General features: G+C 70.2%; 52 protein-coding genes and 1 pseudogene (2 of these 53 cut by a window edge). 15 read left to right on the top strand and 38 right to left on the bottom strand.

The features are described from left to right. The 4 genes in view from P3G67_RS29140 to P3G67_RS29125 are tightly spaced (each overlapping or abutting the next) and all read right to left on the bottom strand, a layout consistent with a single transcriptional unit that may run on beyond the window. Positions 1-562, bottom strand: the 5' portion of a protein-coding gene (locus tag P3G67_RS29140) for a complex I subunit 1/NuoH family protein (protein WP_276096142.1). It extends 401 nt beyond the left edge of the window; the window shows 562 of its 963 coding nt (coding positions 1-562); the start codon lies at positions 560-562; the stop codon falls past the left edge of the window. After that, a complete protein-coding gene (locus P3G67_RS29135) occupies positions 559-1,644 on the bottom strand; it encodes an NADH-quinone oxidoreductase subunit C (RefSeq protein ID WP_276096141.1) in 1,086 nt (361 codons plus the stop codon). The genes P3G67_RS29140 and P3G67_RS29135 overlap by 4 nt, the downstream gene beginning before the upstream one ends. Next, a complete protein-coding gene (locus tag P3G67_RS29130) occupies positions 1,641-2,270 on the bottom strand; it encodes an NADH-quinone oxidoreductase subunit B (protein ID WP_269853777.1) in 630 nt (209 codons plus the stop codon). Before P3G67_RS29130 ends, P3G67_RS29135 begins: the two co-directional genes overlap by 4 nt. Further along, positions 2,261-2,668: an NADH-quinone oxidoreductase subunit A gene (locus tag P3G67_RS29125; protein ID WP_276096159.1), complete on the bottom strand. Its 408-nt coding sequence runs from the start codon at positions 2,666-2,668 to the stop codon at positions 2,261-2,263. Before P3G67_RS29125 ends, P3G67_RS29130 begins: the two co-directional genes overlap by 10 nt. Positions 2,669-2,943: 275 nt before the next feature. On the opposite strand from P3G67_RS29125, the gene P3G67_RS29120 reads away from it, so the two are divergent. The 6 genes from P3G67_RS29120 to P3G67_RS29095 all read left to right on the top strand — a co-directional run bounded on the left by P3G67_RS29120 (position 2,944) and on the right by P3G67_RS29095 (position 11,637). Beyond that, the gene (locus P3G67_RS29120) at positions 2,944-4,152 is read left to right on the top strand and encodes a sensor histidine kinase (protein WP_276096140.1); all 1,209 of its coding nucleotides are present in this window, start codon (positions 2,944-2,946) and stop codon (positions 4,150-4,152) included. A 105-nt stretch (positions 4,153-4,257) separates the two neighbouring features. Then, entirely contained in the window at positions 4,258-5,577 is a 1,320-nt protein-coding gene (locus P3G67_RS29115; RefSeq protein ID WP_276096139.1) for a sensor histidine kinase, read from the top strand. A gap of 100 nt (positions 5,578-5,677) precedes the next feature. After that, the gene (locus P3G67_RS29110; RefSeq protein WP_269853919.1) at positions 5,678-6,337 is read left to right on the top strand and encodes a response regulator transcription factor; all 660 of its coding nucleotides are present in this window, start codon (positions 5,678-5,680) and stop codon (positions 6,335-6,337) included. A 250-nt stretch (positions 6,338-6,587) separates the two neighbouring features. Then, complete coding sequence (locus P3G67_RS29105) at positions 6,588-8,534, top strand: 2-oxoacid:acceptor oxidoreductase subunit alpha (RefSeq protein ID WP_276096138.1); 1,947 nt, start codon at positions 6,588-6,590, stop codon at positions 8,532-8,534. Next, positions 8,524-9,576 (top strand): 2-oxoacid:ferredoxin oxidoreductase subunit beta, encoded by a 1,053-nt coding sequence (locus P3G67_RS29100; RefSeq protein WP_276096137.1) that lies wholly within the window; start codon positions 8,524-8,526, stop codon positions 9,574-9,576. The genes P3G67_RS29105 and P3G67_RS29100 overlap by 11 nt, the downstream gene beginning before the upstream one ends. 81 nt (positions 9,577-9,657) lie before the next feature. After that, positions 9,658-11,637, top strand: a complete 1,980-nt coding sequence (locus tag P3G67_RS29095) for an APC family permease (RefSeq protein ID WP_276096136.1) — start codon at positions 9,658-9,660, stop codon at positions 11,635-11,637. 150 nt (positions 11,638-11,787) lie between these two features. On the opposite strand, the gene P3G67_RS29090 is transcribed toward P3G67_RS29095, so the two are convergent. The 6 genes from P3G67_RS29090 to P3G67_RS29065 form a co-directional block, all read right to left on the bottom strand. Further along, positions 11,788-12,645 (bottom strand): ABC transporter permease, encoded by an 858-nt coding sequence (locus P3G67_RS29090; RefSeq protein WP_276096135.1) that lies wholly within the window; start codon positions 12,643-12,645, stop codon positions 11,788-11,790. After that, positions 12,632-13,606, bottom strand: a complete 975-nt coding sequence (locus P3G67_RS29085) for an ABC transporter ATP-binding protein (RefSeq protein ID WP_276096158.1) — start codon at positions 13,604-13,606, stop codon at positions 12,632-12,634. Before P3G67_RS29085 ends, P3G67_RS29090 begins: the two co-directional genes overlap by 14 nt. A gap of 35 nt (positions 13,607-13,641) precedes the next feature. Continuing rightward, entirely contained in the window at positions 13,642-14,898 is a 1,257-nt protein-coding gene (locus tag P3G67_RS29080) for a LolA family protein (protein ID WP_276096134.1), read from the bottom strand. A 205-nt stretch (positions 14,899-15,103) separates the two neighbouring features. Further along, the gene (locus tag P3G67_RS29075) at positions 15,104-16,123 is read right to left on the bottom strand and encodes a polyprenyl synthetase family protein (protein ID WP_276096133.1); all 1,020 of its coding nucleotides are present in this window, start codon (positions 16,121-16,123) and stop codon (positions 15,104-15,106) included. 362 nt (positions 16,124-16,485) lie between these two features. After that, positions 16,486-17,688, bottom strand: coding sequence for an FAD-dependent oxidoreductase (locus P3G67_RS29070; RefSeq protein WP_276096132.1), 1,203 nt, complete (start codon positions 17,686-17,688; stop codon positions 16,486-16,488). Then, positions 17,685-18,935, bottom strand: a complete 1,251-nt coding sequence (locus P3G67_RS29065; protein WP_276096157.1) for a carboxylate--amine ligase — start codon at positions 18,933-18,935, stop codon at positions 17,685-17,687. The genes P3G67_RS29070 and P3G67_RS29065 overlap by 4 nt, the downstream gene beginning before the upstream one ends. A gap of 605 nt (positions 18,936-19,540) precedes the next feature. Between P3G67_RS29065 and P3G67_RS29060 the strand changes: the two genes are divergently transcribed. Next, positions 19,541-21,343, top strand: a complete 1,803-nt coding sequence (locus P3G67_RS29060; protein ID WP_276096131.1) for an ABC transporter ATP-binding protein — start codon at positions 19,541-19,543, stop codon at positions 21,341-21,343. A 67-nt stretch (positions 21,344-21,410) separates the two neighbouring features. Then, complete coding sequence (locus tag P3G67_RS29055; RefSeq protein ID WP_276096130.1) at positions 21,411-21,860, top strand: hypothetical protein; 450 nt, start codon at positions 21,411-21,413, stop codon at positions 21,858-21,860. Between the two features lie 70 nt (positions 21,861-21,930). Here P3G67_RS29055 and P3G67_RS29050 read toward each other — a convergent pair whose 3' ends face one another. After that, on the bottom strand, positions 21,931-22,428 hold the full coding sequence (locus P3G67_RS29050; protein ID WP_276096129.1) for a hypothetical protein: 498 nt from the start codon (positions 22,426-22,428) through the stop codon (positions 21,931-21,933). After that, positions 22,418-22,654 carry a hypothetical protein gene (locus P3G67_RS29045; RefSeq protein WP_269853790.1) on the bottom strand — a complete coding sequence of 79 codons (237 nt, stop codon included), beginning with the start codon at positions 22,652-22,654 and terminating at the stop codon, positions 22,418-22,420. The genes P3G67_RS29050 and P3G67_RS29045 overlap by 11 nt, the downstream gene beginning before the upstream one ends. 225 nt (positions 22,655-22,879) lie before the next feature. Between P3G67_RS29045 and P3G67_RS29040 the strand changes: the two genes are divergently transcribed. Both P3G67_RS29040 and P3G67_RS29035 read left to right on the top strand, forming a co-directional pair. Next, positions 22,880-23,710: a helix-turn-helix domain-containing protein gene (locus P3G67_RS29040; RefSeq protein ID WP_276096128.1), complete on the top strand. Its 831-nt coding sequence runs from the start codon at positions 22,880-22,882 to the stop codon at positions 23,708-23,710. Continuing rightward, positions 23,703-23,900, top strand: a complete 198-nt coding sequence (locus P3G67_RS29035; protein ID WP_276096127.1) for a DUF397 domain-containing protein — start codon at positions 23,703-23,705, stop codon at positions 23,898-23,900. The genes P3G67_RS29040 and P3G67_RS29035 overlap by 8 nt, the downstream gene beginning before the upstream one ends. 60 nt (positions 23,901-23,960) lie before the next feature. Here P3G67_RS29035 and nuoN read toward each other — a convergent pair whose 3' ends face one another. The 14 genes from nuoN to P3G67_RS28965 all read right to left on the bottom strand — a co-directional run bounded on the left by nuoN (position 23,961) and on the right by P3G67_RS28965 (position 40,195). After that, positions 23,961-25,613 (bottom strand): NADH-quinone oxidoreductase subunit NuoN, encoded by a 1,653-nt coding sequence (gene nuoN, locus P3G67_RS29030; RefSeq protein ID WP_269853793.1) that lies wholly within the window; start codon positions 25,611-25,613, stop codon positions 23,961-23,963. Beyond that, positions 25,610-27,235 carry an NADH-quinone oxidoreductase subunit M gene (locus tag P3G67_RS29025; protein ID WP_276096126.1) on the bottom strand — a complete coding sequence of 542 codons (1,626 nt, stop codon included), beginning with the start codon at positions 27,233-27,235 and terminating at the stop codon, positions 25,610-25,612. The genes nuoN and P3G67_RS29025 overlap by 4 nt, the downstream gene beginning before the upstream one ends. A 5-nt stretch (positions 27,236-27,240) precedes the next feature. After that, positions 27,241-29,181: an NADH-quinone oxidoreductase subunit L gene (gene nuoL, locus P3G67_RS29020; RefSeq protein ID WP_276096125.1), complete on the bottom strand. Its 1,941-nt coding sequence runs from the start codon at positions 29,179-29,181 to the stop codon at positions 27,241-27,243. Between the two features lie 15 nt (positions 29,182-29,196). Continuing rightward, positions 29,197-29,496, bottom strand: coding sequence for an NADH-quinone oxidoreductase subunit NuoK (nuoK, locus tag P3G67_RS29015; RefSeq protein WP_269853796.1), 300 nt, complete (start codon positions 29,494-29,496; stop codon positions 29,197-29,199). Next, positions 29,493-30,362, bottom strand: a complete 870-nt coding sequence (locus P3G67_RS29010; protein ID WP_276096124.1) for an NADH-quinone oxidoreductase subunit J — start codon at positions 30,360-30,362, stop codon at positions 29,493-29,495. The genes nuoK and P3G67_RS29010 overlap by 4 nt, the downstream gene beginning before the upstream one ends. Beyond that, positions 30,359-30,982, bottom strand: a complete 624-nt coding sequence (nuoI, locus tag P3G67_RS29005) for an NADH-quinone oxidoreductase subunit NuoI (protein ID WP_269853798.1) — start codon at positions 30,980-30,982, stop codon at positions 30,359-30,361. The genes P3G67_RS29010 and nuoI overlap by 4 nt, the downstream gene beginning before the upstream one ends. After that, on the bottom strand, positions 30,975-32,360 hold the full coding sequence (gene nuoH / locus P3G67_RS29000; RefSeq protein ID WP_391858376.1) for an NADH-quinone oxidoreductase subunit NuoH: 1,386 nt from the start codon (positions 32,358-32,360) through the stop codon (positions 30,975-30,977). The genes nuoI and nuoH overlap by 8 nt, the downstream gene beginning before the upstream one ends. Then, positions 32,360-34,852: an NADH-quinone oxidoreductase subunit G gene (locus P3G67_RS28995; RefSeq protein WP_276096123.1), complete on the bottom strand. Its 2,493-nt coding sequence runs from the start codon at positions 34,850-34,852 to the stop codon at positions 32,360-32,362. The genes nuoH and P3G67_RS28995 overlap by 1 nt, the downstream gene beginning before the upstream one ends. Continuing rightward, a complete protein-coding gene (gene nuoF, locus P3G67_RS28990; protein ID WP_269853800.1) occupies positions 34,849-36,201 on the bottom strand; it encodes an NADH-quinone oxidoreductase subunit NuoF in 1,353 nt (450 codons plus the stop codon). The genes P3G67_RS28995 and nuoF overlap by 4 nt, the downstream gene beginning before the upstream one ends. Beyond that, complete coding sequence (nuoE, locus tag P3G67_RS28985) at positions 36,198-36,920, bottom strand: NADH-quinone oxidoreductase subunit NuoE (protein ID WP_276096156.1); 723 nt, start codon at positions 36,918-36,920, stop codon at positions 36,198-36,200. The genes nuoF and nuoE overlap by 4 nt, the downstream gene beginning before the upstream one ends. A 35-nt stretch (positions 36,921-36,955) precedes the next feature. Continuing rightward, positions 36,956-38,302 (bottom strand): NADH-quinone oxidoreductase subunit D, encoded by a 1,347-nt coding sequence (locus tag P3G67_RS28980; RefSeq protein ID WP_269853801.1) that lies wholly within the window; start codon positions 38,300-38,302, stop codon positions 36,956-36,958. Further along, positions 38,299-39,048, bottom strand: coding sequence for an NADH-quinone oxidoreductase subunit C (locus P3G67_RS28975; RefSeq protein WP_269853802.1), 750 nt, complete (start codon positions 39,046-39,048; stop codon positions 38,299-38,301). The genes P3G67_RS28980 and P3G67_RS28975 overlap by 4 nt, the downstream gene beginning before the upstream one ends. Positions 39,049-39,228: 180 nt before the next feature. Continuing rightward, complete coding sequence (locus P3G67_RS28970; protein WP_269853803.1) at positions 39,229-39,783, bottom strand: NuoB/complex I 20 kDa subunit family protein; 555 nt, start codon at positions 39,781-39,783, stop codon at positions 39,229-39,231. A 52-nt stretch (positions 39,784-39,835) separates the two neighbouring features. Then, positions 39,836-40,195: an NADH-quinone oxidoreductase subunit A gene (locus P3G67_RS28965; protein ID WP_269853804.1), complete on the bottom strand. Its 360-nt coding sequence runs from the start codon at positions 40,193-40,195 to the stop codon at positions 39,836-39,838. 546 nt (positions 40,196-40,741) lie between these two features. Here P3G67_RS28965 and P3G67_RS28960 point away from each other — a divergent pair. Beyond that, complete coding sequence (locus P3G67_RS28960; RefSeq protein WP_276096122.1) at positions 40,742-41,572, top strand: C40 family peptidase; 831 nt, start codon at positions 40,742-40,744, stop codon at positions 41,570-41,572. 39 nt (positions 41,573-41,611) lie between these two features. Here the strand turns inward: P3G67_RS28960 and P3G67_RS28955 are convergent, their stop codons facing one another. The 10 genes from P3G67_RS28955 to P3G67_RS28910 form a co-directional block, all read right to left on the bottom strand. Beyond that, positions 41,612-42,277, bottom strand: a complete 666-nt coding sequence (locus P3G67_RS28955; RefSeq protein ID WP_276096121.1) for a DUF4232 domain-containing protein — start codon at positions 42,275-42,277, stop codon at positions 41,612-41,614. A 93-nt stretch (positions 42,278-42,370) separates the two neighbouring features. Continuing rightward, positions 42,371-43,132, bottom strand: coding sequence for a response regulator transcription factor (locus P3G67_RS28950; protein ID WP_276096120.1), 762 nt, complete (start codon positions 43,130-43,132; stop codon positions 42,371-42,373). A gap of 70 nt (positions 43,133-43,202) precedes the next feature. Then, the gene (locus P3G67_RS28945) at positions 43,203-44,936 is read right to left on the bottom strand and encodes an ABC transporter ATP-binding protein (RefSeq protein ID WP_276096155.1); all 1,734 of its coding nucleotides are present in this window, start codon (positions 44,934-44,936) and stop codon (positions 43,203-43,205) included. A gap of 760 nt (positions 44,937-45,696) precedes the next feature. Next, a complete protein-coding gene (locus P3G67_RS28940) occupies positions 45,697-46,986 on the bottom strand; it encodes a geranylgeranyl reductase family protein (protein WP_276096119.1) in 1,290 nt (429 codons plus the stop codon). A gap of 118 nt (positions 46,987-47,104) precedes the next feature. Further along, positions 47,105-47,797: a demethylmenaquinone methyltransferase gene (locus P3G67_RS28935; protein WP_269853809.1), complete on the bottom strand. Its 693-nt coding sequence runs from the start codon at positions 47,795-47,797 to the stop codon at positions 47,105-47,107. Positions 47,798-47,884: 87 nt separating this feature from the next. Continuing rightward, positions 47,885-49,411, bottom strand: a complete 1,527-nt coding sequence (locus P3G67_RS28930) for a hypothetical protein (RefSeq protein WP_276096118.1) — start codon at positions 49,409-49,411, stop codon at positions 47,885-47,887. A gap of 258 nt (positions 49,412-49,669) precedes the next feature. After that, a complete protein-coding gene (locus tag P3G67_RS28925) occupies positions 49,670-50,119 on the bottom strand; it encodes an imidazolonepropionase-like domain-containing protein (RefSeq protein WP_276096117.1) in 450 nt (149 codons plus the stop codon). A gap of 8 nt (positions 50,120-50,127) precedes the next feature. Further along, complete coding sequence (gene mqnC / locus P3G67_RS28920) at positions 50,128-51,306, bottom strand: cyclic dehypoxanthinyl futalosine synthase (RefSeq protein ID WP_276096116.1); 1,179 nt, start codon at positions 51,304-51,306, stop codon at positions 50,128-50,130. Between the two features lie 86 nt (positions 51,307-51,392). Beyond that, positions 51,393-52,229 (bottom strand): hypothetical protein, encoded by an 837-nt coding sequence (locus P3G67_RS28915; protein WP_276096115.1) that lies wholly within the window; start codon positions 52,227-52,229, stop codon positions 51,393-51,395. 164 nt (positions 52,230-52,393) lie between these two features. Further along, positions 52,394-53,242: a menaquinone biosynthetic enzyme MqnA/MqnD family protein gene (locus tag P3G67_RS28910; RefSeq protein WP_276096114.1), complete on the bottom strand. Its 849-nt coding sequence runs from the start codon at positions 53,240-53,242 to the stop codon at positions 52,394-52,396. 361 nt (positions 53,243-53,603) lie between these two features. Here P3G67_RS28910 and P3G67_RS28905 point away from each other — a divergent pair, with 361 nt between their 5' ends. Continuing rightward, positions 53,604-53,807 carry a cold-shock protein gene (locus P3G67_RS28905; RefSeq protein WP_269853815.1) on the top strand — a complete coding sequence of 68 codons (204 nt, stop codon included), beginning with the start codon at positions 53,604-53,606 and terminating at the stop codon, positions 53,805-53,807. A 270-nt stretch (positions 53,808-54,077) separates the two neighbouring features. After that, a pseudogene (locus P3G67_RS28900) lies at positions 54,078-54,950 on the top strand (lipase family protein); the annotation flags it as partial. A gap of 57 nt (positions 54,951-55,007) precedes the next feature. On the opposite strand, the gene P3G67_RS28895 reads toward P3G67_RS28900, so the two are convergent. Next, on the bottom strand, positions 55,008-55,394 hold the full coding sequence (locus P3G67_RS28895; protein WP_269853817.1) for a nuclear transport factor 2 family protein: 387 nt from the start codon (positions 55,392-55,394) through the stop codon (positions 55,008-55,010). 99 nt (positions 55,395-55,493) lie between these two features. On the opposite strand from P3G67_RS28895, the gene P3G67_RS28890 reads away from it, so the two are divergent. Beyond that, on the top strand, positions 55,494-56,387 hold the full coding sequence (locus P3G67_RS28890) for a LysR family transcriptional regulator (RefSeq protein WP_276096112.1): 894 nt from the start codon (positions 55,494-55,496) through the stop codon (positions 56,385-56,387). Between the two features lie 496 nt (positions 56,388-56,883). Then, positions 56,884-57,387, top strand: a complete 504-nt coding sequence (locus P3G67_RS28885; protein ID WP_276096111.1) for an SH3 domain-containing protein — start codon at positions 56,884-56,886, stop codon at positions 57,385-57,387. A gap of 52 nt (positions 57,388-57,439) precedes the next feature. Here the strand turns inward: P3G67_RS28885 and P3G67_RS28880 are convergent, their stop codons facing one another. Continuing rightward, a protein-coding gene (locus P3G67_RS28880; protein ID WP_276096110.1) for a class I SAM-dependent methyltransferase crosses the window boundary here: on the bottom strand, positions 57,440-57,671 show its final stretch. It continues 368 nt past the right edge of the window; only the last 232 of its 600 coding nucleotides appear in the window; the start codon falls outside the window, past its right edge — the gene reads right to left on this strand; it ends in the stop codon at positions 57,440-57,442.

Below are 57,671 nucleotides of genomic sequence, written 5' to 3'. Positions count from 1 at the left end.
CGATCTGCCAGGGGATCCACCACCAGTGGAAGGCCTGCACGATCCCGGGCAGTGAGACCGTACCCGCCGCCATCGCGACCGATCCCGCGGCGAGCAGCATCGGCAGCTCGTAGGCCATGAGTTGGGCGGCGGTCCGCAAAGCGCCCAGAAGGGAGAACTTGTTGGCCGAGGCCCAGCCCGCCATGAGTGAACCGAGCACGCCGACGCCCATCACGGCGAGCACGAAGAACAACCCGGCGTCGATGGCCTGCCCGACGAACCCGTTCGGGCCGACCGGGATGGCGATCAGCACCAGCAGGTACGGCAACAGGGAGACCGCCGGGGCGAGTTGGAAGATCCGACGGTCGGCGCCCGCCGGAACCACGTCTTCCTTCTGCGCGAACTTCACGCCGTCCGCGACGAGTTGTGCCCAGCCGTGGAAGCCGCCCGCGTACATCGGACCGAGTCGGCCCTGCATATGGGCCATGACCTTGTGCTCGGTCTGACCGACGACCAGCGGCAGCACCAGGAAGACCACCAGGACGGCGACCAGCCGCAAAACGACGTCAAGGGTGCCGTTCACTGCGTGTCGTCTCCTTCGTCGCTCGGGCCTTCGGTCGTGTCGGTCCCAGGCCGCGGTTCGGCGGCGCCGGGCTCCTGCGCGGCCGGTTGCGTAGCCTCCGGTTCCGGCGCGCCCTGCTTGGCGGCACCCGTTCGCGGCGGCGCTTCCGGCGTGGCGGGCCCCGGTTCCGGCGCCTCCGGCTGCGCGGGCTGCGGCTCCGCGGCCTCCGGCTTCGCCGGTTCCGTGGTCTGCCGGGGCTGGTTCCACGGCGCGTCGGAAGTGCGCCTGCGCGCAGCCGGACGCTCCGGGGCGGGCCCGCCCTCGGCCGAGGGCTCCACGGCGGCGCGCTGGCTGGCCGAGCCCTCGGAGACGCTGCGGGCACGCCGCGCCGGGCGCTCGGCGGCCGCACCCGCGGCCGCCGCCTGGCTGGCCGAGCCCTCGGAGACACTGCGGGTGCGCCGCGCCGGGCGCTCGCCGGCTGCGGCAGCGCGGGCGGGGCGGGCCGGGGCGGGCGGGAGTTGGCCCTTGAGCGGCCCCCACTCGTTGGGGTCGGGCACGCCGGGCGGCAGCATCTGCCGCCGCTTCGGGCCCCCGTGCGCGGCTCCCGCCGCGGGCTCCCCAGGCTCCTTCGCACCCGGCCAGGGCTTGGCCACCCGCGCCGCCAAAACGAAGTCCTTGCGCAGTGGATGCCCCTCGAAGCCGTCGGGGAGCAGCAGTGGAACCAGGTGCGGGTGGCCGGTGAAGCCGACGCCGAACATCTCGTGCGTCTCCCGCTCGTGCCAGGCGGCACCGGCGTAGACCCCGGTGGCGGTGGGCAGTTCGGGCGCGTCGTGCGGCACGGTGGTGCGCAGCACGAGGTGCCGGACGCTGCCGTGCCCGGGCGCGGCGACGTGCGCGCAGACCAGGAAGCCGGTACCGGGCTCATCGACCGCGCTCAGCCAGTCGAAGTAGGTGCAGCCCAGCTCGTCGCGAGCGGTCTCCAGCGCGGCGATCCAGGAGGCGGCCGGGACGTCCACGGTGAGCAGGCCGTACGCCTCCTCCGCCGTCGCCTCCGCGCCGAAGATCTCGGCGGCGGCCTCGGGCAGCCGGTCGAACGCGGTCATCTGCCGCCCTCCCCGGCCGGTGCGTCCGCCGAGGGCGCGGGCGGCGCGGGCACCAGTCCGCTGCTCAACGCGGCGGCCGACGGCCGCCCGGCGCCCGCACCGTCCCCGTACCGCTCGCTGAGCGACTCGCGGGCGATCTTCTCCTGGAGCTTGAGGATGCCCTGGAGCAGGGCCTCGGGCCGCGGCGGGCAGCCGGGCACGTAGACGTCGACCGGGATGATCTGGTCGACGCCCTTGGTGACGGAGTACGAATCCCAGTACGGGCCGCCGCAGTTGGAGCAGGCGCCGAAGGAGATGACGTACTTCGGTTCCGGCATCTGCTCGTAGAGCCGCTTGACCGCGGGCGCCATCTTGTCGGTCACGGTGCCGGAGACGATCATCAGGTCCGCCTGCCGGGGACCGGGGGCGAACGGGATGACCCCGAGCCGGATGAAGTCGTGGCGGGCCATCGACGCGGCGATGAACTCGATCGCGCAGCAGGCCAGGCCGAAGTTGAAGACCCACAGGCTGTAGCGGCGGCCCCAGTTGAGCACCACCTTCATCGGCTCGGGGGCCAGCCGGGCCAGCGTGCCGAGCCGCCTGGGCTCCAGCAGCGGCAGGGGGGTGGTCTGCGGCGTCACGTCCATTCCAGGACGCCCTTCTTCCATGCGTACAGCAGCCCGACGGCGAGGAAGCCGATGAAGACGAACATCTCCACCAGCGTGGTGCCGCCGAACCCGGGTGCGGCGAAGACCGTCGCCCACGGGAACAGATAGATCGCGTCCACGGCGAAGATCACGTAGAGGAAGGAGTAGACGTAGTAGCGGATCTGCGTCTGCGCCCAGCCCTCGCCGACCGGGTCGACACCGCACTCGTACGTCAGCATCTTCTCCCGCGTCGGCGCCACCGGCCGCAGCAGGTGGCCGGCCGCGAACGCCACGGCGACGAAGAGTACGCCGACGACGGCTACCAGGCCGACGACGGAGTAGGCGTGGAAGTACCCCGCCGCCAGGTGCGCGTCAAACGCGCCCCTGACACCGCCCACGGCGTCGGCGCTCGCCACGGTGGCCACGGTCGCCTCCGGCACGTCCGCCCCTCGTTCCTCTTCCGTCCCAGTGTCCCGTCCAGCGTCCGGGACGATGTCTGGGAGGTTTCTTTAGACTCTTTAGACGATCTGTACGCACGCGAGTCTATGGCCTGCCCAGGACGGCGGACCGCCGAGGGACGCGGGTGCGTACGACCGCTGGTGGGGAAAACCCCACCTTGTCCCCCCAACACCCCCCATGGCGCCGCCCCCGACGAGCCGGGCAGTCTTACATCATGAACACCCGTGCCCTGGACGAGACCGCCCCCGAGAGTGCCCAGGACGACGAGTCCCAGCCGCTGCCGCCGACGCGGCTGGCGTTCGGCGCGGCGACGTGGAAGGAGATCGCGCATCTCCTGCTGAACCTGCCGGTGGACCTGGTCTGCTTCGCCTACGTCGTGATCATCCTCACCCTGGGCATCGGTCTGTCGGTGACGGTGATCGGTCTGCCGCTGCTCGCGGGCGGGCTGCTGGGCTGCCGGCTGCTGGGCCGGATGGAGCGGGCCCGGGTGCGCGGGCTGCTGGGGGTGCGGATCGACGAGCCGCGGCGGCTGCGGTCCCGGGACGGCGGCTTCTTCGGCTGGCTGTGGGCCACGATCAAGGATCCGGTGGCCTGGCGGCACGCGCTGTACTTCTTCATCCGGCTGCCGTGGGGCGTGCTGACCTTCGCGCTGGCGGTGGTCCTGCTGCTCGTCGGCTGGCCGGTGCTGCCGTGGGTGGCCCGCGGGCTGGGCAACGCCGACCGGGCGATGGCCCGGGGTCTGCTGTCGCCGTCGGACGAACTGGAGCGGCGGATCGCCGAGTTGGAGAGCGACCGGGGCACGGTCGTCGACACCGCCGCCGCCGACCTGCGCCGTATCGAACGCGATCTGCACGACGGCGCCCAGGCCCGGCTCGTCGCCCTCGCCATGGACCTCGGCCTGGCCAAGGAGAAGCTCACCGAGGACCCGGAGGCGGCCGCCCGGATGGTCGGCGAGGCGCACGGCGAGGTGAAGCTGGCTCTCCAGGAGCTGCGCGACCTGGCCCGCGGCATCCATCCGGCGGTGCTCACCGACCGGGGCCTGGACGCCGCGCTGTCCTCGGTGGCGGCGCGCTGCACGGTGCCGGTGCGGGTGGTCGCCGACCTGCCGACCCGCCCGGCCGCGGCGATCGAGGGCATCGCCTACTTCACCGTCTCCGAACTGCTCACCAACATCAGCAAGCACAGCGGTGCCAGCAGCGGCAGCGTGGACGTGTGGCGCTCCGACGAGCGGCTGCTGATCCAGGTGCGGGACGACGGCCGGGGCGGCGCCTCCGCCGACACGGGCAGCGGACTGGCGGGCCTGGCCGAGCGGCTGGACGCGGTGGACGGGCTGCTGGTGGTCGACTCCCCGCGCGGCGGCCCGACCACCATCACAGCCGAACTGCCCTGGCGGGACCGGGAGAACGCCGGAGCTGCGCGGTAGGGATATCCCCCGCCCCAAGACGCCGATCCGCACCATGGGCCGAGGCCGCCCGTTCCACGACGCTGGAAGCACACCGAACCACAGTGAGTAGGACGGACACGAACGATGGCGACCGGCTATCCCGACACGCGGTATCCCGACCACACGCGCTCCCGGGTGCCCGCGGTGCTGCGTGCCCCGTTGGAGGGCCGCACCTGGCGCGAGTTCCTGTACCTGATCCTCAACCTGCCGATGGGCGTCGTCGGCTTCGTCTACGTGGTGACGATGCTGTCCTGCGGCGCCGGACTGCTGATCACCTTCCTCGGGGTGCCGGTGCTGGCCGCGATGCTGGCGGGCTGCCTGGGCCTGGGCCATGTGGAGCGGGGCCGGGCCCGGGGGCTGCTGCGGCTGGACGTCGCTGATCCGGAACCGGTGCGGCGCGGCCGCGGGCTGATGGCCTGGGTGGGCGGCCTGTTCAAGTCCGGCACCTCGTGGCGGCATGTGCTCTACGCGTTCCTGCTGTTCCCCTGGGGCGTTTTCACCTTCTGCGTCTCCGTGGTGCTGTGGACGTACGGCTGGGCGGCGCTGACCTATCCGCTGTGGCAGTGGGTCTTCCCGGCCTACGTCCACCAGCCGGGGCTCCAGCTGTACGGGGACGTCGACCATTCCGTCTACCTGGACGGCCCGGTCAGGGTCGCGCTCACCTCGCTGGCCGGGCTGCTGCTGGTGCTGGGCACGCCGTGGGTGATCCGCGGTCTGGCCGCCGTGGACCGGCTGATGGTCTCCGTGCTGCTCGGCCCGTCCCGGCTGGCCACCCGGGTGCACGAGCTGGAGACGGACCGCGGCACGGTGGTGGACACCGCCGCCGCCGACCTGCGCCGCATCGAACGCGATCTGCACGACGGCGCCCAGGCCCGGCTCGTCGCCCTCGCCATGGACCTCGGCCTGGCCAAGGAGAAGCTCACCGAGGACCCGGAGGCGGCCGCCCGGATGGTGGACGAGGCGCACGGCGAGGTGAAGACCGCGCTCCAGGAGCTGCGCGACCTGGCCCGCGGCATCCACCCGGCGATCCTCACCGACCGCGGGCTGGGCCCGGCACTGTCCGCGGTGGCGGCGCGCTGCACGGTCCCGGTGAACGTCACCGTCGAGCTGCCCGCCCGACCGGTGCCCGCGATCGAGGGCATCGCCTACTTCACCGTCTCCGAGCTGCTCACCAACGTCAGCAAGCACAGCGGGGCCAGCCGGGCCACCGTCGACATCTGGCGGGCGGAGGGCCGGATGCTGCTCCAGGTGGCCGACAACGGCCGCGGCGGCGCCTCAGCCGACGCGGGCAGCGGCCTGGCGGGCCTGGCCGAGCGCCTGGACGCGGTCGACGGCCTGCTCGTCGTCGACTCCCCGCCCGGCGGCCCCACCCGCATCACCGCCGAGCTTCCCTGGCGGGCGTGAGCCGAGGACAGCGCCTTCCCCCGAATCCTGGGATGCTGGACGGCGAAAGCCGACCGGCATGGGCAAGAGGACCTGGGGGAAGCGAGCAGTGGTGGACAGGGTGCGGGTGGTCATCGCCGAGGATTCGGTACTGCTTCGGGAGGGCCTGACCCGGCTGCTGACCGACCGGGGGCACGAGGTCGTCGCGGGCGTCGGCGACGCGGAGGCGCTGCTCAAGGTGGTCGGCGAACTGGCCGACGAGGACGCGCTGCCGGACGTCGTGGTGGCCGACGTGCGGATGCCGCCCACCCACACCGACGAGGGCGTCAGGGCGGCCGTGCGGCTGCGCCGCGACCATCCGTCGGTGGGCGTGCTGGTGCTGTCGCAGTACGTGGAGGAGCAGTACGCCACCGAGCTGCTGGCCGGATCGAGCCGCGGAGTGGGCTATCTGCTCAAGGACCGGGTGGCCGAGGTCCGCGAGTTCGTGGACGCGGTGGTACGGGTGGCCGCGGGCGGCACCGCGCTCGACCCGGAGGTGGTCGCCCAGCTGCTGGGCCGCAGCCGCAAGCAGGACGTACTGGCCGGGCTGACCCCGCGCGAGCGGGAGGTGCTGGGGCTGATGGCCGAGGGCCGGACGAACTCGGCGATCGCCAAGCAGCTGGTGGTCTCCGACGGTGCCGTGGAGAAGCACGTGAGCAACATCTTCCTGAAGCTGGGGCTGGCGCCCAGTGACGGGGATCACCGTCGTGTTCTGGCCGTTCTCACTTACCTGAACTCCTGAGGGCCTGACACGGTGTCACCCGAGCCGACGGCCGCGCGGTCGGCGGTCATGCGAAATGGCCGGATTTCCACCCCGTGAAGGGCCGCAAGCAGGACTAAAGGGCGTCGTGACAGCGTTGTACTGACTTGGCGTCCAGCAAGCGAAATGCGCCAGGAAGGTCACCCTTACCGACGTAACATGGGCCGCGGTACCGGCGGTAAGGCAGTGATCCTTCGTCCGCGAGCCGCCGCCTCGAAGGAGGTCCAGTTCAGTGACCAGCCAGGTCAGTAGCCCGGCCGAGCCGCCGGCGCTCGGTGAGCAGCGCAAGCCAGGCAAGGAGATCAGGCGCCTGGACCGGGTGATCGTCCGGTTCGCGGGTGATTCCGGGGACGGCATGCAGCTCACCGGTGACCGCTTCACCTCCGAGACGGCCTCGTTCGGCAATGACCTGTCGACGCTGCCGAACTTCCCGGCCGAGATCAGGGCGCCCGCCGGGACGCTGCCGGGTGTCTCGTCGTTCCAGGTGCACTTCGCCGACCACGACATCCTCACCCCGGGCGACCGCCCGGACGTGCTGGTCGCGATGAACCCGGCGGCGTTGAAGGCCAATGTGGCCGACCTGCCGCGCGGCGCGGAGATCATCGTGAACACCGACGAGTTCACCAAGCGCGCGATGGCCAAGGTCGGCTACACCACCTCCCCGCTGGAGGACGGCGCCCTGCAGGCCTACAACGTCCACCCGGTTCCGTTGACCACCATGACGGTGGAGGCGCTCAAGGACTTCGGGCTGACCCGAAAGGAGGCCGAGCGCAGCAAGAACATGTTCGCGCTCGGGCTGCTGTCGTGGATGTACCACCGTCCCACGGCCGGAACCGAGACGTTCTTGCGCACGAAATTCGCCAGGAAGCCGGAACTGGCCGAGGCGAACATCACCGCGTTCCGCGCGGGCTGGAACTTCGGCGAGACCACCGAGGACTTCGCGGTCACCTACGAGGTGGCGCCCGCCCAGGCCGCGTTCGCGCCGGGGGTGTACCGCAACATCTCCGGGAACCTGGCGCTGGCCTACGGCCTGGTCGCCGCCTCGCAGCAGGCCGACCTGCCGCTGTTCCTCGGCTCGTACCCGATCACCCCGGCCAGCGACATCCTGCACGAGCTGTCCAAGCACAAGAACTTCGGTGTGCGCACCTTCCAGGCCGAGGACGAGATCGCGGGCATCGGCGCCGCCCTCGGCGCGGCCTTCGGCGGCTCGCTGGCGGTCACCACCACCTCCGGCCCCGGTGTCGCGCTCAAGAGCGAGACCATCGGGTTGGCCGTCTCCCTTGAGCTGCCGCTGCTGATCGTCGACATCCAGCGCGGCGGCCCGTCCACCGGCCTGCCCACCAAGACCGAGCAGGCCGACCTGCTCCAGGCCATGTACGGCCGCAACGGCGAGGCACCGGTCCCCATCATCGCGCCCGCCACCCCCGGCGACTGCTTCGACGCCGCCCTGGAAGCCGCCCGCATCGCACTGACCTACCGCACCCCGGTCTTCCTGCTCTCCGACGGCTACCTCGCCAACGGATCCGAGCCCTGGCGCGTCCCCGACGTCAGCGAACTGCCGGACCTGCGCGTCCAGTTCGCCACCACCCCCAACCACACCGACGCCGACGGCAACCAGCACTTCTGGCCCTACCTGCGCGACCCGCGCACCCTGGCCCGCCCCTGGGCCGTACCCGGCACACCCGGCCTTGAGCACCGCATCGGCGGCATCGAGAAACAAGACGGCACCGGCAACATCTCCTACGACCCGGCCAACCACGACCTGATGGTCCGCACCCGCCAGGCCAAGATCGACGGCATCGAGGTGCCCGACATCACGGTCGACGACCCCACCGGCACCGCCCGCACCCTGGTCATCGGCTGGGGCTCCACCTACGGCCCGATCACCGCGGCCGTGCGCCGCACCCGGCAGACCGGCAGCCAGATCGCCCAGGCCCACCTACGCCACCTCAACCCCTTCCCCACCAACCTCGGCGAGGTCCTGGCCCGGTACCGCAACATCATCGTCCCGGAGATGAACCTCGGCCAGCTCGCCCACCTGCTGCGCGCCAGATACCTGGTCGACGCCGCCTGCCACACCCAGGTCACCGGCCTTCCGTTCAAGGCCGAACAACTCGCCGCCCGCCTCCAGGAGGCCGTGGCACAAGGCCTTACGAAGGAGGCCGCCGATGTCCGCTGACGCGCTCTCGCTGATCCCCAAAGCCGACGCCAAGCAGTCGATGAAGGACTTCAAGTCCGACCAGGAAGTCCGCTGGTGCCCCGGCTGCGGTGACTACGCCATCCTCGCCGCTGTCCAGGGCTTCCTGCCCGAACTCGGCCTGGCCCGCGAGAACATCGTCTTCATCTCCGGCATCGGCTGCTCCTCCCGCTTCCCCTACTACGTCAACACCTACGGGATGCACTCCATCCACGGCCGCGCCCCCGCCATCGCCACCGGACTGGCCACCACCCGACGCGACCTGTCCGTGTGGGTCGTCACCGGCGACGGCGACGCGCTGTCCATCGGCGGCAACCACCTCATCCACGCCCTACGCCGCAACGTCAACCTCAAAATCCTGCTCTTCAACAACCGCATCTACGGCCTGACCAAAGGCCAGTACTCCCCCACCTCAGAAGTCGGGAAGATCACCAAGTCCACCCCCATGGGCTCCCTCGACGCACCGTTCAACCCGGTCTCGCTGGCCCTCGGCGCCGAAGCCTCCTTCGTCGCCCGCACCATCGACTCCGACCGCAAACACCTCACCGAGGTCCTACGCCAAGCCGCCGCCCACCCCGGCACCGCCCTGGTCGAGATCTACCAGAACTGCAACATCTTCAACGACGGCGCCTTCGACGACCTCAAGGACAACAGCACCGCCCCAGAAACCCTCATCCGCCTCGAACACGGCCAACCCATCCGCTTCGGCGCCAACAACACCAAAGGCGTGGTACGCGACCCCGCCACCGGCGACCTGCACATCACCGAGGTCACCGGCAGCAACGAAACCGACATCCTCGTCCACGACGCCCACGCCACCACCCCCACCACCGCCTTCGCCCTGTCCCGACTCGCCGACCCGCAGACCCTGCACCACACCCCCATCGGCGTACTACGCAGCGTCCAACGCCCGGTCTACGACGACACCATGGCCGACCAGCTCGACACCGCCATCGAACACAAGGGCAAAGGCGACCTCGCCACCCTCCTCACCGGCAACGACACCTGGACCGTCACCGGCTGAACACGGGTATGACGCATCGCACGGGTGCCCGGTCGTCGCGTCTACAAGACACGGCGACCGGGCACCCGTATGTGTATGTCTATGGCCACCACTACCGAGACCTCCGCGCCCCGTGACAAGGTCAGCTACCGCGTCAAGCGACTGCTGCTCGGGCCGCCGCTGATCACCGAGCAGTTGTCAGAGGAGAAGCTCTCCAACCCGATCGCGCTCGGCGTGCTCGCGTCCGACTGCATGTCCTCCACCGCGTACGGCTCCGAGGAGATGCTGCGGATCCTGGTCCCGGTGATCGGAGTCGCGGCGTTCTCCATGCTGATGCCGCTCACCGGCGTCATCATCTTCGTCCTGTTGCTGCTGACCCTCTCCTACCGCGATGTGGTGACCGTCTACACCCGGGCGGGCGGCTCCTATGTCGTCGCACGGGAGAACTTCGGCCCGAACATCGCGCAGATCGCCGCCGTGGCGCTGCTGATCGACTACATCGTCACCGTCGCCGTGCAGACCGCGGCCGGAACCGACGCGATCATCTCGCTGGCCCACCTGATCGGCCATGGCTACACCGGGCTCGACCACTACAAGACGCCGATCAGCGTGGTGGTGGTACTGATCCTGATGTACGGGAACCTGCGCGGCATCCGCGAGGCGGGACGGGCGTTCGCCGCGCCCGCCTACCTGTTCATGTTCGCGGTCGCCATGATGCTGGTGGTGGGCGTGATCCGGTTCATGGCCGACGGCCATCTGCCGCACGCCAACCTCCACGCGCCCGGCGCCCTGCACCTGGGCACGCCGGGCAGCGGACTGCTGTACGGCGCGACGCTGTTCATCGTGCTGCGCGCGTTCGCCAACGGCGGTTCGTCACTGACCGGTCTTGAGGCGATCTCCAACGGCGTCTCGGCGTTCCGCGAGCCGCAGGGCGTCAACGCCCGCCGCACCCTGATCGCGATGAGCATCGCGCTGGCCATCATGGTCTTCGGGGTTTCCACCCTCGCGTACTTCACCCACGCCGTCCCCTACTCCGACGGCAACCCGACCGTCATCGCCCAGGAAGCGCACCTGCTGTTCGGCAACGGCTGGCTCGGTACCGTCGGCTTGATCTACGTGCAGTTGGCCACCGCGCTGATCCTCTACACCGGGGCCAACACCCCGTACACCGGCTTTCCGTTCCTGGCCAGCTTCGTGGCCGAAGACAGCTTCCTGCCACGTCAGTTCATGCGGCGCGGGCATCGACTGGCGTTCTCCAACGGGATCGTGGTGCTCACCGCACTGGCGCTGTCGCTGCTGATCGTCACCCGCGGCAACGTCGACAAGCTGGTGTCGCTGTACGCGATCGGTGTGTTCACCGGCTTCACCATGGCCGCCTCCGGACTGTTCGCCTACCACCTCAGGCGCCAGGAGTCCGGCCGCACCTGGAAGTTGGCGGTCAACCTGGCGGCGGCCATCGCCTCCGCACTGGTCGTGCTGATCTTCGCGATCACCAAGTTCACCGAGGGCGCCTGGCTGGTGGTGGTGCTCTTCCCGATCGGCGTGTGGGCGCTGATCCGCATCAACCGGCAGTACCGCGCCGAGGCGACAGCCATGGAGACCATGCCGGTACCGGGTGCCGACCGGCCGACCTGGCGGCGGCACATCGTCTATGTCCTGGTGGACAGCCTGGACCTGGCCACCCTCAAGGCACTGCGCTACGCGCACCGGCTACGTCCCGACGAGGTACGGGCGCTGCACTTCATGGTCGACGACAAGCACGCCCGGCAGCTGATGGACAACTGGGAGGACACCGCGGGCACCACGGTGCCGCTGGAGGTGGTGGCCTGCCCGGACCGGCGGCTGCGCCGCGCGGTGGCGGATCTGGCCGACCGCACCACCAGCGACGGCCAGACGGCGCTGACCCTGCTGCTGCCGCGGCGCACCTACGCCCCGGTGATCGGCAAGATCCTGCACCGGGGCACCGGTGACGCGCTGGCCAAGGCGGTCGAGGACCTGCCGAACGTGGCGGTCACGGTCCTTCCGTTCGACGTCGAACGGGCGGTCCGGACGCTGGAGGCCGGTCGCCCGCCCGCCCCGTAACAGCGTCATGGGGCGCGGTTGGTTCTGCACCGCCGGTCTCCGCCCTCGTGGTCGCTCACCGTCGCGGCGGATGTTCTTCTTCCGCCGCGACGGCGCGCAACCACGACGTGGCGGTCCGGCGGTGCCCAACCGGCCGCACCCGCGCCGGGATCACGCGGTGATGTCCCGGGTGGTGAACCGCGCCCACGCGGCGGAGCCGAAGACCGCCGCGTACAGGGCCTGGACTTCCAGGTTCTTCGCCAGGCCGTCCCACATCACCGGCGTGCGCAGCAGATCCGCGAAGCTCAGCCAGTAGTGCGAGAACAAGTACGGCTGGATGGCGTGCAGTTGCGGCACGCCATCCATGATCTGCACGGAGATCAGCACGCCGACCGTGCTGGCCATGGCGGCGATGCCGCTGTCCGTCAGCGTTGAGATGAACAGACCGAGCGCCGCGATGCCGACCAGCGACACGGCGACCACCCCCGCGATCACCGCCGCTCGCAACAGCCCGTCGGAGAACGAAACGGTGACCCCGGAGATCAGTGTGACATCGCCGAGCGGAAACAGCACCGCTCCCACCAGCAGCGCGGAGGCCGCCACCACCAGCGTGGCGACCAGGCAGAAGGCCATCACCGCGGCGTACTTGACCAACAGCAGCCGAGTCCGCCCGGCAGGAGCCACCAGCAGATAGCGCAGCGTCCCGGCGCCGGCCTCACCGGCGATCGCGTCGCCCGCGATGACGCCGATCGCCATCGGCAGGAAGAACGGCAGCGTCACCGCGAGCGCGGTGAACACCAGGAACAGGCCGTTGTTGGTGACCTCGGCGATGAACGCCGGTCCGCCCCCGCCGTGATCGCCGTGCGTCTGCAGTCTGACCGCGATGCCGACCAGCACCGGCACCGCCGCCAGCACTCCCAGCAGCACCAGGGTCCGCCAGCGGCGGAACACCGTACCCAGTTCGCTGCGCAGCAGCCCGAGCGTCCACAGCGGGCTCGGGGTGCGGACCAGCGGTTCAGCCAGCGACATCGAAGCCCTCCCCGGTCAGCGCCACGAAGGCGTCCTCCAGCGAGGCCCGCTGCCTGCCGAAGCCGCGCACCCGGACCCCGGCGGCCACCAGCGCCGCGTTCAGCACCGCCAAGTCCGGTGCGTCGTCGGGCAGTTCACCGCTGACCTCGTCGCCGTCCGCGGTCAGCACGGACAGCCCGTGCTCCTTCAGCACCCGTCCCGCCTCGGCCGGGTCGGGGGTGGTGACGGTCAGCCGGCCGCGTACGCCCGCGGACAGCTCGGCGACGGCGCCCTGGACGATCAGACGGCCACGGGACATCACCGCGGCGTGGGTGCACACCTGCTCGATCTCGTCCAGCAGGTGCGAGGAGAGGAACACCGTGGTGCCGTCCGCCGCCAACTCCCTGACCAGGCCGCGGATCTCCCGCATGCCCTGGGGGTCAAGGCCGTTGGTGGGCTCGTCCAGCACCAGCAGTTCACGCGGCTGGAGCAGCGCCGAGGCCAGGCCAAGGCGCTGCTTCATGCCGAGCGAGTACGCCCGCGCCTTCTTGCCCGCGGCGGCGGCCAGCCCGACCCGCTCCAGCGCCGCGTCCACCCGCGCCCCTCGGGTACGCGGGTCGGCCGTCGGATCGGCGGCGTCGAACCGTACGAGGTTGTCGCGGCCGGTGAGGAACGGATACAGCGCGGGTCCCTCGATCAGCGCGCCGACCCTGGGCAGCACCCGGCGAGCGGCCCGCGGCATCGGCTCGCCGAGCAGATAGCCGCCGCCCGAGGTGGGCTCGATCAGCCCCAGCAGCATGCGGATCGTGGTCGTCTTCCCCGAGCCGTTGGGACCGAGGAAGCCGAACACGCTGCCGCGCGGAACGGTCAACTCCAGCCCGTCGACGGCGAGCTGCCCGCCACGGAACCGTTTGGTCAGGCCGTGAGTGGCGATCGCGGCCTGGCGGGCGGGCGGCCCAGCCGCCCGCCCGTCGCCCGCCACCGCACTCAACGGAGGCGCTTCGCGCCGCTGTTCCACTAACCGGCCGCCGAATCGGCTGCCCGGACCAGCGCGTCCTGGTTGACGGCGCCCGCGAAGACCGCGCCCTTGTCGGTGATCAGCACGTTGACCAGCCGGGTGTTGATGACCGTGCCGGTGCCGAAGCCGCCCTTGACCTGGTGGCCGAAGGAGCCGAGCAGACCCTCGACACTCTGGCTCTGGCCGCCCTTGGCGCTGGGCAGTTGGCCGTTCGCGGACTTCAGCTCCGCGACGGAGCTCCAGTCCTTGCCGATCACGTTCAGGCCGGACAGGCCGCCGTGGCCCTGGGGTCCCTGGTTCTCACCGCTGTCCTTGCCCTCGGTGACCTTGGCACCCTTGGGCACCGAGAAGTCGAAGGTGCTGGCGGCGGGCTTGCCGAAGTCCACCTTGGTGTAGCCGATGTCCACCGCCGCGGCGCCGCCGCCCTTCGGGGTGAGGGTGAACTTCAGCGGTACGCCGTTGGCCGCGTCGACCGCCACCCGGATCGAGTCGACGGTGCTGTCCGCCTGCTTGGGCTTGATCAGCAGCTGGTAGGCCTGCTGGCCGGCCACCTCGGCGGTGCCGTCCACGCTGACCGAGGTGCTCGGGCCGACGTTCTTCAGCGCCTGCCTGACCGCTTCCTGCGGGGTGGCGGGGGCCTGCTCGGCCCGGTGCGAACGGGGGCCGTGCTTGGCGTTCTTGTCCGCTGTCTGGTGGTACACCGCGTTGCTGGCGCTGTCGTACGCCCACATCTGGTCGCCGTTGTGCACGACCGTGTACTCGGACGTGCTGTCGACGATCGACACCCGCTGGCGGTCCGGGCCGTCGGCCGCCACCCGCAGCGTGTGCGTACCCGAGAGCAGTTCGGTGAGCCTGGCCTGCGGATCGGCGGCCGAGCCGTCGCCGCCCTTGCCGCCACCGTGCTGGCCGAACGGTCCGGCACCGCCGGTCGCGCCGCCCATGGCGCCGCCGACCAGCCCCTGCGGCAGGCCGAGGTCGGTGGTGACCTGGACCGAGCCGGAGACCGTCTGGACCTTGGACGTCGCTATCTTGTCCAGCAGTTGCTCGGCGGTGATGTTCGGCAGAGAGGGACTGCCACCGGTGCTGGCCAGGGCGGTGCCCAGGCCGATCGTGGCCGCCGCCACGCCCGCGATGGCGACCGGCACGCCGTACCGGACCAGCTTGCGGGAGCGCGGGAAGCCGTCACCGCCGTCCCCCTCGAACCCTGCGTACCCTCCGAAGTCCCGTTCGGGCTGCGGCGGTTGGATCGGTGCCATTGCCTAGTACCTCCGTTGTTGGCGGCGGCCCGGCTCCTGGCACGCCGGACCGCGTTCGCACTCGTCCACCCTTCGGGCCCATTGTCACCCGAGCCCCCTGTGGATGGTGCTGTCAATCCCACCAAACAGAGGCGTGCCGCCACATCCGCCCACGGGATCAACCAGATGTACGCCCCGGGGATGACGGACCCTGACAGTCCCGCGGCTAGCCCGCCCGGTAGACCACCGCGTCGCACAGGGCGACCAGCGCCTGCTTCGCGGCACTCTCCGGAAGCGGGCCCAGCGCCGCGCGGGCCGCGTCGGCGTACCGCACGGTGTCCCTGCGCGCCTGTTCGAGAGCCGGGTGGGCGCGCAACAGCCGCAACGCCTCGGCGTGCCGCGCGTCGTCGCTGAGGTCGCCGTCCAGGAGTTCCACGAGCCGACGGTCCTCCGGCGACGCCGCGGCGCCGGCCCGCGCCACCTGGTCCCTCACGTGCAGCACCGGCAGCGTCGGGATGCCCTCGCGCAGATCGGTGCCCGGCGTCTTGCCGGATTCATGGGTGTCGCTGGCGATGTCCAGGACGTCGTCGGCCAGCTGGAACGCCACGCCCATCCGCTCGCCGTACTGGGTGAGGGTGTCCACCACCGACTCGGGGGCGCCGGACATCATCGCGCCGAACCGGGTGGAGACGGCGACCAGCGAACCGGTCTTCCCGGCGATGACGTCGAGGTAGTGCTCGATCGGGTCACGCCCGTCGCGCGGCCCGGCGGTCTCCAGGATCTGACCGGTGACCAGGCGCTCGAACGCCTCCGCCTGGATGCGCACCGCCTCCGGGCCGAGATCGGCCAGGGTGTGCGAGGCACGGGCGAACAGGAAGTCACCGGTGAGCACGGCGACGGAGTTGTCCCACCGGGCGTTGGCGCTCGGCACGCCCCGGCGGACGTTCGCCTCGTCCATCACGTCGTCGTGGTACAGGGTGGCGAGATGGGTGAGTTCCACGACCACCGCGGACGGGACCACACCCGGCGCGTGCGGGTCCCCGAACTGCGCTGCCAGCAGCACCAGCAGCGGTCGGAACCGCTTGCCGCCCGCCCGCACCAGATGCTGTGCCGCCTCGGTGATGAACGGTACGTCGCTCTTGGTGGCTTCCAGCAGGCCCTCCTCGACATCCGCAAGACCCGCGCGGATGTCGGTGTCGAGGACCTGGTCGCGCACGCTCAGCCCGAAGGGCCCGACGACGGTCACGAGGGGAACTCCTGTCGCTGATTCGGTCACGTGGCCTCAGTGCCATTGGTTGCAGCGTATCCGGTCGCCTGTGGATCACCATGGGCTGGTCCGGTTCGCCGCCATGTGGCCGTGGCCGATGACCTGCGTCTGCGACGCCTTTGCCCTCCTCCCGCCCTTTTCCGTCCCCTACGCGGAACCCGCTTCCCCACCGCACACTTCACGCCATTCCACGCCCTGGCAGGGGTTTCGTCACTTGGGGGGCAAGCCCCCAAGCCCCTGGGGGCGTCGGGCACTACGGCCGTCCCAGACCGCCGGTCCGCGCCATCGCGGTGACCCGCCGTCGCCGTCGCGGCGCGAACGGACGACCCCGAGCGCCGGCCCTACGCCGCCGCCCGAACCGCCTCCGCCACCCGGGGCGAAGCGAACGACGTACCGCACACGAACCGCATCAGCGGACCGAACGTCGCCGCCGACGGCAGACCGGTGAAGTACAGACCGGGCACGGAGGCCTGGAAGCCTCGGTCCAGCCAGGGGGAGCCGCCGCTGCGGGTCAGCCGGGCGCGCAGCTCAGGGCTGAGGAACCCGAGCGCGCCGAGGTCGACGCGGTAACCCGTGGCCGCCACCACATGGTCCGCCGCGAGCTGACCGGCGCGGCCCCCGGGCCCGCTGGTCGACAGCACGACGCGCCCCGCGTCGTCCACCCGTGCCCCGGTGAGCACTCTGCCCTGCAGCACCGGAACCCGCCCCGCGACCCGTTCCTTCAGCCACCACGCGCCACGCGGCCCCAGCACCTTCCGCACCAGCCACAGCCTGCTCTGCTCCGGCAGATAGCGGAACGCCGCCGGCCCCGGCACATTGCTGAACGCGTACAGCGACCAGGCCCGGCCGACCGGCGAGTCCGGCTTCCACTGCAGGCCGTCGCGCGGCGGCGCGCCGAACCCCACCGCCCCGGTGCGCCGCGCCACCACCCGTACCGACGCGCCCGCCTCGTGCAGCAGCGCCGCGCTCTCCAGCGCGGACTGCCCGGCGCCGACCACCAGCACCTCGCGGTCGGCGAACCGCGCGAAGTCGGTGTGCTGCGAGCTGTGCGAGACCGGTCCGGTCGCCGACGGCCCGTCCGGTGTCACCCCGCGCAGCAGCGACGGCACGTGTGCGAACCCGCTCAGCCCGCTGGCCACCACCACCGCGCTCGCCGCCAGTTCCTCGCCGGAGTCCAGCTTCAGCCGGAACTCACCGGCCCCCCGGTCCACCGAGACCACCTGGACCCGTTCCACCTCGGGCACCAGCCGCTCCTGGAACCACCTCCCGTAGCGCACGAAGAAGTCCAGGGTGACCAGGTCTCGCTCGGTGACCAGCCGCGGCTCCCCCACCGCGTCGCAGAAGTCCTGGATGGTGTGGCCGGGGTGCGGCGCCGAGATGGTCGACGCGCTCGGGGTCGATTTGAGCACCATGCGGGCCGGCATGGTGTCCGTCCAGTTCGACAGCGGGGTACCGAAGACCCGTACCGTGACGCCGCGCCCCTTCAGGTGCGCGGCGGTTGACAAGCCGTACGGCCCGGCACCGATCACCACCACAGGCTTCATATCTGATCCCTCCCGGAAACGGTCGTTCTACGGCCCTGCCACATCTGGAACAGGTGCTTCACGCCCGGCCGCACGAAGCGGGCGAGCATGGTGAAGAAGGGCTTGATGTCGTCGGGTGCCAGCCAGGCCAGTTCCGTGCCGTGCGCCCGGCGCGGTGCGTGCGGCGTGGTGTAGCCGCTGCGCCGGTAGACGAGCATCGCGGGCAGGTCGATGTTCTCGACCGTGAACCGCCGCCCGTTGAGCTGCTCGCCCTCCGGCACCCGCTGTCCGGTCAGGTCCAGGTGCTGGGCCCGGACCACGTCGATCCCGGCGGTGTTCTCGAACAGGCGGAACTGCGCGCCCATCCGGGGGTTGAAGTCCAGCAGCTTGTACCGCCCGTCGCGGCGGTCGTAGCGCCAGTCCAGGTCGACGATGCCCGAGAAGCCGATGTGCTTTATGAACTCACCGGCCAACGTGGTCAGTTCCGGGTTGGGCACCGCGTACGCGCATGCCGTCATGCCCGCGTGCGGGGGCCAGGAGCGCACCTTGACCCCGGTGAACAGGGTGCGCGCGGCGTGGTCCGCGTCCACGTAGGCGTGCACGATCCAGTCCTCGGCCTCCTCGCGCGGCAGGTACTCCTGGAGGATGACCCCGGGCCGTTCGCCCCAGCCGCGGGCCAGTGTCAGCAGCTCGCCCGGCCCGGCGATCCGGGTGGTGCCGGGCACCGCGGGGGACCGGCGGCGCTCGAAGGCCTCCCGGTTCTTGGCCACCACGGGGAACCGCGCGGTGGCGGCGAACTCCTCGATGTCGGCGTACGAGTCGGGGAAGGCGGACTTCGGCGCCGGTACCCCGTGGGTGACGCACAGTTCGTAGAGCCCCTGCTTGCTGGCGAGCCGCCGGGGCAGCCGCGGGTCGGTGCGCGGGAGGAGGAACTGATCGCCCAGCGCGTCGGCGTGCTCCGCGATCAGTACCGCCGCCTCCTCGTCGGTCGGCAGCAGCACGGTGGGCCTGCCGATCCGGCGTCCGATCCGCCGCAGCCCCTCGACCAGCCGGTCCGGGCGTTCCAGGCCGGTGGTCGGCCAGACGAACCCCTTGGTGAGATAACGCGAGGACGCTGCCGGGGTGAACCGGTCCTCGGTTATGGCGTACATCGGTACGCCAAGCCTGCCGAGGCTCCGGATGGCTCCAACGCCCCCGTGGTGCAGTGGATAGTTGCCGATTTTGACGATGAGGCCCGGGACGGACCTGTCCAGCGCGAACAACGGCATGCTCGCCACTTATCCCCCCTGGCCACGCAGAGTAAGGGCGTGCTCCCCCACCGTGGCGACCCGTCAGGACGCTACTGGCGAATTCACCCTCGCGGCAACCAGTTTCGGGATATTGCGATGCCTTTAGAGATCATTCCGCCGAGTACCAGCATGACCGGACATAGGCCCAGCAACCCGGCACACGCGCGTAGAACCACCGGGGAACTGTCCGTCCCCGCCCTCCGGTTGGCTGTTCACCGATAAACGTTCGAGAAGGAACTTTGGGCGGATTGAACACGCTTTGGGTGGTTTCCGTATGCCCAAGTGCACCCTCCGGACCATGGGCGCACCCGTGCCCGTGGATCTCCGGGGCGGGGGCACAACTGTCCCGCCGAGCGTAGGAGGGAGGTCATCATGAGCATCTTCGGACGGTTCGGGCGGCGGCACGGTGACGACGGCCACCGCAGGTTCGACCACCGAGGGCGCCACCACGGTCGTGGCCGGCGCTGCGGAGGCGGCGGCTGGTACTACTGACCGCGCCGCGAGGGGTTCCTCACCGCGGGGGTGGCGGCGCGCAGCCACCCCCGCGTAGCCCGTGACCGGACGCGGCTGAGGAGGCGACCGGGTTGGACACCGCACGGAAACGGTCCGTCACCACACCGGCCACCGCGGACGACCCGCTGGTGGCGCCGGCCCCCGCGGTCTCGCCGCGCGAGGTCTTCCGCCGCTTCTGGCCCTGGGTACGCACGGACCGCCGCTGGCTGCTGGCCGCTACGGCGCTGCTCGCCGCGGGGGCGGGCGGTGAGGTGGTCACCGTCTGGCTGTTCAAGGACCTGATCGACCAGGTGCTGGTGCCCAGGCGGTTCGCCGCGTTCTGGCCGCTGGCCGGATGGATGGCCGCCGTGGCCGCGCTGACCGGGCTGCTGACCTTCCTCGGCGACTACACCGCGACCTGGGTCGCGGAACGTTTCATCCTGCGGCTGCGCACCGCGTGCGTGGCCCATCTGCACACCCTGCCGCCGGACACGCTGCGCACCCGCTGGCACGGCGACGTACTGGCCCGGCTGACCTCCGACATCGAACGCGTCGAGTCCTTCGTCGCCTCCGGGGTGATCGACGTGGCCTCGGCGCTGATCAGCCTGGTGTTCTTCGCCACCGCGGCACTCTTCCTGAGCTGGCCCCTCGCGCTCGCGGTGTTCGTGGTCAGCCCGGTGTTCTGGCTCAGCGCACGGCACTTCGGCGGCCGGGTGCAGCGGCTGTCCCGGGAGGCGAGGCGGCGCGACGGCCGGGTCACCGCGGTGCTTGAGGAGAGCCTCGCCAACGCGTCCGTGGCGCACGCCTACAACCAGCAGCGGCGCGAGATCGGCCGGATCCGCCGGGAGGGCGAGGCGCTGCTGCGGGCCGAACTGGCCACCGCTCGGGTGGCCGCCGCGTACCCGGCGGTACTGGACGTGCTGGAGGTCCTCGGCGGCCTCACCGTGGTCGGGCTCGGTGCCTTCGAACTCAGCCGGGGCGCGCTCACCGTGGGCGGACTGCTCGCCTTCGCCGCGTTCCTCACCCAGTTGTTCGGTCCCATCCAGCAACTGTCCGGGCTGGCAACGGCGTTCGGCGCGGCGAGCGCAGGCGCGGAACGGATCATCGACCTGACCCGGCTGCGCTCCCCCGTCAACGACCGCCCGGCGGCGGCACCGTTGCGCGCGGTGCGGGGCGAGCTGAGCTGTACCGGGGTGCGGGCGTCGTACACCACGGGGGACGGGGCGCCGGTGCTGCGGGACGTGACGTTCCGGGTGGCGCCGGGTGGGGTGCTCGCCGTGACGGGGCCGAGCGGGGCGGGCAAGTCGACGCTGGCCAAGCTGTTGGTGCGGTTCATGGATCCGGACGCGGGCGCGGTGCTCCTGGACGGCGTCGACCTGCGGGACGCGACGCTGGTGTCCGTGCGGCAGGCGGTGACGCTGCTGCCGCAGGCCTCGCAGTTGTTCTCCGCGTCCATCCGCGACAACATCGCCTACGGCCGCCCGGACGCCACCGACGACGAGATCGTCCAGGCCGCCAGGGACGCCGACGCGGACGAATTCATCAGCGCCCTGCCGGACGGCTACCACTCGGTACTGGGCGAGCACGGCCTCCAGCTCTCCGGCGGCCAGATCCGCCGCGTCACCATCGCCCGCGCCTTCCTGCGGGCCACGCCGGTGCTGGTACTGGACGAGCCCACCGCGGGCCTCGACCACGCGGCGGCGCTCCGCGTCTTCGGGCCACTGCGCCGCCTGATGGCGGGCCGCACGACGGTACTGATCACCCACGCCCCCGAACTGGCCGCACTGGCCGACGCGGTGCTCCGGCTCAACGCCGACGGAACACCGGCGGACTCCCCACCAGCCGGACGTCGTACGGGGTGCTACGACGGTCCGGCGGCGCGAGCGGGACGCTGATCGGCACACAGGTGGCGGCGGTCGCTGCTACCTTGTCGTGTCCTGATCGACAGTGGAGGAGAAGGACGTGCGCAACGCAGCGCGGATCACGGGGGCGGCGATTGTGGCCGCCGTGCTGGTGAGTGGGTGCGGCAGCAGCAAGAACGACGGCAAGCAGTCGGACGCCACGCCTTCGGCGACCGCGTCCCAGGCCGCGCCGTCCGCCAGCGCGCCGGTGGTCAGGCTTGACGGGACGTGGGCCGGGGACAACGCGGACGGCGTGAAGTCGCTCACCGTCGTCGGCGACAAGGCGGCCATCGCGGGCAAGACGGTGTGCGCGGGCGCCACCGTGGTGGTCGGAGGGCAGACGCTGCTGCACCTCAAGTGCGCGGACCACAGCACCGATCACGCCAATGGCGTGGTGACGCCCGGCTCGGACGGCAAGACGCTCTCCGTCAACTGGGGTTCCAGCACGGACACGTTCAGCCGCACGGCGACCAAGCCGATCATCCCCAGCATCGACAAGCTGAAGCAGTAAGTCCTGCGGCAAGGACCGCCCGCGCGCCTCGGGTGTCGCGCGGGCGGCTGCGAACCGGGGAGCGGCCGGATCAGCGCCGGGCGACAGCCCATTGAGCCTTACCACTCGCTGCTACGCGCGCCTTCTGGCGTCTGCGGGCCTCACAGGCCGACCCGTCAGTGCAGACCACATCCGTGACCCGTTCGGCATCGCCCAACTCGTCAACCAGCACGCGACGCCTGCGACTGAGGGCAGCGAGGTCCATCAGGTCGTGGCAGCGGTCACAATGGTGTTGGGAGTAGCGGGACCTCACCACACGCTTCCGATCGGTAGGAGGCGTGATCCGGAACGTCACGTGCTTGCCGTTGCTACGGACGCCGAATACGAATTCGTCTCCCCGGTGCAGACTCAGCACCGCCGCCCGGTAGTTGCACCACGTGTACCACCCCCGCCAGGAGCGGCGCTCGTCGGCCGTCATCCGCAGCACCCTGATGGCTTTGGCCATGCCGATGACGGCATCTCTGGCCGCGACGAACTCGATTTCCGGCACGCCGTTGCGCATCAGCGTGTACAGGCGATCACTGGCCACTGACGCCCTCCCAGCACGGGCACTTGGCGCGAGCCTCGATCCATTTCGCCAACTGGGCCGCCGCCGCGACGTCCAGGCCGCCCAGCTCGAACCGTGATCCCCTGCCGCTGAGGACCTGGAACAAGGCCGGGGCCTGGATGCCGGTCATGGCGATGGCCTCACGCAACGCCCGCTTGGCCGCGACAGCCGCCTCGGCGGCGTCAGGTGTATGCGCGTCTGTGGACATACGTGCCCCCAACCCGATGGCATGGAGTGATCAACTGCACACATTGCGCGTCCAGTTGCTCGTAGGATGCGCCCTCAACGCGCGCCATGCAAGTGCATGAATGAAGCAAGTGCACTAACGAGTGACGCGAGTTGGAACGCGACTAGGTGGGAGACTGGGGATGGGAGCGCATCCGTAGGGGAGATAGGGGATCGCCAGTTGAGCAGCCCAACAGTGCTTCGGTTCGTGCTCGGTATCGAACTGCGCAAGCTTCGCGAAGCGAGCAAGCTGACGGGCCACCAGGTTGCCGCACGTCTGGGCTGGTCTCACTCGAAGGTGAGCCGGATCGAGAAGGGCGAGAGCCCACTCGCCGAAGTTGATGTGCCGCCGCTTCTGGCGCTGTACGGCGTCACGGATGCCGCTGAGGTCCGTCAGATCACCGCGCTGGCCCGACAGAGTCGCCAGCAAGGCTGGTGGCACTCCTACGGCGACGCTCTGCCGAACTGGTTTCGCGCATACGTGGGATTTGAAGCCGATGCGTCAGTAATTGAGACGTACGAGGCCGAGTTGATCCCAGGCCTGCTACAGACCGAGGAGTACGCGCGAGAGGTCATCCGCGCTATGAGCCCGGAACTCAACGCGGAAGACGCCGAGCGCCGCACCGCCGCTCGTCTGCAACGGCAAGAGATCCTGACGGGCAACACCCCGCCCCTGATCTGGGCAGTCCTGAACGAGTCAACGATCCGCAGAGTCGTCAGATCCTCGGCGACCATGCGCAGGCAACTCGCTCATCTGGTGACCGTTGCGGATACGTCCCCCAACGTCACCGTGCAGGTCCTCCCGTTCGACGCTGGCGCGCATGCCAGCATGGGGTACAGCTTCTCCATCATGTCCTTCGCTAGCCTGCCGATGAGCATCGTGTACTCGGAGGGCGCCACCAGCGCGACTTACATGGACAAAGACTCTGACGTAAGCCGTCATAAAGACATCTTCGGGCGACTCAAGAGAGCGGCGCTTCCGCCGGACCGGTCGGTTGCGCTGGTGAATCGAATTGCAGAGGAGCACAACGATGCGTGAAGTTGCGGATGGCCTGGCCTGGTTCAAGAGCACATACAGCAACGGTGCCGGCAACTGCGTTGAGATAGCCGCGACGACAGGCTCAGCCTATGTGCGTGACTCCAAGGACCCTCACGGGCCAGCACTCAGGTTCAGCGCTGACGCCTGGTTCTCCTTCGTCCAGGCCGTCAAGGACGACGAAATCGCCTGACACCGCACAGAAGCCCCCGCTTGCGGGGGCTTCTGTCGGCGAGACGCGGGCCGTTTACACCTACCGCACGAAGACGCTGGCCTTCCCCGCCAGGTCCAGGAAGTACTGCGGCGCCACGCCCAGCACGAGCGTCACCGCAGCGCCCACCGTGATGGCCGTGATGGTCAGGGGGCTCGGCACGGCCACCGAGGGTCCGCCCGGCTGCGGTTCGCTGAAGAACATCAGGACGATGACCCTGATGTAGAAGAACGCGGCGACCGCCGACGAGATCACACCGATGATCACCAGCGGTACCGCACCCGCCTGCGCCGCCGCCTTGAACACCGCGAACTTACCGGCGAAGCCGGACGTCAGCGGGATGCCCGCGAAGGCCAGCAGGAACACCGCGAAGACCGCGGCCACCAACGGGGAGCGGCGGCCCAGACCGGCCCACCGGGACAGGTGGGTCGCCTCGCCGCCCGCGTCCCGTACTAGCGTCACCACCGCGAAGGCGCCCAGCGTCACGAACGAGTACGCGGCCAGGTAGAACAGCACCGAGGAGACACCGTCCGGCGAGACCGCGATCACGCCCGCGAGGATGAAGCCGGCGTGGGCGATGGACGAGTACGCCAGCAGCCGCTTCACGTCCGTCTGGGTCACCGCGACCACCGCGCCGATGACCATCGTCGCGATGGCCACCCCCCACATCACCGGCCGCCAGTCCCAGCGCAGCCCCGGCAGCACCACGTACAGCAGCCGCAGCAGCGCGCCGAACGCGGCGACCTTCGTGGCGGCGGCCATGAAGCCGGTCACCGGGGTCGGCGCGCCCTGGTAGACGTCCGGCGTCCACATGTGGAACGGCACCGCCGCCACCTTGAACAGCAGGCCCACCACCACCATCGAACCGCCGATCAGCAACAGGGCGTCGTTCGCCGTGGTGTTGGCCAGCGCCGGGGTCATCCTGGCCGTGCCGTTGACCACGTCCGCGATCCCGCCGTACGAGATGGTCCCGGCGTACCCGTACAGCAGCGCCACGCCGAACAGCAGGATGGCCGAGGAGAACGCGCCCAGCAGGAAGTACTTGACCGCCGACTCCTGGGAGAGCAGACGGTGCCGCCGGGCCAGCGCGCACAGCAGGTACAGCGGCAGGGAGAACACCTCAAGCGAGACGAACAGGGTCAACAGGTCGTTCGCGGCAGGGAAGATCATCATGCCGCCCACCGCGAACAGCAGCAGCGGGAAGACCTCGGTGGTGGTGAACCCGGCCCGTACCGCACGCTTCTCCTGCTCACTGCCGGGCACCGTGGAGCCCTGGGCGGCGAAGGAGTCCACCCGTCGGCCGTGCGCCAGCGGATCGAGCCGGCGCTCCGCGAAGGTGAACGCGGCGACCAGTGCCACCAGCACGATGGTGCCCTGGAGGAACAGCGCTGGACCGTCCACCGCGACCGCCCCCATCGCCGCGATGTGCGACTTGGTGCTGGCGTAGCCGTCGGCGGCCAGGGCGACGATCGCCGCGAACGCCGCGGCGAGCCCGACCACCGAGACGCCCAACTGCGCGATGTAGCGGCTGCGTCGGGGCAGCAGGGCCTCGACCAGGACGCCGAGGACCGCCGCACCGAAGACGATCAGCACCGGTGAGAGCTGGGCGTACTCGATCTTCGGGGTCGGGATCCGGTCCAACGGCAGCGCGGGATCCGCCGCCGTTGTCCACAGGCTGTGGATGACACCCGTCACTTCGCGGTCTCCTTCGCTGCGGCGGTGAGCGACGCGTTGATCTGCGGCGCGGGATCGGTCCGGTGGACGTCGGAGAGGGTGTCCTTGACCGCCGGGTTGATCAGGTCGGTGACCGGTTTCGGATAGACCCCGAGGAGGACCAGCAACGCGATCAGCGGTGCCACCACGGCCAGTTCACGCGCCTTGAGGTCCTTCATGCCCTCGATGCCCGCCTTCACCGGGCCGGTCATGGTGCGCTGGTAGAGCACCAGCACGTACAGCGCCGCCAGCACGATGCCCAGCGTGGCGATCACCCCGGCCGCCGGATAGCGGCTGAAGGTGCCCACCAGCACCAGGAACTCGCTGACGAACGGCGCGAGTCCGGGCAGGGAGAGGGTGGCCAGGCCGCCCACCAGGAACGTGCCCGCCAGCAGCGGGGCCACCTTCTGCACCCCGCCGAAGTCGGAGATCAACCGCGAACCGCGCCGGGTGATCAGGAAGCCCGCGACCAGCAGCAACGCGGCCGTGGAGATGCCGTGGTTGACCATGTAGAGGGTGGCGCCGCCCTGGCCCTGGGAGGTCATCGCGAAGATGCCCAGGATGATGAAGCCGAAGTGTGAGATGGACGCGTAGGCGATCAGCCGCTTGATGTCCCGCTGGCCCACGGCGAGCAGCGCACCGTAGATGATCCCGATCACCGACAGCACCAGGATCACCGGGGTCGCCCACTTCGACGCCTCGGGGAACAGCTGGATGCAGTACCGCAGCATCGCGAAGGTGCCGACCTTGTCGACCACCGCGGTCAGCAGCACGGCGACCGGAGCGGTGGATTCGCCCATCGCGTTGGGCAGCCAGGTGTGCAGCGGCCACAGCGGCGCCTTGACGGCGAAGGCGAAGAAGAAGCCGAGGAAGATCCACCGCTCGGCGGTGGTGGACAGCCGGAGTTGGCCGCTGGCCCGCGCCTGGAGGATCTGCGGCAGCGAGAACGTGCCGTGGCCGCCGAGTTGGTGTGCGGTGACCGCGTACAGTCCGATCACCGCGGCCAGCATGATCAGCCCGCCTACCAGGTTGTAGAGCAGGAACTTCACCGCCGCGTAGGAGCGTTGTTTGGCCTGTTCGTCCTCGCCCTTCGCCCCCGCGCGGTCCCCGAAGCCGCCGATGAGGAAGTACATCGGGATCAGCATGGCTTCGAAGAAGATGTAGAAGAGGAAGACGTCGGTGGACTCGAACGAGATCACCACCATCGCCTCGACCAGCAGGATCAGCGCGAAGAACCCCTGTGTGGGGCGCCAGTTGCGGTTCGGGGTGTGTCCGTCCAGCACGTCGGCGTCATGCCAGCCCGCCAGCATCACGAACGGTACGAGCACCGCCGCCAACAGCACCAGCACCACGGCGATGCCGTCCACACCGAGTTCGTAGCGGACCCCGAAGTCCGCGATCCACGCGTGCGATTCGGTGAGTTGGTAGCGGGCGCCGCCCGGCGTGAACCGGGCCGCGTCCACCGCCGCCAGCACCAGGGTGGCCAGCGAGAAGCCGAGCGCCAGCCACTTGGCGGCGGTGCGCCGCCCGGCCGGTACCGCGGCGGTGGCGATCGCGCCGACCGCGGGGACCGCGGCGGTCACGGTGAGCAGGGGAAACGCCATGGCTATCAGACCGCCCTCATCAGCAGGGTCGCGGCAATCACGACCGCCGTACCACCGAGCATCGAGACCGCGTACGACCGGACGTAGCCGTTCTGCACCTGGCGCAGCCGGGCCGACAGTCCGCCGACCGAGGCGGCCGTGCCGTTGACCGCGCCGTCCACCAGCGAGTGGTCGAGGTAGACCAGGCTGCGGGTGAGGTGTTCACCGCCGCGCACCAGCACGACGTGGTTGAAGTCGTCCTGGAGCAGATCGCGCCGCGCCGCCCGGGTGAGCAGCGAACCGCGCGGCGCGGTGACCGGCACCGGCGCCCGCCCGTACTGCGCCCAGGCCAGCGCGGCACCGACGGCCAGCACCACCAGGGTGGCCGCGGTGACCTCCCAGGTGGAGACCGGCGAGTGCCCCTCGCTGTGCCCGGTCACCGGCTCAAGCCACTTCAGGAACGCCGAGTTGATGCTGAACAGCCCACCTGCGAGCACCGAGCCGACGGCGAGGACGACCATGGGGATGGTCATGGACTTCGGGGACTCGTGGGGATGCGGCAGCTCTCCCGGGTGCACCTCGATGCCCGGCTCGACGCTGGGCGCCTTGTCCGGGTCGGGCGCGGGCTGCCACCGCGGTTCGCCGAAGAACGTCATCACCATGACCCGGGTCATGTAGTACGCGGTGATGCCCGCGCCCAGCAGCGCGACCCCGCCGAGGATCCAGCCCTCGGTGCCGCCCTTGGCGAACGCCGCCTCGATGATCTTGTCCTTGGACCAGAAGCCGGACAGTCCGGGGAAGCCGATGATCGCCAGGTAGCCGAGGCCGAAGGTGACATAGGTGATCGGCATGTACTTGCGCAGCCCGCCGTACCTGCGCATGTCGACCTCGTCGTTCATCGCGTGCATCACGGAACCGGCGCCGAGGAACAGGCCCGCCTTGAAGAAGCCGTGGGTGACCAGGTGCATGATGGCGAAGACGTAGCCGATCGGGCCGAGTCCGGCGGCCAGCATCATGTAGCCGATCTGCGACATGGTCGATCCGGCCAGCGCCTTCTTGATGTCGTCCTTGGCGCAACCGACGATCGCACCGAACATCAACGTGACCGCGCCGACCACGCAGACCGCGAGCTGTGCCGTGGGCGCCGCGTTGAAGATGGCGCCGGAGCGGGTCACCAGGTAGACGCCCGCGGTGACCATGGTCGCCGCGTGGATCAGCGCCGAGACCGGCGTCGGGCCCTCCATCGCGTCCCCGAGCCAGGACTGCAGTGGCACCTGGGCCGACTTGCCGCACGCGCCGAGCAGCAGCAGCAGGCCGACGACGGTGAGCTTGGCCTGGCTGGCGCTGGCGGCGTGGGAGAACACCGGGGCGAAGGAGAAGGTGCCGAACGTGGTGAACAGCACCATGATCGCGATCGACAGACCCATGTCGCCGACCCGGTTGACGATGAACGCCTTCTTCGCCGCGGTCGCCGCGCTCGGCTTGTGCTGCCAGAAGCCGATCAGCAGGTACGAGGCGAGACCGACCCCCTCCCAACCCACGTACAGCAGCAGGTAGTTGTCGGCGAGCACCAGCAGCAGCATCGCCGCCAGGAAGAGGTTGAGGTAGCCGAAGAAGCGGCGGCGGTTCTCGTCGTGTGCCATGTAGCCGACCGAATAGATGTGGATCAGCGTGCCCACACCGGTGATCAGCAGCACGAACGTCATGGAGAGCTGGTCCAGTTGGAAGGCGACGTCCGCCCGGAAGCCACCGACCGGCACCCAGCTGAACAGGTGCGAGGTGAGGGTGCGCTGGCCGGTGGGCCTGCCCAGCATGTGGACGAACAGCGCCGCGCCGAGCGCGAAGGAGACCGCGGCCAGCAGGCAGCCGATCCAGTGGCCTACCCGATCGAGCCGACGCCCTCCGACGAGCAGTACGCCCGCGCCGAGAAGTGGAGCCCCGATGAGGGCTCCGATGAGGTGATCCACGTCAACTGCCCCTATCTACAGCTTCATCAGGCTGGCGTCGTCGACCGAGGCCGAGTGGCGGGAGCGGAAGAACGTCACGATGATCGCCAGGCCGACCACCACCTCGGCGGCCGCGACGACCATGGTGAAGAACGCGAAGATCTGGCCGTCGAGGTTGCCGTGCAGCCGGGCGAAGGTGACGAAGGCCAGGTTGCAGGCGTTGAGCATCAACTCGACGCACATGAAGACGATGATCGCGTTCCGCCGGATCAGCACGCCGGCTCCGCCGATGGTGAACAACAGGGCAGACAGGTAAAGGTAGTTGATCGGGTTCACTTCGCCGCCCCGTTCGCCGAGTTCGCACCGTTCGCCGAGTTCGCTCCGTTCGCCGAGTTCGCTCCGTTCGCCGGTGCGGGGCCCGACTCCCCTTCGCCCTCGGCGTGCCGCTCGGAGCGCTGCTCCAACTCCCTGAGACTCTCCAGTGCCTCACCGCTGACGTCCCGGATCTGGCCACGGGCGCGCAGCGTCTTGCTGACGGACAGCTCGGCGGGTGTGCCATCGGGCAGCAGCCCGGGGATGTCCACCGCGTTGTGCCGGGCATATACGCCGGGCGCGGGCAGCGGTGGCACCTGGGCGCCCTCCCGCACTCGCCGCTCGGCCAACTCGCGCTGCGTGGCGGCACGTTCGGTGCGCTCCCGGTGGGTGAGCACCATCGCACCGACGGCCGCGGTGATCAGCAGCGCGCCGGTGATCTCGAAGGCCCACACGTACGTGGTGAAGATCAGCCGCGCCAAGCCCTCCACGTTCCCACCGGAGTTGGCCTGTCCCAGGCCGGTGAAGCTGTGCACCGAGGCGTTGCCGAGCCCTGCGATCAGCAGGACGCCGAAGCCGATGCCGACCAGCGCGGCCATCCAGCGCTGCCCCCTGATGGTCTCCCGCAGGGAGTCAGCGGCGGTGATGCCGACCAGCATGACGACGAAGAGGAACAGCATCATGATCGCGCCGGTGTAGACCACGATCTGCACGACGCCCAGGAAGTACGCGCCGTTCGCCAGGTAGAAGACGGCCAGTATGATCATGGTGCCCGCCAGCGACAACGCGCTGTGCACGGCCTTCTTCATCGCCACTGTGCCTAGCGCGCCGAGCACCGCGACGATTCCGAGCAACCAGAACTGGACGGCCTCGCCGGTGGATGTCGTCATGCGTCGGCCTCCTCGGCCTTCCTGGCGTCGTCCGGCCGTTCGCCCTTGGAGACGGCGACCTGCCGGGCCGTGCCGGGCGCGGCCTCGGTGACCAGGCCGCGGTAGTAGTCCTGTTCGGTCATGCCCGGGAAGATGGCGTGCGGGGTGTCCACCATCGACTCGTCGAGGCCCGCGAGCAGCTCCTCCTTGGTGTAGATGAGCGACTCCCGGGTGCGGTCGGCGAGTTCGTACTCGTTGGTCATGGTCAGTGCCCGGGTGGGGCAGGCCTCGATGCACAGGCCGCACAGGATGCAGCGGGCGTAGTTGATCTGGTAGACGCGGCCGTAGCGCTCACCGGGCGAGTAGCGTTCCTCGTCGGTGTTGTCCGCGCCCTCGACGTAGATGGCGTCGGCCGGACAGGCCCAGGCGCACAGCTCGCAGCCGATGCACTTCTCCAGCCCGTCCGGATGCCGGTTGAGCTGATGGCGGCCGTGGAAACGGGGCGCGACCGGCTTCTTGTACTCGGGGTACTGCTCGGTCAGCCGCTTCTTGAACATGGCCTTGAAGGTCACGCCGAACCCGGCCACGGGATTCTGCCAGCGGGTACGGGACTCCTCGTCCTGGGGTTCGCGGTCAGGCATTGCCGCCCTCCTGCTCCTTGTCCGGCGTATCGGCGGTGTCCGTGGCGTTGACCAACTGCCGTTCACCGCGCGGCCTTCGGCGCGGTACCGGCGGCAGGGCCTGCCCGGGCCGCGGCGGTACGGGGAAGCCGCCCGCCATCGGGTCGAACCGGTCCCCGGGGGCGCCCGGCTCCGCGGCGGCCTTGTGACCGCGGTCGCGCAGCACGTCGACCACCAGCGAGAGCAGCAGCAGCGCCAGGATCCCGCCGCCCACGTACAGCACGATCCGCTGGAAGTCGTAGTTCTCGTTGCGCAGCGCGCGCACCGTGGCGACCAGCATCAGCCAGACCATGGAGACCGGGATCAGCACCTTCCAGCCCAGCTTCATGAACTGGTCGTAGCGCATTCGCGGCAGCGTGCCGCGCAGCCAGATGAAGAAGAACAGCAGCAGCTGGATCTTGATGGTGATCCACAGCAGCGGCCACCAGCCGTGGTTCGCGCCCGCCCAGAAGGTGCTGATCGGCCAGGGGGCCCGCCAGCCGCCGAGGAACAGGGTGGTCGCGATGGCTGAGACGGTGACCATGTTGACGTACTCGGCCAGCATGAACAGCGCGAACTTGATGGACGAGTACTCGGTGTTGAACCCGCCGACCAGTTCGCCCTCCGCCTCGGGCAGGTCGAACGGCGCCCGGTTGGTCTCACCGACCATCGCCACGATGTAGACGATGAACGAGACCGGCAGCAACACCACGTACCACTTGTCGTGTTGACTGGCGACGATCTGCGAGGTCGACATCGAGTGCGAGTAGAGGAACACCGCGGCGAACGAGATGCCCATGGCGATCTCGTAGGAGATCATCTGCGCTGTCGAACGCAGCCCGCCGAGCAACGGATACGTCGAACCCGACGACCAACCCGCCAGCACCACGCCGTAGATGCCCACCGACGCCACGGCGAGGACGTACAGCACAGCCACCGGCAGGTCGGTGAGCTGCATCGGGGTACGGGTGCCGAAGATCGAGATCTCGTTGTCCGCCGGGCCGAACGGGATGACCGCGAAGGCCATGAAGGCCGGGATGGCCGCGACGATGGGCGCCAGGACGTACACCACCTTGTCGGCGCCCTTGACGACGATGTCCTCCTTGAGCATCAGCTTCACACCGTCGGCGAGGGACTGCAGCATCCCCCAGGGGCCGTGCCGGTTGGGGCCGATGCGCAACTGCATCCAGGCGACGACCTTGCGCTCCCAGACGATGGAGAACAGCACCGTCAGCATCGCGAAGGCGAAGCAGAAGATCGCCTTGATGATGATCAGCCACCATGGATCGCGGCCGAAGACACCCAGGTTCTGCGCCGCGAGACCCTGCACGGCGGACAGTCCGGATACCGCTGGAGTGATCACTTGGCCACCTCCCGCACGGCCGCGCCGACCGACACCAACCGGCCCGGCAGCACACCGAGTTCGTCGTACACCCCGGAGCCCGTGGAGTTGAGCGGCAGCCACACCACCCGGTCCGGCATCGCGGTCGTCCGCAGCGGCAGCGTCACGCTCCCGGCCGGGCCGGTCACCGTCAGCTCGGCGCCGTCCTTGACTCCGACCTCCTCGGCGGTGGCCGCGGACAGCCGGGCGACCGCCGCGTGCCGGGTACCGGCCAGCGCGTCGTCGCCCTCCTGCAACCGGCCCAGGTCCAGCAGCAGCCGGTGCCCGGCCAGCACCGCCTCGCCCGCCCCCGGCCTGGCCAGCGGACGCGACGACTCCAGCGGGTCGGCGGGGCGCGCGCCGTCCCAGGGGGCCAGTCCGCGCAGTTCACGCCGCACGGCCTGCACATCGGGCAGGCCCAGACCCGCCGCACCGGACATGGCGTCCGCGATCATGTGCAGCACCCGCACATCGGAGAGCCGGTACCGGCTGGTCGCCTGATCCGGCTTGATAGCGGCCTCGAACGGACGGACCCGGCCCTCCCAGTCGAGGAACGTCCCGGCCTTCTCCTCCACCGCCGCGACCGGGAAGACCACATCGGCCCGCCGGGTCACCTCGCTCGGCCGCTGCTCCAGGCTGACCAGGAACCCGACCTGGTCCAGCGCCTCCCTGGCCCGGGCCGGATCCGGCAGGTCCACCACCTCGACCCCGGCCACCAGCAGCGCGGACAGCTCACCGCCCGCCGCCGCGGCCACGATCTGGTCCGCGTCCCGGCCGAAGCGGTGCGGCAGTTCGGCCACTCCCCACAGCGCCGCGACCTCCTCACGGGCCCGCGGATCGGTCAACGGCCGCCCGCCGGGCAGCAGCCCCGGCAGCGCACCGGCCTCCAGCGCGCCGCGCTCACCGGCCCGCCGCGGGATCCAGGCCAGCCGGGCGCCGGTCGCCGTGGCCAGCCGGGCGGCCGAGGTCAGCGCGCCCGGCACCCCGGCCAGCCGCTCACCGACCAGGATCACCGCACCGTCCTGCCGCAGCGCCTCGGACGCCGCCGCACCGTCCTCGTCCAGACCGACCCCGCTGGCCAGCGCGTCCAGCCACTCGGGCTCGGTGCCCGGGGCGGCCAGCAGGAGCGTTCCGCCCGCCCTCACCAGGCCCCGGGTGGCGAAGGGGGCGATCCCGAAGGTCCGCTGGCCACGCTTGCGGTGCGCCTTGCGCAGCCGCAGGAAGACACCGGGCGCCTCCTCCTCGGCCTCAAGTCCGGCCAGCAGCACGGCCGGAGCCTGTTCCAGCGAGGTGTACGTGACCCCGTCGCCGTCGAGGTCGCGACCGCGTCCGGCCACCCGGGCGGCCAGGAAGTCGGCCTCCTCGGCGCTGTGCACCCGGGCCCGGAAGTCCACGTCGTTGGTGCCCAGCACGACCCGGGCGAACTTCGCGTACGCGTAGGCGTCCTCGACGGTCAACCGGCCGCCGGTCAGCACACCCGTCCGGCCGCGTGCCGCCAGCAGTCCGCGGGCGGCGGTCTCCAGCGCCTCGGGCCAACTCGCCGGACGCAGTTCGCCGTTCTCCCTGACCAGCGGATGGGTCAGCCGGTCCGGGCGCTGGGCGTAGCGGAACGCGAAGCGGCCCTTGTCGCACAGCCACTCCTCGTTGACCTCCGGGTCGTTGGCGGCCAGCCGCCGCATGGTCCTGCCACGCCGGTGGTCGGTACGGGTGGCGCAGCCGCCCGCGCAGTGCTCGCACACGCTCGGCGAGGAGACCAGGTCGAACGGCCGGGACCGGAAGCGGTACGCGGCCGAGGTCAGCGCGCCCACCGGGCAGATCTGGATGGTGTTGCCGGAGAAGTAGGACTCGAACGGCTCGCCCTCGCCGATGCCCACCTGCTCCAGCGCGCCGCGCTCCAGCAGCTCGATCATCGGGTCTCCGGCGATCTGCTCGGAGAACCGGGTGCACCGTGCGCACAGCACACAGCGCTCCCGGTCCAGCAGGATCTGCGGGGAGATCGGGATCGGCTTCTCGTAGGTGCGCTTGCGGCCCTCGAAGCGGGTGTCGGCCTGGCCGGTGGACATCGCCTGGTTCTGCAGCGGGCACTCACCGCCCTTGTCGCAGACCGGGCAGTCCAACGGGTGGTTGATCAGCAGCAGTTCCATCACACCGCGCTGCGCCTTCTCGGCGACCGGCGAGGTGAGTTGGGTCCTGACCACCATGCCGTCGGTGCAGGTGATGGTGCAGGACGCCATCGGCTTGCGCTGGCCCTCCACCTCCACGATGCACTGGCGGCAGGCGCCGACCGGGTCGAGCAGCGGATGGTCGCAGAACCGAGGGATCTCGATGCCGACCATCTCGGCGGCGCGGATCACCAGGGTGCCCTTGGGCACCGAGAACTCGATGCCGTCGATGGTGACGGCCACGAGGTCTTCTGGCGGCACCGCCGCTTCCTTTCCGCCTCCGGAGGGGGCGCCGGTTGCGAGTGTCACGCGTTCACCTCCAGGTGCGGCTGGTGCGCCCACACGGTCGACAGGGCCGGGTCGAAGGGGCAGCCCTGCTCGGTGATGTGGCGCTCGTACTCATCGCGGAAGTACTTCAGCGAGGAGAAGATGGGGCTGGCGGCGCCGTCGCCGAGCGCGCAGAAGGACTTGCCGTTGACGTTGTCGGCGATGTCCAGCAGCTTGTCCAGGTCCTCCGGGCGGCCCTTGCCCGCTTCGAGGTCCCGGAGCAACTGCACCATCCAGTACGTCCCCTCGCGGCACGGTGTGCACTTGCCGCAGGACTCATGGGCGTAGAACTCGGTCCAGCGGGTGACCGCCCGCACCACGCAGGTGGTCTCGTCGAAGCACTGGAGCGCCTTGGTGCCGAGCATCGATCCGGCTGCGCCCACGCCCTCGTAGTCCAGTGGTACGTCGAGGTGTTCGTCGGTGAGCAGCGGGGTGGAGGAACCGCCCGGCGTCCAGAACTTCAGCCGGTGGCCGGGACGCATCCCGCCGCTGATGTCGAGGAGTTGGCGTAGCGTGATGCCCAACGGGCCCTCGTACTGGCCGGGGTTGGCGACATGGCCCGAGAGCGAGTACAGCGTGAAGCCGGGGGACTTCTCGCTGCCCATCGACCGGAACCATTCCTTACCCCTGGTGAGGATGGCGGGAACCGAAGCGATGGATTCGACGTTGTTCACCACAGTGGGGCACGCGTACAGACCGGCGACCGCTGGGAAGGGGGGACGCAACCGGGGCTGGCCGCGGCGTCCTTCGAGGGAGTCCAGCAGCGCCGTCTCCTCACCGCAGATGTAGGCGCCCGCGCCAGCGTGCACGGTCAGCTCCAGGTCGAAGCCGGAGCCCTGGATGTCACGGCCGAGGTATCCGGCGCCGTACGCCTCGGCGACCGCGTGGTGCAGCCGCCGCAGCACCGGGACCACCTCGCCGCGCAGGTAGATGAAGGCGTGGTTGGAGCGGATGGCGTGGCAGGCGATCACGATGCCCTCGATGAGGGCGTGCGGATTGGCGAAGAGCAGGGGGATGTCCTTGCACGTACCGGGTTCGGACTCGTCGGCGTTGACCACGAGGTAGTGCGGTTTGCCGTCACCCTGCGGGATGAACTGCCACTTCATTCCGGTCGGGAAGCCCGCGCCGCCCCGGCCGCGCAGGCCGGAGTCCTTCACCAGTGCGATCACGTCGTCGGGTGCCATGGCGAGCGCCTTGCGCAGGCCCTGGTAGCCGTCATGGCGTTGATAGGTCTCCAGGGTCCAGGACTCGGGCTCGTCCCAGAACGCGGAGAGGACCGGGGAGAGCACCTTCTCCGGGCTGGTCTCGTTGACGGCGGCTGCCACGGTCATTCCTCACCCTCCCCGCCCTCGCACGGCGAGATCCCGCCTTCGCGTGGCGAGACGATTCGCCCGGGGGCCGTTTCGCCCTTGGCCAGCCGCAGCCCGACCAGGGTGGCGGGACCGGCGCCGCCGGTGGCCTCCACCGCGCCCGGCCGGGTGTCGGGGAAGCCGGCGAGCATCCGCGCGGTCTCCCGGAAGGTGCACAGCGGCGCGCCCCGGGTCGGCCGGACCGGCCTTCCGGCGCGCAGGTCGTCCACCAGGCGCCTGGCCGAGTCGGGGGTCTGGTTGTCGAAGAACTCCCAGTTGACCATCACCACCGGGGCGTAGTCGCAGGCCGCGTTGCACTCGATGTGCTGCAACGTGACCTTGCCGTCCCCGGTGGTCTCGTCGTTGCCGATGCCGAGGTGCCGCTGGAGCTCCTCGAAGATGGCGTCACCGCCCATCACCGCGCACAGCGTGTTGGTGCACACCCCGACCTGGTACTCCCCGGAGGGCTTGCGCCGGTACATGGAGTAGAAGGTGGAGACGGCGGTCACCTCGGCGGTGGTCAGTTCCAGCAGCTCCGCGCAGAAGCGGACGCCGGTGCGGCTGACGTAGCCCTCCTCGGCTTGTACCAGGTGCAGCAGCGGCAGCAGCGCGGAGCGGGTGTCCGGGTAGCGGGCGATCACCTCCCGTGCGTCCGCCTCCAGCCTGGCACGCACCTCGGCCGGATAGTCGGGTGGCGGCATCTCGGGGATGCCGAGCGATACCGGGGGTTCGGTTGTCACCGGTCGACGCCTCCCATGACGGGGTCGATGGACGCCACCGCGACGATGACATCGGCGACCATGCCGCCCTCGCACATCGCCGCCATGGTTTGCAGGTTGGTGAAGGACGGGTCGCGGAAGTGCACCCGGTGCGGTCGGGTGCCGCCGTCGCTGACGACATGCACGCCCAGTTCGCCCTTGGCCGATTCCACGGCCGTGTACGCCTGGCCGGGCGGCACCCGGAAACCCTCGGTGACCAGCTTGAAGTGGTGGATCAGGGCCTCCATCGAGGTGCCCATGATCTTCTTGATGTGGTCCAGCGAGTTGCCCAGCCCGTCCGGGCCGAGGGCGAGTTGCGCGGGCCAGGCGATCTTCTTGTCGGCGACCATCACCGGGCCCGGCTCCAGCCGGTCCAGGCACTGTTCGACGATCCGCAGCGACTGCCGCATCTCCTCCAGCCGCACCAGGAACCGGCCGTAGGAGTCACAGGTGTCAGCGGTCGGTACGTCGAAGTCGTAGTCCTGGTAGCCGCAGTACGGCTGTGCCTTGCGCAGGTCGTGCGGGAGCCCGGCGGCGCGCAGGATCGGTCCCGTGGCGCCCAGCGCCATGCACCCGGCCAGGTCGAGGTAGCCGACGTCCTGCATCCGGCCCTTGAACACCGGGTTGCCGGTGGCGAGTTTGTCGTACTCGGGGAGGTTCTTGCGGAACTTCTTCACCAGTTCGCGTACATGGTCCACGGCGCCGGGCGGCAGGTCCTGGGCGAGGCCGCCGGGGCGGATGTAGGCGTGGTTCATCCGCAGGCCGGTGATCAACTCGAAGGCGTCCAGGATGAGTTCGCGGTCCCGGAACCCGTAGATCATGATCGTGGTGGCGCCCAGCTCCATGCCGCCGGTGGCGATGGCGACCAGGTGCGAGGAGATCCGGTTGAGCTCCATCATCAGCACGCGGATGACGCTGGCCCGCTCCGGGATCTGGTCGGTGATGCCCAGCAGCTTCTCCACCGCGAGCGCGTAGGCGGCCTCGTTGAACAGCGGCGTGAGGTAGTCCATGCGGGTCACGAACGTCGACCCCTGGGTCCACGTCCGGTACTCCATGTTCTTCTCGATGCCGGTGTGCAGATAGCCGATGCCGCACCGGGCCTCGGTGACCGTCTCGCCCTCGATCTCCAGGATCAGCCGGAGCACGCCGTGGGTGGACGGGTGCTGGGGGCCCATGTTGACGACGATGTGCTCGTCGTCCGCCTTGCCCACGGTTTCAGCGAGTTCGTCCCAGTCACCGCCGGTGACGGTGAAGACCCGGCCCTCGGTGGTGACGCGTTCCTCGGCCTGCTGGGGTGCGTGCGGTTGCTCATACGAAGCGGTCACGAGTACGACCTCCGCTGGTCGGGAGCCGGGATCTGGGCGCCCTTGTACTCGACGGGGACGCCGCCGAGCGGGTAGTCCTTGCGCTGCGGATGGCCCTGCCAGTCGTCGGGCATCATGATCCGGGTGAGCGCCGGATGATCGTCGAAGACGATGCCGAAGAAGTCGTAGGTCTCGCGCTCGTGCCAGTCGTTGGTCGGATAGACGGAGACGATCGACGGCACGTGCGGATCGGCGTCCGGGGCGCTGACCTCAAGCCTGATCAACCGGTTGTGAGTGATCGACCGCAGGTGGTAGACGGCGTGCAGCTCCCGGCCCTTGTCGCCGGGGAAGTGGACTCCGCTCACCCCGGTGCACAGCTCGAAGCGCAGTGCCGGGTCGTCACGCAGGGTCCTGGCCACCCGGGGCAGGTGTTCGCGTGCGACGTGGAAGGTGATCTCGCCGCGGTCCACGACCGTCTTCTCGATCGCGTTCTCCGGGACCAGCCCCTGTTCCTCCAGGGCGCCTTCCAGCTCGTCGGCGACCTCGTCGAACCAGCCGCCGTACGGCCGGGACGACGCGCCGGGCATCCGCACCGGCCGCACCAGCCCACCGTAACCGGACGTATCCCCACCGTTGTTGGCGCCGAACATGCCGCGCTGGACGCGGACCGCCTCGCCCTGGTCACCGCGCTGACCGGGCAGGTTGGTGGCGTTGACGTCCTTGTCGGGGTTGACGCCGTTGGCGTCCTGGGAATTGGAGTCGCTCACCGTGCCACCTCGTTCGCTTCTCCGCCCACGCGGCGCAGAAGTGCGGCTTTCCTGATCCTCTGCGGCCCGGCGGCCGCGTGCGCGTCGCTCACCGTGCCACCTCGTTCGCTTCTCCGCCCACGCGGCGCAGAAGTGCGGCTTTCCTGATCGTCTGCGGCCCGGCGGCCGCGTGCGCGTCGCTCACCTGAGCAGCCCCTTCATTTCAATAGTCGGGACCGCCTTCAGGGCCGCTTCCTCCGCCAGGCGCTCGTCTTCCTGGCGGTTCACGCCGAGCTTCTCGTTCTGGATCTTGCGGTGCAGCTTGATGATCGCGTCGAGCAGCATCTCGGGCCGCGGGGGGCAGCCGGGCAGATAGATGTCGACGGGGACGATGTGGTCGACGCCCTGGACGATGGCGTAGTTGTTGAACATCCCGCCGCTGGAGGCGCACACGCCCATGGAGATGACCCACTTGGGGTTCGGCATCTGGTCGTAGACCTGCCGCAGCACCGGGGCCATCTTCTGGCTGACCCGCCCGGCCACGATCATCAGGTCCGCCTGCCGGGGCGAGCCGCGGAAGACCTCCATGCCGAACCGGGCCATGTCGTAGCGACCGGCGCCGGTGGTCATCATCTCGATGGCGCAGCAGGCCAGACCGAACGTCGCCGGAAAGACCGACGCCTTGCGCACCCAGCCCGCGGCTTGCTCGACGGTCGTGAGCAGAAAGCCGCTCGGCAGCTTCTCCTCGATACCCATAGCGTTTGCCCCTGTCCTAAATGCCCGGGTTCATCCATTGTGACTCGGTTGCTCAGTCCCACTCCAGGCCCCCGCGCCGCCACACATAGGCGTAGGCGACGAAGACAGTGAGGACGAACAGCAGCATTTCGACGAGTCCGAACAGCCCGAGGGCGTCGAAGCTGACCGCCCAGGGGTAGAGGAAGACGATCTCGATGTCGAAGACGATGAAGAGCATCGCCGTCAGGTAGTACTTGATCGGGAAGCGCCCGCCTCCGGCCGGCTGCGGTGTCGGCTCGATACCGCACTCATAGGCGTCCAGCTTCGCCCGGTTGTACCTCTTCGGCCCGGTACGTCGGGCCATGTCCACGGAGAAGATCGCGAACCCCGCCGCCAGGGCTCCGAGCACGAGGATGGGGACGTAGGTGTTCACCGCCCTCGCTCCTTCCAGTCGGCGTTGACTGACAGATCGTTCCTATGTGAGGCAGTTCACAAGCCCGAACCGCCTGCATCCTATGCCCGCCGGTCTGTGATCTGCGACACGGCGTACGCCAACAGCTTTGTGATCTCTACCACCTGACAGTGGATCACACGCCCGCGAAGGGGTCGATCTTCGTACGGGAAGCACTCAGATGATCACCAATGGTGACGCGAGACGGGGTAACCGCAGGTCACGCGGGTCTGTCGCATTATCAAGCCACCGCCGTCAACGCAAAGTTGGACCGGCGACCCGCACGTGGTATAGCGACACAGGACCGTTGGGACGGGCGTGCCGCCGGGTGAACCGGGACACGCCGCGCTGACCATGCCGTACTTGGGGTTCGCGCGATTGTGAACGCGAGTACACGCAAACGGACTCGAAGGCTCCAGAAAGCCCAACGCAAGATCAAAGCCCGGCATTGCGACCGGGGCTCGCGAAACTGTGGCGTACCTTACGTTTTTTGTACGCGCCCAGGAATTCCTGATAGCCATATTGGCCATGTCCCCAACGCAGACCCGCGCCCCGCAGTCCGATCCCCACATACGCAGCCGTCGGCACGCCCGACATACGCCGCCAAACTGGGTCAAACGCGCCGGAGTTGCCGGTGGTGTGATCGGAGCCGTCGCCCTCACCGGTGCCGCTTCCCCCGCGCAGGCCAGCAGCCCCAGCGACCAGACGCCCAACGAGGTCACCCAGACCCTCGACCTCTCCCAGCTGCGTGCCGCCGACGCCACCGCTCAGGCCGTCATCACGTACCAGCTCCAGGCCGCCCAGGACCAGGCCGTCTCCGCCGCCTCCCAGGTCGCCAAGCAGCACAAGGAAGCCGACGAGCAGAAGGCCGCCGAGGCCAAGGCCGCCGCCGAGCACGCGGCCGCCCAGCAGGCCGCTTCCCGTGACGCGCAGCGTGCTCCGCTCTCCACCGACTCGGGCAGTTCGTCCGTTTCCTCCTCGTCTTCGGTGGCCTCGTCCACCAGCGGCAGCATCTCCAGCGTCCTGAGCTTCCTTCAGGCGCAGCTCGGCAAGGCGTACGTGATGGGCTCCACCGGCCCCAACGCCTACGACTGCTCCGGTCTGGTCCAGGCCGCGTTCCGCACCATCGGCGTCGACCTGCCGCGCGTCTCCCAGGACCAGTCGACCGCGGGCACCCAGGTCTCCCTCAGCGACCTCCAGCCCGGCGACATCCTCTACTGGGGCAGCGCGGGCAGCGCCTACCACGTCGCCGTCTACGTCGGTAACGGCAACTTCATCGGCGCCCAGAACCCGAGCAGCGGCGTCGTCGAGCACCCGCTGTCGTACGACGAGCCGACCGGCGCGGTCCGCGTCGCCTGAACCTCCTGACGGCGGACCCACCACAGCACACGGCTTGGACTAGCCCACGGTGATCGCGCCGATGGTCAGGGAGTGCACGGTCGGGCCCGCGCAGTGGTCGTGCCGCCAGGGGATGAACAGGGCCGCCTTCTGGTTCGGGGGGTAGACCCGCAGGCCCTGGGCGGCAGACAGCTGGCACTGGCCGGGGTCGTAGCCGCCGACGCCGTTGCTGTCGTGCAGCACCGCGCTCGCCTTGCCGCCGTGCGCGCGCAGGGTGACCGTCGTGACGTGGTCGCCGGTGCGCACCGCGGCGTTGCCGGACTGGACGCCGCCCTGCTTCACGTAGGAGACGCCCGGGAAGCCGGTGAGCGTGCAGGTGCTGCCGGAGGCGTTGGTGAAGACGATCTTGGAGTAGTACTGGCCGGCGCCGACGTCCGGGTTCTCCTGGTCCGCCTTCAGCTGGCCGGTCGTGCAGGCGTGCCCCCCGGCGGAGCCCTGCGCGGAGGTCTGGGTGCCCTGGGCCGTGGACGAACCGGAACCGGTGGCGCTGCTGCCGGAACCGCCGGTGCTGGAGGCGTTGGCCGAACCACTGCCGGTGCCGATGGATGCGTTGGCCGAACCGTTCCCCGACGAGCACGCCGTGAGCGCGAGCGCGCCGACGGCGGCGAGGACGGCGGCCTGGGTCGCGACGGCGGGTATCCGCCGACGGGCGGTCGTGGAACGCATCGTTACTCCTCCTGGACGTCTGGCAGCCCATGTCCCTGAACGGCACCTACCCCGTACCGATGCCTAGACGCTCTCACTCCGAAAAGGGATAAGTCAGTAGCTGTTACGCGCCTGTAGCGGAAGCCGACCGGCTTCGGGACACTGCGCCTGGCCCGCCGGACGGGTGATGGCCACGCCACCGTTGACGTCGAGCACGTAGCCGACCCCGCGCACCGTGTGGATCAGCCGAGGTCGGCCGCCCGCCTCGGTCTTGCGGCGCAGGTACATCACGTAGACGTCCAGCGCGTTGGTGGTCGGCCGGTCATGCTCGCTCCACAGCGCGCTGAGCATCTGCTCACGGGCGAGCGGCTTGCGCGGATACGACAGGAACAGTTCCAGCAGCTCGAACTCGGTGCGCGTCAGGCTGAGTTCCGCCCCGTCCCGGGTTACGGTGCGCGACGGAGTGTGCATCCGCAATCCGCCGTAGGTGAGCACGGACTCCTGCTGGGCCGCGGCGGCTCGGCGCAGCAGTACCGCGATCCGGGCGAGCAGTTCCTCGTTGACGAACGGCTTGGTCAGGTAGTCGTCGGCCCCGGCCTCCAGACCCGTGACGCAGTCGCCCACGGTGTCCCGGGCGGTGAGCATCAGCACCGGCACCTCGTTGCCCCGCGCCCGCAGGCGGCGGCAGACGGTCAGGCCGTCGGTGCCCGGCAGCAGCACATCCAGCACCACGAGGTCCGGGCGGTGCGTCTCCAGTGCCCGAAGGGCCTGCTCGCCGTCCATCGCCAGCAGCACCTCGTAGCCGCGCCGCTGCAGGATGAGTTCCAGGGCGTGGCGGATCGCCGGTTCGTCGTCAACCACGAGGACACAGGTCACCGGGGCCTCCTTCGATCGCTGGGGGCCGCACAAAGCGGCGCGGGGTCCCTCCAGGGGGTACGTAAATCGGTCACGCCGGGGCCTCCTGCCGCGCGGAGTGCAGTTCCGCGTAGACGCTTCGGCGGCCCAGCAGTTCCGCGTGCCCGCCGTGCTCCACCAGGCGTCCGCCGTCGAGCACGAGGATCCGGTCGGCGTCCGGGGCCAGCTGCAGATCGTGGGTGATCATGATCGTGGTGCGGCCCGCCATCAGCCGGCGCAGCGGGCCGATGACCCGGCGGGCGGCGACCGCGTCCAGACCCGCGGTCGGCTCGTCCAGCACGAGCACCCGGGCGTCGCGCAGCATCGCGCGGGCGATGGCGATGCGCTGCAGCTGACCGCCGGAGAGCCGGGCGGTGTGCGGGTCGATCAGGGTGTCGTAGCCGTCCGGCAGGGCGGTGACGAAGTCATGGGCGTCGGCGTCGCGGGCCGCCTCGACGATCTCCGCCCGACTGGCGCCCGGCCGCCCGCAGCCGATGTTCTCGGCGATGGTGTCGTGCAGGATCAGGGTCTGCTGCGGCAGCAGGGCGACGTGGCGGCGCAGGAAGCCCAACGGCAGCGCGTCCAGCGGTACCCCGTCCAGGCGCACGGTGCCGGTGTCCGGGTCGTAGAAGCGCAGCAGCAGCTTGGCGAACGTGGACTTGCCCGCACCGCTGGGGCCGGTGACCAGCACCAGTTCGCCGGGCCGGGCCTCGAAGCTGATCCCCCTCAGGGCGTCGCACGCGGCGCCCGGGTAGCGGAAGCCGACGTCGGTGAGCGTGACGGTGCCGTGTACGCGCCGGGGGTTGACGGGGTGCGGCGGATCGCTGACTGCGGGTTCGGTGTCCAGGATCTCCAGCAGCCGCTCGGCGCCCGCGGTGGCCGCCTGGAGGGTCAGCCCCAGGTTGCCCAGCGACTGGATGGGCGGATAGAGGTAGCCGAGGAAGGCGGCGAAGGCGAGCAGCTGCCCGATCGTCAGCCGGTGCTGGGCGATCTGCCAGGCGCCGAGTCCGATCACCGCCAGCACGCACAGGGTCTCCACGACCTGGACGATCTGCTGGTACAGCTCGGTCAGCCGGGCGCCGGTCACCGAGGCCCGCAGCCAGGCGCGGGCCTCACGGCGCAGCCGCCTCTCCTCGGCGCGCTTACGGTTGTACGCCTGGGTGAGCACGATGTTGCCCAGCGACTCCTCAAGCACCGAGGTGATCGCCCCGTCCGCGGCCCGTTCCGCCCGGGCCACGCGTTTGATCCGACCGGAGAACCGTCTCGCCGCGAGCCAGAACAGCGGTGCCAGGCAGAAGGTGGCCAGCGCCAGTTGCCAGCACAGCCAGAGCGCGGCGGCGGCGTAGAACACCACGCTGAACAGGGCCGAGATGGTGCCGACCACACCGGTGAGCACCAGTTGCTCGATGACCGCGACGTCTCCGGTGAGCCGCTCGACCAGGTCGCCGAGCCGGTGCCGGGCGAAGAAGTCCGGAGGCAGGTCCTGGAGGTGGCCGAAGACCCGGGCGCGTAGCCGCATCACGAAGCGCTCGGCGGTCCACACCGCCAGCGAGTTGCCCAGGTACCCGATGATCGCGCCCAGGACCGTCACCGCGAGCCACTCTCCGGCCGGGTGCCAGAAGGCGGCTACCGAACCGGTGCGCAGGGCGTGGTCGGTCAGCTCGCTGAACAGCAGGATGGCGGCGGTCTCACCGAGCGCGGCCAGTACGACGCACACGCAGATGACCGCGAGCCAGCGGCGGTCGCCCTTCACCAACGGCCAGAAGCGGCGGAACGCCTGCCGCACAGCGACGCCGCTGGCCCGCTGGGTGTTTTCCTCGCTTTCCGCGCCCTCGGCGTGTTCCGGGTTTTCTTCTTCCGCGCCAATTCGCTTTTCGGAATCGCGCTCCTGGTAACCGCTCAACGCCACCCCACTTGCGCCGTGGACGAGTTGACGGCGGGACCGCGGCGTGCCCCGCCGCGGTCCCGCCGGTTATGGCTCGATCAGCAAACGGGGCGACGGCGCGGGTGGCGCCGCCGGTCCACCGGCTTGTGGCACTCGTGCTTGGGCTCGCCCACCGGACGGTGCTTCTTCGGGGGCTCCGGGTGACGACGCTTGACGACGATCGGAACGATCCTACGGAAAGTCATGATGTCCTCCGCATTCAATGGCCAACCCGACTGCTGCCGGATTTCCGCCGCCTGCTTCCGGCGGCGACAGAAAGAACGCTACACGGCCGGCGGAGCCCAGGAAGCCAATTCCCGTGAATTAGGGCTTAGAGATATATGAGGTTTTCTAAGAATACCTTTTCAACCCATGAGAATTCGCTCTCGTGTACTACTGAACCCCATCTGACCTGCGGAAACGTTGAGACGGAGCCGCTTTTGGCAGCTCTGGAACGCCCTGGAAATCACCCTGTCGGGCTGCAACCGTTCCCGTCGTCCAGGCGTCATTGAGAGCAGGGTGTGGTGTATTCAGAAAAGCCCGCACCGGGCAATCAAATACCGAACAGGTTCCTACCTGCCGTGACCGGAGTTGACCGTATCGGTTATTGGTGCGCGCACCGTCAGGCGCGCGGGGCCACCTTGCTCAGGCCGTTGATGATGCGGTCCATCGCGTCGCCACCGGTCGGATCGGTGAGGTTGGCCAGCAGCTTCAGCGTGAACCGCATCAGCATCGGGTGGGTCAGCCCGCGCTGGGCGGCCAGCTTCATGATCTTCGGGTTGCCGATGAGCTTCACGAACGCGCGGCCCAGCGTGTAGTAGCCGCCGTAGGTGTCCTTCAACACCTTCGGGTAGTGCTGAAGTGCCAGCTCCCGCTGGGCGGTTGTGGCCCGCGCGGCGGCCTGGACGATGACGTCGGCGGCGATCTGGCCGGACTCCATCGCGTACGCGATGCCCTCGCCGTTGAACGGGTTGACCAGCCCGCCCGCGTCGCCGACCAGCAGCAGACCGCGGGTGTAGTGCGGCTGGCGGTTGAACGCCATGGGCAGCGCCGCACCGCGGATCGGACCGGTCATGTTCTCCGGGGTGTACCCCCAGTCCTCCGGCATCGAGGCGCACCACGCCTTGAGCACCTCGCGCCAGTCCAACTCCTTGAACGCGGCGGAGGTGTTGAGCACCCCGAGCCCGACGTTGCTCGTACCGTCGCCCATGCCGAAGATCCAGCCGTAGCCGGGCAGCAGCCGGTCCTGCGGGCCGCGCCGGTCCCACAACTCCAGCCAGGACTCCAGGTAGTCGTCGTCGTGCCGCGGGCTGGTGAAGTACGTACGCACCGCGACGCCCATCGGGCGGTCCTCGCGGCGGTGCAGGCCCATGGCGAGGGAGAGCCGGGTGGAGTTGCCGTCGGCGGCGACCACCAGCGGGGCGTGGAAGGTGACCGGCGCCTTCTCCTCGCCCAGCTTGGCCTCGACACCGGTGATCCGGCCGGTACGGGCGTCGGTCAGCGGGGCGCCGACGTTGCAGCGCTCGTACAGCCGGGCGCCCGCCTTCTCCGCCTGCCGGGCCAGTTGCTCGTCGAAGTCGTCGCGCTTGCGCACCAGACCGTAGTCCGGGTACGAGGCCAGGTCCGGCCAGTCGAGTTGCATGCGCACCCCGCCGCCGATGATCCGCAGCCCCTTGTTGCGCAGCCAGCCCGCTTCCTCGGAGATGTCGATGCCCATGCCGACCAGTTGCTTGACCGCGCGGGGCGTCAGGCCGTCACCGCACACCTTCTCGCGCGGGAAGGCGGTCTTCTCCAACAGCAGCACGTCGAGCCCGGACTTGGCGAGGTGGTAAGCGGTGGCCGAACCGGCCGGACCGGCGCCGACCACGATCACATCGGCGGTGCGCTCGGACGTGGCGGTGGTCTCGCTCACGACGGATCTCCCGATGGCTCGGTTGCTACGTGCCGGGCACGCCGGGCACTGGACATGTGCGGCAAGTCTATTCAGGGCCCCTCGGCGGCCCTGGCGCCGGGCTCGCCGGCGTGCGGGGCTACGGCTTGAAGCCGCGGTGCAGGGCCACCACGCCGCCGGTCAGGTTGCGCCAGGCGACCCTCGTCCAACCGGCCTCGCGCAGCCGGGCGGCCAGGCCCGGCTGGTCCGGCCAGGCGCGGATCGACTCGGCGAGGTAGACGTACGCCTCCGGGTTGCTGCTGACCGCGGTGGCGACCGGCGGCAGGGCGCGCATCAGGTACTCGGTGTAGACGGTGCGGAACGGCGCCCACGTGGGATGGCTGAACTCACAGATCACCACCCGGCCGCCGGGCCGGGTCACCCGCAGCATCTCGGCGAGGGCCGTGCCGTGGTCCTGCACGTTGCGCAGCCCGAAGGAGATGGTGACCGCGTCGAAGGTGTCGTCCGCGAACGGCAGCTTCGTCGCGTCGCCCGCGGTCAGCGGCAGCCGCGGATGGCGCCGCTTGCCCTCGCGCAGCATGCCCAGCGAGAAGTCGCACGGCACGACCTGCGCGCCCGCGTCGAGGTACGGCAGCGAGGAGGTGCCGGTACCGGCGGCCAGGTCCAGCACCCGCTCACCTGGGCGGGCGTCCACGGCGCGGGCCACCGCCTTGCGCCACACCCGGGCCTGCCCCAGCGACAGCACGTCGTTGGTCAGGTCGTACTTGGCCGCCACGTCGTCGAACATCGACGCGACTTCCGACGGCTGCTTGTCCAGGGAGGCTCGGGTCACGCTGCCCATTGTCCACGGCGGCGCGGGGCCTTCCCCACCCGCCCACCCGTTTGACCTCGCGCTCACGCCGGGGCTGGCTGGGTTCGGTCAGCGGAACTCGCGCAGCCGCAGCCGTACGCCGACGGCGGCCAGCGCCAGCGCCACCGCCGTACCGGCGATGACCAGGACCAGCGACGAGTCCAACTCCGACTGACCGCTGGAGACCGCGTCGGCGAACGCGTGGTCGTTGATCGCGATGTCGTCCTTCATCGCGTCGTCCCACTGCTGGAACGTGTAGTTCGAACCGCCCCTGGCCCAGCTGGTGTTGAGACGGATGGCCTGGTCGAGCCGTCCGGCGGCGACGTACTCGCGGGTGGTGTGGTCGACGTGCTCGTAGTCCACCCAGGCGGACAGCGCGCGCTCGGCGGCCGAACCCTCGCCGGGGAAGGTGATGTTGCGGAACTCGGTGCCCAGGTAGCCGCCGAACCGCACATCGTTGTGGTCGGCGAGGTAGGCCTGCCGCGCGGCGGCGACGTCCGAGGAGTACGTCGCCGGACCTGAGCCGTCGATCTTGGCGATCTCCTGGGACTTTACGAAGAAGGCGTCCGAGTACTGGCCGCTGCGCTGGGCGTCCAGCAGGTTGCGGCTCTCGTCGGCGTTGGCGTCGTAGCCCACCGCGCGGGCGGCCGACAGCGCGACCACCGAGTCGAAGGCGTCGTGCCGGGCGATGCCCAGCTGGTGCTGCTCGTCGCCGGACATGGTGACGGCGGTGCCGATGACCGCCGCACACAGCAGGGTCGCGCCGGCCAGCGCCGGGTTGACCAGCCGGCGGAAGCGCCCGGTGATGAACACCTGCAGCGCGACGAGCGCGCCGAGGGTGAGCAGGCCCAGGCCGAGCGCGGCCCACCGCAGATCGGACAGCAGCCCGCGCTCGTCGTCGTAAGTGGCCGTGAACGACGCGTTGTTGGCGTTGATCAACTTGTTCGCCGCCGGAAGCAGCGAATCCCGCATCAGGTCGGTGGCCTGGCGGTACGCGGTGAGGGCGGCCGGCGCCGGGTGCCCAGCGGGTGCGCCGGCCTGGTCGTTGAGCGAGGTGGCCCGGGAGGCGAGTTCCTCGTACTGGCCGAGCCCGTCCAGGATCCCCACCAGCGCGTTCTGCGCCGCGGCGTCGCTACCGGCGGAGCGGGTGGCGCCCTGCAGCTCGGTGCTGACCGAGTCACGGTCCTGGGCGTAGAGCTTCCGCGCCTGCGCGCGGGCACCGGCCAGGTCCGTCGCGTTGCCGAAGACCAGGATGTTCGCGGTCTCGGCGTCCATGTCGGTGAGGGCCAGGTACAGCCCGGACGCGTGCCGCACCTGCGGGGCCAGCCGCTGCTGGATGCCGGTCCAACTGCCGCTGGTGTGGGCCGGGATCGCGGCGCACAGCGCGCCGAGCGCGATGACCAGGGCCAGGACCACCGTCAGCGCGGCGCGCAGCGTCGCGGGGACACTGCGGCGGCGCGGGCGTGTTGCGCGCGGCTGCCGGCTGGGGGCGGGTGTGCGGCTGGGTGGCGTCGGCACCTTCGCGCTCGCCCGCGTTCGCGTCTGCGTCGCCGCCTCGGTGACGCGCCTGCCAGCAGTCGTGATGGTCTCCGCCACCGCGCCGCACCTCCCCCGTTACGGATCACCCTGACGGGTGAGATGCGGGTGGAGCGGGGCCTTGACGCGTCCCTGATGTCGAACAGGGTTGCCTTTACGGCACGTTGACGCTTCCGCTGGGACTTCCCTGGTTTCCCTTCCGCCCACCGATTGCTTCGGCCTTTCGCCTGCCGTTGCGCACGGTTGGTCCGGCGGGTGGGCGTACTCCCAACTCGCGCTCCCGCAAAAGCCGATGCCAATCGGGCGGGTGGGGGGAACCTACGCCCGGCGGTGTACCGCGCGGCCCGCGACGACCGTCGCCACACACGTGCCCGCGTCGTCGAAGACCGCGAGATCCGCGCGGGCGGACGGGACCAGCTCCGCGGGCCGCCCGAGAGCGGCCAAGACCGTGAGCCCGCTGCGCCGCGCGGCGTCCCGCAGGTCCGGGTCCGCGACCCGGTCCGCCAGCACCGCCGTGGCCCCCGACCGCAGCACCGCGTAGACCCGCTCCCGCGGCGTGGGCGCCGCGGGAAGCTCACCCTCGTGCACCAGGGCGGGCCCGACCGTGCCGGGCCAACTGCGCACCCGCGCCTGCGGATACCGCTCCCGCAGTTCCTCCAGCGGGCCGACCTCCGCCACCCGGTCGTCCCGTACCGCCACCGCGTCCCCGGGCACGGCCCGGCCGTCCGCCGTGCGCCGCAGTGCGGCGCCGACGTGGATCGTCAGCATCCGCGCGCCTACGAGGCGTCGATCAGCTTCAACTCGGGGTGCGCGGTGCCCCCTTCGAGCGCGGTGGACGAAAGGTGCGAGACCACGTGGTCGTTGACCGGGTCGTTCGCCGGGTCGTCGTGCACGACCAGGTGCTCGTAGGTCGTCGCCCGCTGCGCCGGCACCCGCCCCGCGGTACGGATCAGGTGGATCAACTCCGCCAGGTTGGAGCGGTGCTTGGCCCCGGCCGAGGAGACCACGTTCTCCTCCAGCATCACCGAGCCGAGGTCGTCCGCCCCGTAGTGCAGGGAGAGTTGGCCCGCCTCCTTGCCGGTGGTGAGCCAGGAGCCCTGGATGTGCGCGACGTTGTCCAGGAACAGCCGCGCGATGGCGATCATCCGCAGGTACTCGAAGACCGTCGCCTGCGTCTGGCCCTTGAGGTGGTTGTTCTCCGGCTGGTACGTGTACGGGATGAACGCCCGGAAGCCACCGGTGCGGTCCTGTACGTCACGGATCATGCGCAGGTGCTCGATGCGTTCGGCGTTGGTCTCGCCGGTGCCCATCAGCATGGTGGAGGTGGACTCCACGCCCAGGTTGTGCGCGGTCTCCATGATCTCCAGCCACCGCTCACCGGACTCCTTGAGCGGCGCGATCGCCTTGCGCGGCCGCTCCGGCAGGAGTTCCGCGCCGGCGCCCGCGAACGAGTCCAGGCCCGCGGCGTGGATCCGGCGGATCGCCTCCTCGACGCTCACCCCGGAGATCCGCGCCATGTGCTCCACCTCGGAAGCGCCGAGGGAGTGGATCACCAGCTGCGGAAAGTCCTTCTTGATCGCCGCGAAGTGCTTCTCGTAGTACTCCACGCCGAAGTCGGGGTGGTGGCCGCCCTGGAACATGATCTGGGTACCGCCCAGTTCGACGGTCTCCGCGCAGCGCCGCAGGATGTCGTCGAGGTCACGGGTCCAGCCCTTGTCGCTCTTGGGCGGAGCGTAGAAGGCACAGAACTTGCACGCGGTGACGCACACGTTCGTGTAGTTGATGTTCCGCTCGATGATGTACGTGGCGATGTGCGCGGTGTCGGCGTAGCGGCGGCGGCGAGCGGCGTCGGCGGCCTGGCCGAGCGCGTGCAGCGGAGCGTTCCGGTAGAGCTCCAGTGCCTCCTGCGGGGTGATCCGTCCCCCGGCGGCGGCGCGGTCCAGTACGGATTGCATGGTTCCTCCGGAGGCGAAGCGGTGTGGCCTTCGGCCAGGGTATCGTCCGGTACTTTTCGCCCGGCCGCCCACCCGTCGCCGTTCGGTCACCCGCCCGCGGCGGCTCCGGTTCGTACCACCGCGGTGCCCGCGGCCAGCACCACCAGCAGCAGCCCGGCCATGGCGAAACCCATGTCCCGTCCGAGGTTCAGGCTCGCCTTGGTGCCGGACACCGGAAGAACCCCTTCCGCGGGGTCGTAGACCACCGGGATCGGCCGCGCGGCGGCGCTGCCCAGGCCCGCGCAGGTGCGGTTGTCGGTGAGCAGTTCCCTGACCTGGCCGTCGGGCAGCTGGACGTAGCAGGTGGGCGAGGGCGCGGTGCCGTTGGTGTGCGTCCAGGTCTGGCTGTAGGCGGTGGCGGTGGCCTGCCGGCCCCAGATGTCGAGGTAGGCGCGCGGGCTGCCGTAGACCACGCCCAGCAGCAGCACCGGAAGCCCGACCCAGGCGAGGATGGCGGCGGCCCTGTGGCCGGGCGCCTCCGGCATTCCGCGCATCACCCACACCCCATGCACCATCAGCAACGCCAGCACCACGGCCAGGGTGGTGGCCCTGTTGCCCGCCAGCGTCAGCAGCCAGCACAGCGCCCCGGCCGCCAGGTCGAACAGCAGCACAAGGGTCCAGCGCCTGATCACCCGGCGGGTCAGCGGCGTGTGGTCGGCGGGGCGCGGCAGCCGGTCGGGCGGCCAGGTGGTGCGCACCATCCGCTGGGTGTCGTCGGTGGTGAACTCCGCGACGATGGCGTGCACCCGCTCGTCGCCGTCCTCGCCCCTCGCCATCTCGCGCAGCCTGGGCAGGCCGAACCCGGCGCGCCGCAGCGCCCGGATCGCCTTGACGTTCAGCGCCTCCAGCAGTTCGTCGGCGGAGGGACGTTTCTTCTCGCTCACCGGCCACGCTCCCGCCTCGCCCATGTCGGTTACCGCGTATGTTCCACGTACGCAGTCTGGCAACCCGTCAGGGGACGGCGGCGGATGCCCGTGCGCGCCGTGCCGCGTCTCGCCGTCCCGGCGGATGCCCGGCGACGGGACGCGCCACGGCGCGGGGGCGCGGACTAGGCCGTGCGGGGTCCGGTGTAGGCCTCCGGCTGGTAGAGCTCCACTGCCACGTCCGGCGCGAAGCCAGTGGTGTCGCCGACCCGGCGGGCGAACTCGGCGATGCCGGTCAGCTGGTCGCGGCCGAGCGAGAAGTCGAGCGTGGTGAAGTAGCGCCGCAGCAGTTCGGCGTCGAACGTCTCCCAGCGCGCCGCCTGCTCGGCGGCCTTCTCCACCTCTTCCAGGGAGAGGTCGCGGGAGGCCAGGAACGCCTTGTGCACCTCGAACACGGCGCGCGGGCGGGTGGCCAGGTAGTCGCGGCGGGCCGCCCAGACCGCGAAGACGAACGGCAGCCCGGTCCACTCCTTCCACATCAGCCCCAGATCGTGCACCTCAAGGCCGAGCCGAGGCGCGTCGTGCAGGGTGGCGCGCAGCGCGGCGTCTCCGATCAGCACGGCGGCCTGCGCCTCCTGCATCATCAGCCCGAGGTCGGGCGGGCAGGTGTAGTAGTCCGGGGCGACGCCGATCCGCTCCGCCAGCAGCAACTGGGCGAGGCGAACGGAGGTGCGGGAGGTGGAGCCGAGCGCCACCTTGGCGCCGTCCAGCTGGTCGAGCGGAACCTGACTGACGATCACGCAGGACATCACCGGGCCGTCGCAGCCCACCGCGATGTCCGGCAGCACGACCAGGTCGTCCGCGTGCCGCAGGAACTCCACCAGCGAGATCGGGCCGATGTCGAGGTCGCCGCGGACCAGCATGTCGTTGAGCTCGTCCGGGGTGTCCTTGGTCAACTCCAGGTCGAGCAGCGTCCCCGTTCGGGCGAGTCCCCAGTAGAGGGGGAGGCAGTTCAGGAACTGGATGTGACCCACCCGGGGGCGGTTCGGACGGTGGTGGCGGGGGTCGGTGGCGGATGCGGCCGGTGCAGGCGTAAACGCAGAATTGTCCACATCGGGAGGCTAGCCGCGACCGATCCCGATCTTGTCACGGGGCGGTCCGGAAGCGGCCGCTCGGGCGGTTTTGGCCGACGTCAAGAGGCTGGGACACGCCATGGCCGGAGATCTTCGACCTCTTCCCCGGTTCAGTTGTGCCGTGCTACCCTCAACGCAAGTTGCAGTTTGGTTTCCCTTGCAGTACAGAGCCTGCGGAGCATGTGACGCCGCAGGCTTTTGTAGTTTTCAGACTTCTTTGCAGGTTCTGGAGCAGGGCGACCCTTGGCCCAAGGAGGGCTTTATGGCTACCGGAACCGTGAAGTGGTTCAACGCTGAAAAGGGCTTCGGCTTCATCGCCCAGGACGGCGGGGGCCCCGACGTCTTCGTTCACTACTCCGCGATCAACGCCGCTGGCTTCCGCTCCCTCGAGGAGAACCAGAGCGTGACCTTCGACGTCACCCAGGGCCCGAAGGGCCCGCAGGCCGAGAACGTCACCCCGGCGTAATCGCGTCCGATACGCAGTACCCAAGGAGCCCCGCGCAGCGCGCGGGGCTCCTGCCTTTTCCGGGCGCGCGAGTTTTCCCTCCGCACGCGTCTGGCGGTATCGGGTCCCGGCCGGGAAAATCCCTGAGCGCGGACGAACCCGTACGTCACCCAGGGCAGTTGGGAGAGCCGCCGCCATGACCCGCACGATCTCGCGCACCCGGCGCGCCGTCCTCGCCGCACTCACCGCACTCGCGATGAGCGCCGCCCTGCCGCCGGCCGCCGCCACCGCTACGCCGTCGGCACGGTGGGACTGGCCCCCAAGTGCGCGCCCTCGGCCGGGTTCCCCACCGGAACCGCCGTCGAGGGCAACCTGATCAACCAGGCGCTGCTGCGCGGCTGGGCGGTCGCGGTCACCGACTACGAGCTGGTCGGCGACCCGGGCGTGGAGACCTACACGGTGGGCCGGGCCGAGGGCCAGGCGGTACTGGACGCCGCCCGCGCGGCCGAGCGCCTGCCCGGCACCGGTCTGGACGCCGACAGCCCGGTCGGCATCATGGGCTACTCGCAGGGCGGCCAGGCCGCCGGATGGGCCGCCGAACTGCACCACGGCTACGCGCCCGACCTGAACGTCCAGGGCACCGCCACCGGCGGCGTGCCCGCCGACCTGCTGAAGGTCGCCGACTACAACAACGGCAACATCGGCGCGGGCCTGATCCTGATGGCCGGTGTCGGCCACGACACCGCCTACCCCGAGCTCGACCTGGCCAAGTACCTGAACGCCAAGGGACGTTACTACGTAGACCTGGACAAGACGCAGTGCGTGGCCGAGGACACCATCGCGGCGGCGTTCAAGACCGTCGACGAGGTGACGGTCACCGACCCGCTGGTCCAGCCCGACTGGCAGCGGCGGCTGCGCGCGGACCAACTGGGCACCCACGCCCCCGACGCCCCGGTCCACCTGTACCAGGCGACCGACGACGAGCTGATCCCTTACCCGGTGGCCGCCCAACTGCGCCGCGAGTGGTGCGGCGAGGGCGGCACCGTGTGGTGGCGGGAGCTGCCGCTGATGGGGCACGTGGAGGGCGCGGTCGCGGGCTCGCCGCTGGCCATGGACTGGCTGGCGGAGCGCTTCGCGGGCCGACCCGCGGACGGCAACTGCTGAACGCGGTACGGGAGTTCGGCGCCCGCCTCGCCGAACTCCCGTACCACCGGTTGGCGCTCAGCAGAAGAAGGCGTTCATCCCGTCGACATCCGACAGATACGTCTCGATAGCCGCGATCTTTCCGTCCCGTAGAAAGCACACGGTGGCCAGGTATTCGTCCAGCCGCACACCGTTGCGTTCCGCGGTGTTGTGCAGTGACAGCGCCAGGTTGTCGCGGCTGACCAGAACGCGCTGGAAGTCGAAATTCACGCCGTATCCGGCGATCAGCCGGGCACGCTCCACCACCGCGTCCGCGCCGACCACCCGACCGGAAATCCGGTTGTCGCCGGGCAGCGTCCAGCTGGCGTCGTCGGTGAGCAGTGAACGGATCAATTCCCAGTCGGCGGTGACAAGGCCGGTGTGGAACGCGGTGGCCAGTGCGAGTTTCTCGTCAGTAGTGAGCATGTAGCCAGCATCAACGCCCGTCCACCAAAAGGGAAATACCGGATTTGGTGCCGGTTCATGCGCCCCGTGCATAACCCTGGGAAGAGGGACAATCTCCGGGTGACCATCGACGAACTGCGCTGGTTCCTCACGCTCGCCGAGACCGAGCATGTGACCGAGGCGGCGGCGCGGCTACGGATAGCCCAGCCGACGCTGTCGCGGGCGCTGCTGCGACTGGAACGGCAGGTCGGCGCCCGGCTGTTCGACCGCGACCGGCACCGGCTACGCCTCAACGACTACGGCCGGATCTTCCGGCGGCACGCACAGCGGGCGCTGGACGAGCTGGACGCGGCGCAGGGCCGCATCGCCACGCTGCTCGCCCCGCCGCGGGAGACACTCGGCCTGGCCTTCGTGCACTCGCTCGGCAGCTGGCTGGTGCCCCGGCTGCTCGGCGCGTACGCCCAGGACTCCCCCGGCGCGCGCTTCACGTTGCACCAGGACTCGGCCGGGGCCGTGCTGGAGCTGCTGCGGGACGGCACCGCGGAGGCCGCGATCACCAGCCCGCGGCCGTCCGACCCGCAGCTCGGCTGGTTGCCGCTGCGCGACGAGCGGTTGGGGCTCGCGGTGCCCGCCGACCACCGGCTCGCCGACCGCGACACCGTCCGGCTGGACGAGCTGACGGACGAGCGGCTCATCATCATGCGCCCGGCGCTGGGACTGCGGCAGATCACCTGCCAGCTGTTCCACCGGGCCGGGGTGACTCCCGACGTGGTGTCCGAGTGCGCCGAGGTCTCCACCATCAACGGCCTGGTGGCCGCCGGGCTCGGCGTCGCCGTGGTCCCGGCGGGCGACGGCGGCCCACCGCCCGCCAGGGTCCGGCTGGTGCCGATCGCCGACCAGGACGCGTACCGCACCATCGGTCTGGCCTGGCACCAGGGCCGACCGGGCAGCACGGCGGGCCGCCGGTTCCGGGAGTTCGCCGCCCGCTACGCCCGCGGCGCCGAGCCGGTCTGACGGTTGGCGTACGGTTCCTCGATCCGCTGGGCGGTGCGGCCCGCAGCGCCGAGCCGCCGGTGTGACGGCCGCGCCCATGGGCACGGCGACGGCCCGCACGGCACGGCCCGACCGAGTGGTCAACTAGGATGCAGCGCGACCGAGTTGGGGTGACATGTCATGCGACATGGGCGTCTCTGGCACGACCAGGCGAGTTACCGGCGGTAGACACATGCTGCCCGGCAGGAAACAGGCCCACGGTTCGCCGCCCCCTAAGCCCCGACCGGCGTATGACGCAAGAGCGTGAACCCGTACCACCGTCCGGGGGATTGGCCGTGTCTCCCCCTGCCACCTCAGGGTTTCCGACGACCGGTCCGCGCATGCTGGGCGCACCCCTTCGCACACGAGCGCACGCTCACGCACGAGAACTGAGGTCCCTATGCGCCGCCTCGCCGTAGCAATCGGAGTCGTCGGACTCCTGTGTGTACCCGCAGTTCCCGCCCAGGCCGACACCGGCATGCCGACCGGCCGCGGCCACCACACGATGCTCGTCCCCGACGCCAAGGGCCGCGTGGTCGCCCGGCACAGTGTGGTGATCAGGAGCGGGCCGAGCACCCGGTACCAGGCCGTCGGCCACCTGGACAGCGGCCGGGTCGTCCGCATCGTCTGCAAGGTCCGCGGCCAGCGGGTCCGCGGCAACGCGATCTGGTACAAGCTGGACACCCGCCAGCGCGAGTGGGTGAGCGCCAGCTACGTCAAGAACGTGGGCCGGCTCCCCCGCTGGTGCCGCAACGTCACCACGCTGCCCAGCCTGCCGGGCCACAAGCAGCACCTGCGCCCCGGCCACCGCCCGTCCCGGCCGATGCCCGGCCAGCGCCCGCAGGCGATGCCCAGCCAGAGCCCCAGCATCCTGCCGGGCAACGTGGCCGCCACCCCCGGCCAGGCCTCGCCCAGCGCGATGCCCAGCGCCACCGCGCAGAACTCCACCGTCACCCACCGCGCCCGTATCCACCACGACTGACGCGTGCTGACGGGTGTGCCCCTGCCGCGGACAGCGGCAGGGGCACCGCTGTTCAACGGCGCCGGGCGTGAACCCGCAGCCACTCGCGGTGCGTCGACTGCCGAGCGTGGTCGGCCACGTCGAACCCGGCCGCGTCCAGCAGCTCGGCGAGCGCCTCGTACCGGTGCAGTACGTACCAGCGCCGGCGCGAGGGCCCATAGGCCCGCTCGTCCCACCCCTCGCCGTCGCCCTCGGCGACGCTGAGCAGCAACTCGCCACCCGCCCGCAGCACCCGCCCGAACTCA

The sequence above is a fragment of the Streptomyces silvisoli genome, from assembly GCF_029269905.1.
GTDB classification, from domain to species: Bacteria; Actinomycetota; Actinomycetes; order Streptomycetales; family Streptomycetaceae; genus Streptantibioticus_A; species Streptantibioticus_A silvisoli_A.
The sequence above is the reverse complement of the archived record's forward strand: the minus strand, read 5'-3'. Positions and strand labels throughout refer to the sequence as shown.

Excerpts from the sequence above, each read along its gene's own strand:
- nuoE (WP_276096156.1), bottom strand. The coding sequence starts at position 36,920 with ATGCCGCCACCCGACTATCCGGCCGAGGTGCGTGCCAGGCTGGAGGCG.
- P3G67_RS29115 (WP_276096139.1), top strand. The coding sequence starts at position 4,258 with ATGGCGACCGGCTATCCCGACACGCGGTATCCCGACCACACGCGCTCC.
- nuoF (WP_269853800.1), bottom strand. The coding sequence starts at position 36,201 with ATGACCGTGGCAGCCGCCGTCAACGAGACCAGCCCGGAGAAGGTGCTC.
- P3G67_RS28970 (WP_269853803.1), bottom strand. The coding sequence starts at position 39,783 with ATGGGTATCGAGGAGAAGCTGCCGAGCGGCTTTCTGCTCACGACCGTC.
- P3G67_RS29135 (WP_276096141.1), bottom strand. The coding sequence starts at position 1,644 with ATGACCGCGTTCGACCGGCTGCCCGAGGCCGCCGCCGAGATCTTCGGC.
- P3G67_RS28955 (WP_276096121.1), bottom strand. The coding sequence starts at position 42,277 with ATGCGTTCCACGACCGCCCGTCGGCGGATACCCGCCGTCGCGACCCAG.
- P3G67_RS29095 (WP_276096136.1), top strand. The coding sequence starts at position 9,658 with ATGGCCACCACTACCGAGACCTCCGCGCCCCGTGACAAGGTCAGCTAC.
- P3G67_RS29120 (WP_276096140.1), top strand. The coding sequence starts at position 2,944 with ATGAACACCCGTGCCCTGGACGAGACCGCCCCCGAGAGTGCCCAGGAC.
- P3G67_RS29010 (WP_276096124.1), bottom strand. The coding sequence starts at position 30,362 with ATGACGACATCCACCGGCGAGGCCGTCCAGTTCTGGTTGCTCGGAATC.
- P3G67_RS28895 (WP_269853817.1), bottom strand. The coding sequence starts at position 55,394 with ATGCTCACTACTGACGAGAAACTCGCACTGGCCACCGCGTTCCACACC.
- P3G67_RS29045 (WP_269853790.1), bottom strand. The coding sequence starts at position 22,654 with ATGTCCACAGACGCGCATACACCTGACGCCGCCGAGGCGGCTGTCGCG.
- P3G67_RS28925 (WP_276096117.1), bottom strand. The coding sequence starts at position 50,119 with ATGCTGACGATCCACGTCGGCGCCGCACTGCGGCGCACGGCGGACGGC.
- P3G67_RS29100 (WP_276096137.1), top strand. The coding sequence starts at position 8,524 with ATGTCCGCTGACGCGCTCTCGCTGATCCCCAAAGCCGACGCCAAGCAG.
- P3G67_RS29070 (WP_276096132.1), bottom strand. The coding sequence starts at position 17,688 with ATGAAGCCTGTGGTGGTGATCGGTGCCGGGCCGTACGGCTTGTCAACC.
- P3G67_RS28905 (WP_269853815.1), top strand. The coding sequence starts at position 53,604 with ATGGCTACCGGAACCGTGAAGTGGTTCAACGCTGAAAAGGGCTTCGGC.
- P3G67_RS29090 (WP_276096135.1), bottom strand. The coding sequence starts at position 12,645 with ATGTCGCTGGCTGAACCGCTGGTCCGCACCCCGAGCCCGCTGTGGACG.
- P3G67_RS28960 (WP_276096122.1), top strand. The coding sequence starts at position 40,742 with ATGTCCCCAACGCAGACCCGCGCCCCGCAGTCCGATCCCCACATACGC.
- P3G67_RS29130 (WP_269853777.1), bottom strand. The coding sequence starts at position 2,270 with ATGGACGTGACGCCGCAGACCACCCCCCTGCCGCTGCTGGAGCCCAGG.
- mqnC (WP_276096116.1), bottom strand. The coding sequence starts at position 51,306 with ATGCAATCCGTACTGGACCGCGCCGCCGCCGGGGGACGGATCACCCCG.
- P3G67_RS29065 (WP_276096157.1), bottom strand. The coding sequence starts at position 18,935 with ATGCCGTTGTTCGCGCTGGACAGGTCCGTCCCGGGCCTCATCGTCAAA.
- P3G67_RS29035 (WP_276096127.1), top strand. The coding sequence starts at position 23,703 with ATGCGTGAAGTTGCGGATGGCCTGGCCTGGTTCAAGAGCACATACAGC.
- P3G67_RS28885 (WP_276096111.1), top strand. The coding sequence starts at position 56,884 with ATGCCGACCGGCCGCGGCCACCACACGATGCTCGTCCCCGACGCCAAG.
- nuoI (WP_269853798.1), bottom strand. The coding sequence starts at position 30,982 with ATGCCTGACCGCGAACCCCAGGACGAGGAGTCCCGTACCCGCTGGCAG.
- P3G67_RS29025 (WP_276096126.1), bottom strand. The coding sequence starts at position 27,235 with ATGGCGTTTCCCCTGCTCACCGTGACCGCCGCGGTCCCCGCGGTCGGC.
- P3G67_RS29080 (WP_276096134.1), bottom strand. The coding sequence starts at position 14,898 with ATGGCACCGATCCAACCGCCGCAGCCCGAACGGGACTTCGGAGGGTAC.